Here is a 46,832-nt window from a genome sequence, read left to right on the forward strand (position 1 = left end):
CACCGCAGCCGACCCCGGATCCACCACCCCCCAACCCGACACCAACCCACGCACATCACCCACAACACCCACACCCGAACCAAACCCCCACTCCAGGAGGGCGTCCTGCTCTTCAGGGGTCAGCATCGGCAGGTCGGTGAGCCGTCGATCCGCGCCGGCGGCCACCGCGTCGAGGAACGTGACCAGTCGCGCGGCCATCCGCTCCACCGTGGGCGCGTCGAACAGAGCGGTGCTGTACTCGATCTCCCCCGTCAGAGCGCCTTCGCCCGCGTCGCCGACGGTCAGTGTCAACTCGAAGAGTGCCTCTCGGGGTTCATCGCCCGTGACTTCGAACGGCACACCGTATGTCGCGTCCTGGTCGCGCCTGTCACGCAGTACGTAGTTGAAGAAGGCCTGGAAGAGGGGGGTACGTGAGCGGTCCCGCTGGGTCACCAAGTCGTCGACCAACTGCTCAAACGGCAGGTCCTGATGGGCAAAAGCACCCAACGCCGTGTCACGGACACGGCCCAGCAACTCGACGAACGACGGATCACCGGACAGATCAGCCCGCATCACCAACGTGTTCACGAAGAACCCGATCAGATCCTCGGTCTCCGCCCGGTTCCGGTTCGCGACCGGCGTCCCGACAGCCACATCCTCCTGACCACTGTGCCGACCCAACACGACGGAGTAGGCAGCCAACAACGTCATATACATCGATGCACTGTGGTCGCGAGCGATGGCACGCAGCCGTTCGGACGTGGACGCCGAAACGTGGAACTCAGCGACGGCACCCTCCGGCGCGCGTACCGGAGGGTGGGGCCGGTCCGTCTGCAATTCCAGAACAGGCACACCGGCCAACCGCTCACGCCAGTACGCCAACTGCCCCTCAAGGACATCACCGCTGAACCACGCGCGCTGCCACACCGCGAAGTCGGCATACTGCACCGCCAACGGCGGCAACGGATCCCGCCCACCTGCACGAAACGCCTCATACAACGCCGTCAGATCACGACGCAACACACGACCCGACCACTCGTCCGAGACCACGTGGTGCAGCGACAACGCCAGTACATGCTCGCCGATGCCGAGCCGAATCAGCACAGCGCGGATCAGCGGCCCGGTCGACAGGTCGAACGGCATCATCGCGTCCGCCGTCAGCAACTGCCGCGCGGCTCCCGGCGGGTCGTCGGTGCCAGAGACGTCGACGACGGAGAGCGGGAACGGCGACGGCGGGTCGATCACCTGGCGGGCCACCCCGTCCACGTCCGCCACCAGCCGCGTCCGCAGCACCTCATGCCGCGACACCAGCGCGGCCAAGGCGGCGCTCAGAGCGACGATGTCAAGGTCGCCGTCCCATCGCACGGGCGACGGGACGTTGTACTCGGTCGATCCAGGCTCCAACTGATCGAGGAACCACAACCGCTGCTGCGCGAACGACAGCGGCAACATCCGGTCGCGCGGAACGGGCGTCATCGGCGGCGCCTCGACATCCCGCCCGAGTCCCTCGATCAACGCCGCGAGCCCATATACGGTCGGCTCGTCGAACAACACCGTCAAGGGGATCTCCACCCCGAACGTCCGCCGCATCCGAGTCGCCACCTGCGTGGCCAGCAGCGAGTCACCGCCGAGTTCGAAGAAGTTGTCCTCGACGCCGACCCGCTCGACCCGGAGTATCTGCGCCCACACGCCGGCCAGGACACGTTCGGTCTCGGTACGCGGCGCCATGTATCCGCCGAGTTCGGGTCGGGCGCCCTCCGGCGAGGGCAGTGCCGTGCGGTCGACCTTGCCATTCGCCGTCAACGGCAACGCGGCCAACTCCACGAACACCGCCGGGACCATGAACTCCGGCAACCGCTCCGCTGCAAACGCCCGCAGCCCAGCCACCGGCGGAATACCCACGACCTGATCGGCCGGCACAAGATAGGCGGCAAGGCGCTGGTCCGACTCCTCGCCGAACACACTCACCGCCGCCGCCCGCACACCCGGATGCCCGGTCAGGACCGCCTCGACCTCACCCAGCTCGATCCGGAACCCACGCACCTTCACCTGTTCGTCAACGCGCCCCAGGAACTCCAGCTCACCATCCGCCAGCCACCGCACCCGGTCACCCGAGCGGTACAACCGCGCCCCGTCCGCCGCAAACGGATCAGCCACAAACCGCTCCGCCGTCAACGACGGACGCCCGCCATAACCACGCGCCACCTGCACCCCGCCGATGAACAACTCACCCGCCACACCGACCGGCACCGGGCTCAGCCGCTCATCCAGCACATACACACGGGTGTTGGCCACCGGCTTCCCGATCGACGGCGCCTCCACACTCTCCGCGTCGGCAACCCCCACACAAGAAATCACCGTGGCCTCGGTCGGCCCGTACCCGATAAACATCCGCCGACCGGCCGCCCAGTCAGCAGCCACCCGAGCACTCACCCGCTCCGAACCCACCAACAACGTATCCACAGCAGGCAGTTCAGCCGCATCCAACGTCCCCAGCAGCGACGGAGACACACTCGCCGAGCCAATACCGCTTTCCACCATCACCGCGGTCAGCAGCCCCGGCTCCGCGCGCTGCTCCTGAGAAGCGACCACCAGCGTGCCGCCGGCCACCAATACCGCCGCCACATCCAACACCGCGGCATCGAAACTGAACGAAGCGAACTGCAACGAACGCACACCCGCGCCCGCACCCAGCACCGGACCCAACGCCAACGCCACATTCACCAGACCGCCATGAGCAACCTGCACACCCTTAGGACGCCCCGTCGAACCCGACGTATAAATCACATAGGCCAGCTGGCCCGGATGGGTCACGATCTCGGGAGTCCGAGACGATCCCGCCAGCGCCGCAGCCATCTCGCGCGGACCGATCACCATCGCGGCACCGCTGTCGGAGACCATGAACTCCAGCCGCTCGACCGGATACTCCGGATCCAGCGGAAGATAGGCGCCGCCCGCCTGCCACACCCCCAGCACCGCCACGATCATGTCGACACCGCGCCCGAGACGCAGCCCGACCACGGACTCCGCACCCACCCCCGACTCACACAGGAAGTGCGCCACCCGGCCCGCCCGCTCCAACAGCCCGGCATAGGTGAGTGAGACACCGTCACACACCACCGCCACCGCATCCGGACACACCACCGCCCGCTCCGCGATCAGCTCATGCACCCCACCCACACCCGGCAGACCAACAGCCGTGTCATTCCAGTCATGGATCAGCACCCCCCGCTCCGCCACCGTCAACATCGACAGCGTCGACAACGGCCGCTCCGCATCGACGGCGACAGCGTCGAGCAGCGTCAGCAGGTGTCCCAGGAGCCGTTCGACGGTCGCCGTGTCGAAGAGGGCAGTGCTGTATTTGATCTCGCCCGCCATGGCCTCGCCGGTGTCGCCCAGCCGTAGTGCCAGGTCGAACTTCGCCGCCGGCGGACCGTCCGGCTCAAGGTCGACCTGCTCCAGGCCGACCGCGCCGACCGCGCCGCTCGCACCGTGGGTGTCATAGCCGAACAGCACCTGGAACAGCGGGGTGTGCGAGCGATTCCGACTGGTGTCCAGCGCGTCCACCAGTTGCTCGAACGGCAGGTCCTGGTTCGTGTACGCGCCGAGCGCGGCCTCCCGCACCCGGCCCAACAGCTCACCGAACGTCGGATCGCCCGACAGATCGGTCCGCATCACCAGCGTGTTCACGAAGAACCCGATCAGGTCCTCGGTCTCGGCGCGGTTGCGGCCCGCCACCGGTGTCCCGATCACCACGTCGTCCTGGCCGCAGGAACGGCCGAGGACGACGGAGAACGCCGCCAGCAACGTCATGAACATCGACGCTCCGCTCGCCCGCGCGACCCGGCGCAAGCCCGCGGCCGTCTCCGGGGGGACGGTGAACGACAGCCAGTCCCCCGCGCTCGACCGTACCGGTTGACGTGGCCGGTCGAGGGGGAGTCGCAGCTCGGGTGCTCCGGCCAAGCGGCCCCGCCAGTAGCCGAGTTGTCGCTCCAGGACCTCGCCGGTCAGCCACTGGCGCTGCCACACCGCGAAGTCGGCGTACTGCACCGGCAGCGGCGGCAGCGCGTCCGGCTCGCCCGCGCGGAACGCCTCGTACAGCGCCGTCAGTTCGCGCCGCAGGATTCCGCCCGACCACTCGTCGAAGATCACGTGGTGCATCGACAGGGCCAGCACGTGTTCCGGGGCGCCCGGGCGGATCAGCAGGGCCCGCAGCAAGGGGCCGGTGGCGAGGTCGAACGGTGCCGCGGCGTCCTGCATCATGAGCTGCCTGGCCATGGCGGGCGAACCCGCGTCCACCACCGGCAGGGTGAGCGGCGACGGCGGGTCGACGACCTGTTCCGCCACCCCGTCGGTGCCTGCCACCAGCCGGGTCCGCAGCACCTCGTGCCGCGCCACCAGCGCGCTCAGCGCCTCGCCCAGGGCCGCGACGTCCAGGTCCCCGTCCAGCGGCAGGGAGAGTTGGGTGTTGTACTCCCCCGAGCCGGGATCGAGTTGGTCGAGGAACCACAGGCGCTGCTGCGCGAAGGACAGCGGCAGCACCTGGTCGCGGGAAACGGGCGTCATCGGCGATGGTGACGTCCCCGGGACGGCCTCGTCGATCACCCGTGCCAGGGCTCTGACGGTGGGCCGGTCGAAGAGTGCCGCCAGCGGGATGTCGGCCCCGAACACCTCCTGGATCCGGGAGATCGCCTGGGTGGCCAGCAGGGAGTGGCCGCCCAGCTCGAAGAAGTTGTCCTCGGCGCCGACTCGGTCCACGCCGAGAACCTGTGCCCAGATCTCCGCCAGCGGTTCTTCGGCCGCACCCGACGGTGCGAGGAATCCGCCCAGCTCCGGCCTGGCTCCGTCCGGCGCGGGGAGCGCGGCCAGGTCCAGCTTGCCGGTGGGTGTCAGTGGCAGGGCGACCAGTTCGGTGAAGAGTGCCGGGATCATGAAGTCGGGCAGTCGTCTGCCCAGGTGTTCGCGCAGTTCACCGACTGCCGGAATGCCCGTTTCCGGGTCGGCGGGAACCAGGTGGGCCACCAGTCGCCGTTCGGCGCCGGTGCCGTCGACGGTCACCGCGGCGGCCCGTACCGCCGCGTGCGCGAGCAGTGCGGCCTGCACCTCGCCGGGCTCGATCCGGTTGCCGCGGACCTTGAGCTGGCTGTCGGCGCGGCCGTGGAAGTCCAGCCTGCCGTCGGGACGCCAGCGCGCCCGGTCGCCGGTGCGGTAGAGCCGCGAGCCGTCGTCGGAGAACGGATCGGCGACGAATCGTTCCGCCGTCGGCGCGGGCCGGCCCGTGTAGCCGCGGGCGACCTGCGGGCCACCGACGTACAGGTCGCCGATCACCCCGGCCGGCACCGGTTGGAGCCGGCTGTCCAGGACGTACACGCGGGTGCCGGTGAGCGGGGTGCCGATCGGGACGGTCCCGCCGGAGAGCAGATCGTCGGTGAGAGGGGTGGTCAGCACGCCGATGGTGGTCTCGGTCGGCCCGTAGTGGTTGACCACCGGCCGGTCCCCGGCGGCCGCGAGCAGTTCGCGCACCCAGTCGACCGGGGCCGCTTCGCCGCCCAGGACCAGGCCGCGCCGCGGGATCAGGGCGGCCGGGCCGGCCTCGGCGGCGAGCGCCGCCAGGTGCGAGGGCACGACCTTCAGGTGGTCGATGCGGTGTTCGGCCAGGTATCCGGCGACCGCGGAGGGATCGGTGACGGCGTCCTGGTCGAGGACGTGCAGGGTCCCGCCGGTGGCCAGGCTGCTGAAGACCACCGTGTTGCCGAGGTCGGTGACCTGGGCCTGGAGGAGTGCGTGCCGGGTGCCCGCTTCACGGAGCCCGGCCGGTTCCGCCACCTCGGTGACGTAGGCCGCGAGGTAGGCGGCCAGTCCGCCGTGGGTGACCTGTACGCCCTTGGGGCGTCCGGTCGAGCCCGACGTGTAGATCACGTAGGCGGCCTGGTCCGGCCGGGTCGTGGTCTGGGGCGGCGTGGCCGGCAGTGCGCTCAGCATCGCGCGGACGGTGGGGTCGTCCAGGCTGATCGTGCGCAGCCGTCCGGCGGGCAGGTCGTCGACGATGTCGCTCGTACCGACCAGCACGGTGGCCCGGCTGTCGGCCAGCATGAACGCGAGTCGTTCCGGCGGATAGGAGGGGTCCAGCGGCAGGTAGGCTCCGCCCGCCTGCCACACCGCCAGCACGGCGACGACCATGTCGACGCCGCGGGGCAGGCACAGCCCGACCACCGTCTCGGGTCCGACGCCCGCGCCGCGCAGGTAGTGGGCCAGCCTCGCCGCCCGCTCCATCAGTTCCGCGTAGGTCACCTGCTCCGGGCCGGCGACCATCGCGACCGCGGCAGGGGAGGTCGTGGCGCGCGCGGCGATCAGTTCGTGGGTGAGGGCCGGTGGGTGCGCCGGGACGGCGGCGGCACCGCTCCACTCGTCCAGCAGCAGGTCCCGCTCCCCGGCGGTGACCATCGGGAGCTCCGGGACCGGCCGTGTGGCGTCGGCGGCCACCGCCTCCATCAGGGCGAGCAGGTGGCCCGTCATGCGCTCGATCGTCGCGGTGTCGAAGAGGGCGGTGCCGTACTCGATGGTGCCGTCCAGTGTGCGGCCGTCGTCGACGAGGATCAGCCGCAGGTCGAACTTGGCGATCACCTCACCGGGGCTCAGCGCGCCGAGCGTCAGGCGTCTGGGGTCCGCCTCGGCGGACGGGTCGACGGTGTCGTAGTTGAACAGTGCCTGGAAGACCGGGGTGCGGGAGCGGTCCCGGTCGGTGGTCAGGGCGTCCACCAGCTGCTCGAACGGCAGGTCCTGGTGGGCGTAGGCGTCGAGGGCGGTGCCGCGCATGCGGTCGAGCAGTGCGGTGAACGTGGGGTCACCGGACAGGTCGGCGCGGATGACGAGGGTGTTGAGGAAGAGCCCGATCACGTCCTCGGTCTCGGACCGGTCGCGGTTGGCGATCGGTGTGCCGATGACGACGTCGTCCGTGCCGCAGTACCGGCCGAGCAGGACCGCGTACACCGACAGCAGCGTCATGAACATCGTGGCGCCGCCGTCGCGGGTCACCGACCGCAGCCCGTCGGCCACTTCGGGCGGCACGGTGAATCGCGTCATGGCCCCGGCCATCGACCGTACGGGCGGACGCGGCCGGTCGGTCGGCAGCTCCAGCACCGGAGCTTGGGCCAACTTGTGTCGCCAGTAAGTCAGTTGTGCTTCCAGGACCTCGCCGCTGAGCCAGGCGCGCTGCCAGACCGCGAAGTCGGCGTACTGCAGGGCCGGTGACGGCAGCGGATCGGGCTCGCCGTCGCGGAACGCCGTGTACAGGGCGAGAAGTTCACGCTGGAAGATCCCGGCCGACCACTCGTCGAAGACCGCGTGGTGTGTGGACAGCGCCAGGATGTGTTCGTCCGGCCCGAGCCGCATCAGCCGGCCGCGCAGCAGCGGCTCGGCCGCCATGTCGAACGGTGTCACCGCGTCGCGGGCGGCCAGCAGCTCCGCCGTCCCGCGCGGGTCGGCGGCGCCGGTCAGATCGACGAGGGGCAGGGGGAACGGCGCGGGCGGGTCGATGAGCTGGTGTGCCACCCCGTCCGGGCCAGCCACCAGCCGGGTCCGGAAGACCTCGTGCCGGCCGGTCACCGCGGTCAGCGCGGCGCCGAGCGACGCCACGTCCAGGGGTCCGCTCCAGCGCATGTGCATCGGCAGGTTGTACTCGAGTGAGCCAGGTTCCAGCCGGTCCAGGAACCACAGGCGCTGCTGCGCGAACGACAGGGGCAGCGGTGCGTCGCGGCCGACCGCCCTCACCGGTGGTGCCGCCGCGCCGCGCGCGGTGGCCTCGATCGCGGCGGCCAGTCCTCGTACCGTCGGCCGGTCGAACAGCACCGACAGCGGGATCTCGGTGTCGAAGTCGGTCCGCACCCGTGAGATCACCTGGGTGGCCAGCAGCGAGTGGCCGCCCAGGTCGAAGAAGACGTCCTCGGCGCCGACGCGTTCGGCGCCGAGGACGTCCGTCCAGATGCCCGCGAGCAGTTCCTCCGTCGCGCCGCGGGGTGCCTCGAAGCGCGTGGTGTCCGGGCGGTCGGCCTCGGGGGCGGGCAGCGCGGCGCGGTCGAGCTTGCCGTTCGCGGTCAGGGGCAGCGCGGCCAGTTCGACGAACGCCGCCGGGACCATGTACTCCGGCAGGCTCCGTCGCAGCAGGTCCCGCAGCTCGCCGGTGGCCGGCAGTCCCGTGCCGGAGTCGGCGGGTACCAGGTAGGCCGCCAGTCGCTGGTCCGCCCCGGTGCCGTAGGCCCTGACCACGGCGGTACGGATCCGCGGATGCGCGGTCAGTGCCGCCTCGATCTCGCCGGGTTCGATCCGGAAGCCGCGCACCTTCAGCTGGCCGTCGGCGCGGCCCAGGTGCTCCAGCACACCGCCGGGCAGCCATCGGGCCCGGTCGCCCGACCGGTAGAGGCGTGATCCGTCCGCGGCGAACGGGTCGGCCACGAACCGTTCGGCGGTCAGCGCGGCCCGGCCGCCATAGCCGCGCGCCACCCCGGCACCGCCGACGAACACCTCGCCCGGCACGCCGACCGGGGCCGGGTTCATGGCCTCGTCCAGTACGTGCACCCGCCAGCCGGGCAGACCGCGGCCGATCGGCACGCGCGGGCCGCGACCCGGCTCGTGGGCGGTGACCCGGTGGTGGGTCACGTGCACCGTCGTCTCGGTGATGCCGTACATGTTCACCAGCGCGGGCGCGTCGAGCCCGTACCGCTCCTGCCAGGCGGTCAGGTGCGACCTCGTCAGTCCGTCACCGCCGAAGACGACCAGGCGCAGGCCGGCGAAGCGCTGTCCCACGGCGACGGCCGCCCGCGACAGCTGACGGAACAGCTCCGGGGTGGCGCTGAGGACGGTCACGCCCTGGGCGGCGACGACCGCGCCGAGCCGTTCCGGCGCGCGCACGGTGTCCATGGGGACGACGACGCAGCGGGCGCCGCGGGTCAGCGCGCCCCAGATCTCCCACACCGAGAAGTCGAACGCGGCGGAGTGGCACACGCTCCACACGTCGTCGGAGCCGAGGCCGACCGTGGTGTCCGCGGCGTCGAAGAGCGCGGCGAGGTTGGCGTGCGGAACGAGGACGCCCTTGGGGCGGCCGGTGGAGCCCGAGGTGTAGATGACGTACGCCAGCCCGGCGGGGTGCGTCGTCACCGCCGGCGCGTCGGTGGGACGGGCGGTGAGGGCGGCAGCCGTCTCCGGGTCGTCCAGGACGACCTGCCGGGTCTGCCCCGTGGCCAGGTCCGTCCGGTCGGAGCGGGTGACGAGGACTCGTGCGGAGCTGTCGGCCAGCATGAACGCCAGTCGCTCCGGCGGGTGGGCCGGATCGAGCGGCAGGTAGGCGGCACCGGCCTGCCAGACCGCCAGCATCGACACCACCATGTCGACGCCGCGTTCCAGGCAGAGCCCGACGACGGTCTCGGGTCCGGCGCCCGCCGCCCGGAGGTGGTGGGCGAGCCGGTTGGCGCGCGCCATGAGTCCGGCGTAGGTCAGTGTGGTGTCGCCGCACACCACCGCCACCGCGTCCGGGGTCGCCGCGGCGCGTGCGGCGATCAGCTCGGGTGCCCCGTGCGGGCCGGGAGCCGGGACCGCGGTGTCGTTCCAGGCGTGGACGAGCAGGTCGCGTTCGGCCGGGGTCGTCAGGTGCAGCTTCGACAGCCGGCGTGCGGGGTCGGCGGCCACTTCGCCGAGCAGGGTGACGAGGTGTCCGATCAGCCGCTCCATCGTGGCCGCGTCGAACAGGGCGGTGCTGTACTGCATCTCGCCGACCAGAGCGTCCTCGCGGTCGCCGAGCAGCACCACCAGGTCGAACTTCACCGGCAGCGATCCGGCGAGCACGTCCGCTCCCAGGGAGCCGCCGGACGCGTCGCCGAGAGTCCCGTCGGCGGTCCGGTCGGCCGGGTCGGCGGTGGCGTAGTTGAACACGACCTGGAAGAGCGGGGTGCGGGACCGGTCGCGGCCGGTCACCAGCGCGTCCACCAACTGCTCGAACGGCAGGTCCTGGTGGGCGTAGGCGTCCAGCGCCGTCTCGCGTACCCGGGCCACGGTCTCGGCGAAGGACGGGTCGCCCGACAGGTCGGTGCGCAGGACGAGCATGTTGGCGAAGAACCCGATCAGGTCCTCGGCCTCGGCGCGGTTGCGGCCCGCGACCGGTGCGCCCACCACGACGTCGTCGGTGGCGCAGTAGCGGCCGAGCACGACCGCGAGGCCGGCCAGCAGGGTCATCGCCATGGTGGCGCCGTTCTCGCGCGCCACCGCCCGCAGGCCTTCGGCGGTCGCCGCGGGCACGGTGAACCCGGCGACGGCCCCCTCGATCGACCGCACGGGCGGGCGCGGCCGGTCGGCGGGGAGTTCCAGGGCCGGAAGCTCGGCCAACTGCCGCTTCCAGTATTCCAGTTGCTCGTCCAGGACCTGTCCGGTGAGGCACTGTCGCTGCCAGAGGGCGAAGTCGGCGTACTGCACGGGGAGCGGCCCCAGCGGGTCCGGCTCGCCCGCGCGGAACGCCCGGTAGAGGGCCGACAGTTCGCGTTGGAGGATCCGGTACGACCACTCGTCGAAGACCACGTGGTGCATCGACAGCACCAGCACGTGTTCGTCCAGGTCCAGCCTGATCAGCAGCGCGCGGACCAGCGGCCCGCCCGCCAGGTCGAACGGCGCCGGCGCGTCGGCGGCCACCAGGGCCCGCGCCGCCGCGACCGGATCGGCACTGTGCGAGACGTCGACGACCGGCAGCGGGCACGGCGACGGCGGGTCGATCACCTGGTGGGCGACCCCGTCCGCGTCGGCCACGAGCCGGGTGCGCAGCACCTCGTGCCGGGCCAGCACCGCGCTCAGGGCGGTTCCCAGGGCCGCGACGTCGAGTGCGGGGTCCGGGGTGTGCGGCGCGGCCTTCCCCGTACGCCCCAGGCGCATCGGGATGGTCAGGTTGTACTCGGGGGAACCGGGGTCGAGCTGGTCCAGGAACCACAGCCGCTGCTGCGCGAACGACAGCGGCAGCGGCTCGCCACGGTCGGCCGCGGTCACCGGCGGCAGGGCGATCCCGCGCGCCGAGCCGTCGACGACCACCGCGAGAGCGCGCACGGTCCGGCGGTCGAACAGGACCGACAGGGGGACCTCGACGCCGAACACGTCCCGGAGCCGGGAGGTCACCTGGGTGGCCAGCAGCGAGTGCCCGCCGAGCTCGAAGAAGTCGTCCTCGGCTCCGACCCGGTCCACGCCCAGGACCCGCGCCCAGATCCCCGCCAGCAGTTCCTCGGACGTGCCCGACGGCGCGACGAAGGCGTCCCCGCCCGGCCGGGACGCGTCCGGCGCAGGCAGTGCGGCGCGGTCCAGCTTCCCGTTCGGCGACAGGGGCAGCTCGTCCAGTGCGACGAAGAGCGAGGGGACCATGAACGCCGGCAGCCGTGCCGCCGCGAACTCCCGCAGCTCGGCCACCGCGGGGAGCGGCCCGTCCGCGACCAGGTGGGCGACCAGCGTGCGGCCCGCGTGGTCCCCGACGGCCGTGACGACCGCCGACCGCACCCGGGGATGGGTGGTCAGAGCCGCCTCGATCTCGCCGGGCTCGATCCGGAAGCCACGCACCTTCAGCTGGTGGTCGGCGCGTCCGAGGATCTCCAGTCGGCCGTCGGGCAGCCGACGTGCCCGGTCACCGGTGCGGTACATACGGGTGCCGTCGGCGGTGAACGGGTCGGCCACGAAGCGTTCCGCGGTCAGCGCGGCCCGGCCGCGGTAGCCGCGTGCCACCTGCCGGCCGGCGATGAAGATCTCGCCGGCCACTCCGAGGGGCACCACGTCGAGGCGGGCGTCCAGCACGTACAGCCGGTTGCCGGGCAGGGGCGTGCCGATCGGCGGCGGCCCCTGGACGTCGGGGCCGACCGCGCCGGTGGTGACCATGACGGTCGCCTCGGTCGGGCCGTAGGTGTTCACCAGCTCGCGGCCCACCGTCCAGGCCGCCGCGACCTGCTCGGTCAGCGGCTCGGCGCCCAGCAGCAGCGTCTGCAGGCCCGTGGTGTCGGCGGGGTCGAGCATGCCGAGGAGGGACGGTGTGACGCTGGTCGCCCGTATCCCGCCGTCGCGGATCAGCGCGGTCAGCAGCTCGGGTTCGGCGCGTTCCCGGGCGGTGGCCACGGTCAGGGTGCCCCCGGCAGCCAGTACCACCGCCAGGTCGAGTACGGAGGCGTCGAAGCTGAACGAGGCGAACTGCAGCACCCGTACACCGGGCCCGGCGCCCAGCACGGGCCGCAGTACGGTCGCCATGTTGACGACACTCGCGTGGCCGACCTCGACGCCCTTGGGCCGTCCCGTCGACCCGGACGTGTAGATCACGTACGCCGACTGCTCGGCCTGGACCGCCACGGACTCGGGCGCTGTGCCCGGCAGTGCCGCGAGGGTGGCCGCCGTCGCGGGATCGTCCAGTCGTACGACCGTGTCGACGGCGACCGGGCCGGTGGTGGCCGCCCCGTGCGTGACCAGGACCCGTGCGCGGCTGTCGGCCAGCATGAACGCGAGCCGGTCGGCGGGATAGTCCGGGTCGAGCGGCAGGTAGGCGCCGCCGGCCTGCCACACCGCGAGGACCGCGACGACCATGTCGGGGCCGTGGGGCAGACACAGGCCCACTGTGGTCTCCGGTCCGACGCCCAGCCCCCGCAGATGGCGGGCGAGACGGTTCGCGCGTGCGACCAGACCGGCGTAGCCGAGCGACTCCGCGCCGCACACCACGGCCACCGCGTCCGGCCGGGCGGCGGCCTGGGCGGCGATCAGCTCGTGCACCCCGGACACGGCGGGCATCGGCGCCGCGTCGCCGTCCCGGTCGCGGACCAGGGTGTCGCGTTCGGCCGACGTCAGCATCGGCAGCCGCGAGAGCGGCCGTGCCGGGTCCGCGGCGACCGTTTCGAGCAGCGTGAGGAGGTGCCCGGCCATCCGGTCGGCCGTGGCTTCGTCGAACAGTGCCGTGCTGTATTCGATGGTCCCGGCCAGCCCGTCGCCGGTTTCGACCAGGCTGAACTCCAGGTCGAACTTCACCGGCAGCAGGCCCGGTCCCACGGCTGCGACGGGGTGGTCGCCGTCCCGGGCGGAGTATCCGAACATCACCTGGAAGAGCGGGGTGCGGGAGCGGTCCCGCTCGGTGACCAGGGTGTCCACCAGCCGCTCGAACGGCAGGTCCTGGTGGGCGTAGGCGTCCAGCGCGGTCCGCCGCACCCGGCCCAGCAGCTCGGTGAACGAGGGGTCCTGGGACAGGTCGGTGCGCAGTACGAGTGTGTTGACGAAGAACCCGATGAGGTCCTGGGCCTCGGCACGGTCGCGGCCCGCGACCGGGGTGCCCACCACGACGTCCTCGGTGCCGCAGTAGCGGCCGAGCACCACGTCGACGGCGGCGAGCAGCGTCATCGACATCGTCGCGCCGTGCTCGCGGGCCACCTCCCGCAGGCTTTCGGTGGTCGACGCGGGGACGGCGAACGCGGTGACCGCTCCCTCGGTGGACCGCGTCGGCGGGCGCGGCCGGTCCACCGGCAGGTCGAGCGCGGGGAGGTCGGCGAGCTGCCCGCGCCAGTAGGCGAGTCCTCTCTCCAGTACGTCCCCGCTCAGCCGGTCGCGCTGCCACGCCGCGAAGTCGGCGTACTGCACCGGGAGTCGGGGCAGCGGATCGGGCTCGCCGTCGCGGAACGCCTCGTACAGCGCGGTGAGTTCGGCCCGCAGGATCCGGTGCGACCACTCGTCGAAGGCCACATGGTGCACGGTCAGGGCGAGGAGATGCTCGGTGGGTCCGAGTCCGATCAGCAGCGCGCGGATCGGCGGCCCGCCCGCCAGGTCGAAGGGGGCGGGCGCGTCCTGCCCGACCAGCCGGTCGGCGGCGGCGCGCGGATCCGGCTCGCCGCTCACGTCGGCGACCGGGAGCGGGAACGGCGCCGGCGGGTCGACCACCTGGTGCGGGGTGCCGTCCGGGCCGGTCACCAGCCTGGTCCGCAGCACCTCGTGGCGGGCGGTGAGCGCGGCCAGCGCGGCGCCGAGCGCGGCGACGTCGAGAGGACCGGTCCAGTGGTGCGGCACCGGCACGTTGTACGTGGCCGATCCGGGCTCCAGCCGGTCGAGGAACCACAGCCGTTGCTGTCCGGGCGACAGCGGCAGCGCACGGTCGCGGTCCACGGCCGTCACCGGCGGGATCACCACGCCCTCGGGCGAACCGGCCAGCGCCTGCGCGAGCCCTGTGACGGTCGGCTGTTCGAACAGCGCCGGGAGGCCGAGCTCGACGCCGAACAGCTCGCGGATCCGGGAGAGTACCCGGATGGCGAGCAGTGAGTGGCCGCCCAGCTCGAAGAACCCGTCGTCGATGCCGACCCGCGGCAGGCCGAGCGCCTCGGCGAACACATCGCAGAGGATCTCCTCGCGCGCGGTGCGCGGGCCCCAGTCCGACACCGTCACCTCGGGAGCCGGGAGCGCGGCGCGGTCCAGCTTGCCGTTGGGTGTCAGCGGCAGCGCCGCCAGCACCGCGACCGTGGCCGGGACCATGAACTCGGGCAGGGTCCTGGCCACGTGCCGGCGCAGCTCGGAGGCGAGCGCCCCGATGTCGAGGGAGGCGATGGGCGTGTTGGTGCGGGCGGAGAGCGGGCGGGACCCGGCCCGTGGCACGAACGTCCCGGTCGACGCGGAGGACTCGCCTTCGGCCGCAGGCGTGAGTACGGCCTCCATGCGGTCGTCGGCGAGGTCGCCGGACCAGGTCACCACGGCCCGGTACCCGGCCTCGGCGGCCAGACCGTGCAGGTGTTCGGGGTCGATGCCGGCGCCGTCCGCGAGGAGGTCGGCGGCCTCGCGCGGCGACAGCCCCTCGCCCAGGGCCCGGGTGGCGGCCGACTCCGCGGCCAGGCGTCCGTTGGGCATCCCGATCACACGCAGCGGTGCGGACGAACGGGCGGCCAGCAGTGCGGCGAGCCCCTCCGAATCGCTCACGTCGTCGCCCCAGCGGACGACGGGGACGCGGGCCAGGTCGGTCAGGTCCGCGCGGGTGTGCAGGACGACGTCGTAGCGGTGGCGCGTCATCTCGTTGTGGTGCTCACCGCGCTGGAGCCTGAGGTCCACCCCGCTGATGCGGGGGCGGGCCGCGGCGAGCGCGGCGAAGAAGTCCGGGTCGACCAGCAGTTCCTTCTCGACGACCAGGGCGCGCTCGACGGCCCGCCGTACGTCGGCGGCCGAGGCGTCGGGCTCGGCGCGGCGCAGTTCCACCGCGGTGTGCAGGAGCCGCAGCGTGCGCCGGTTGCGTACGTCGCCGACGAACACGGCGCCGCCGGGGGCGAGCAGCTCGACGGCGCGGGTGAGGACCTCGATCAGGTAGTCGGCACCGGGGAAGTACTGCACCACCGAGTTGAGGACGATGGTGTCGAACCGTCCGGCGGGAAGTCCCTCGACGTCGTCGGCGGTCTGGTGCCGCAGCACCACGCGGCCGGCCAGTTCGGGACGGGCCGCCACCTGCTCGCGCAGCCGGTCGACGGCGGGTGCGGAGAAGTCGGTGCCCCAGTACTCCTCGCAGTGCGGCGCGAGCTGGGCGAGCAGCAGGCCGGAGCCGACCCCGATCTCCAGGACGCGGGTGGGACGCAGCGCGCGGATCCGCCGTACCGCGCCGTCCCGCCAACGGAGCATCTCCCGGGAGGGGATGGGTTCGCCGGTGTAGGAGCTGGTCCAGCCCGAGAAGTCGGTGCCGAAGCCGGCGTCGTCGGCCGCCTGGTACATGGCGTCGTAGACCTGGAGCCATTCGTCGACGCGGCGCTCGGCGTCGGCCTCGCCGGGCGCGGTCGCCCGGTCGTCATGACCTGAGGGCACCACGTAGGCCGCGAGCCGTCGGTCGCCGCCGTCGTCGAAGGCGGTCACCACCGCGGACCGCACCGCTGGATGGGCGGTCAGCACGGCCTCGATCTCACCCGGTTCGATCCGGAACCCGCGGACCTTGAGCTGGTCGTCGGCCCGTCCCAGGAACTCCAGTCGGCCATCGGGCCGCCACCGGACGCGGTCGCCCGAGCGGTAGAGCCGCGAGCCGTCGGCGCTGAACGGGTCGGCCACGAACCGTTCCGCGGTCAGCGCCGGGCGTCCGCCGTAGCCGCGCGCCACCCCGGCGCCGCCGATGTACAGCTCGCCCGCGACGCCCACCGGCACCGGGTGGAGCCTCTCGTCCAGGACGTAGGCCCGGGTGTTGGCCAGGGGCCTGCCGATGGGCGGCGCGCCCGGAACGTCGGGGTCGATCTGTTCGGTGCAGGAGATCACCGTGATCTCGGTGGGACCGTAGCCGTTGAACATCCGTCGGCCCGGGGCCCAGTCCCGTGCCACCTGCTCGCCGACGCGTTCCGAGCCCACGAACAGAGCGGTGACGTCGGGGAGTTCGGCCGGGTCCAGTGAGCCGAGCAGTGACGGCGCCACACTCGCGGAGACCACGCCGCCGGTGCGGACCGCCGCGGTCAGGAGGGCCGGTTCGGTGCGTTCCCGCGAGGTGGCGACCACCAGTGTGCCGCCGCCCGCGAGCACCACCGCGATATCCATCAGGGCGGCGTCGAAGCTGAACGAGGCGAACTGGAGCGCGCGTGCCCCGACCGTGACACCGAACGCGGGCCGCAGCGCCGTCGCCAGGTTGATCACACCGTCGTGCGGTACCAGGACGCCCTTGGGCCGTCCGGTCGAGCCCGAGGTGTAGATCGCGTAGGCCAGTTGTCCGGGGAGCACCGAGGCCCCGTCCGGGGCCGTGGGCGCGAGTGCCGCCACCTCGGCCGCCGTCTCGGGGTCGTCCAGCCACAGCGCGGTCCGCACCGCCGTGTCCAGCGGGAGGCCGGCCGCCGCGCTCCGGTGTCCGACCAGCACGTCCACCCCGCTGTCGGCGAGCATGAACTCCAGCCGGTGCGTCGGATAGTCCGGGTCGAGCGGCAGGTAGGCGCCACCGGCCTGCCAGACCGCCAGGACCGCCACCACGGTGTCGACGCCGCGTTCCAGACACAGGCCCACGATCGACTCGGCGCCCACCCCGGCGGCGCGCAGCCGGTGGGCGAGCCGGCCCGCCCGGGCCAGCAGCGCGGCATAGGTCAGCGAGGTCTCGCCGCACGTCACCGCCAGGACGTCGGGGAACGCGTCCGCCCTGGCCGCGATCAGCTCGTGCACGCCCGCCGCCGACGGAAGCGGTGCGGCGGTGTCGTTCCACCTGTTCAGCAGGACGTCGCGTTCGGTCTCGGTGAGCATCGGGGCACGGGACAGCGGTCGGCCGGGGTCCGCCGCCACCGACGCCAGCAGGGTGCTCAGGTGACCTGCCGTCCGCTCCACCGTCGCGGCGTCGAACAGGGCGGTGCTGTACTCGATCGCTCCGGTGAGGGCCTCGCCGTCGTCGGACACGACGAGCCGCAGGTCGGACCGGGCGATCGTGGTGGTCCCAAGGGCGCCGGTCTCCCCCGCGCCCGCACCGGAGTAGTGGAAGAGCCCGCGGAAACGCTCGGCGTCCAGACAGTCCGCGAGCCGGGCGTACGGCAGGTCCTGGTGGGCGTGGGCGTCCCGTGTCGTGCGGCGGACCCTGGCGAGCAGTTCGGTGAACGCCGGGTCGCCGGACAGGTCGACACGCACGGGCAGGGGGTCGGCGAAGAACCCGATCAGGTCCTCGGTCTCGGCCCGGTGCCGGTCGGCGGCCGAGGCGCCGATCACCACGTCGTACTGTCCGCCGGAACGGCCGAGCACCACGGCGAACGTGGCCAGCAGCACCGTCGCCAATGACGTCTCGCCGGCGCGCGCCACCGTCCGCAGCGCGTCCGCGGTCGCGGCGGGGACCGTGAACCGGACCGCTGCGCCGGCCGCCGACCGGACGGGCGGCCGGGGACGGTCGGTCGGCAGCTCCAGGGTGGGCGCGTCGGCCAACTGGTCCCGCCAGTACGTCAGATGCCGTTCCAGTACGTCACCGGCGAACCACTCGCGCTGCCATGCCGCGAAGTCGGCGTACTGCAGTTCCAGCGGCGGCAGCGGATCGGGCTGCCCCGCGCGGAACGCCTCGTACAGCGCGGACAGTTCACGTTCGAAGATCCGCCCGGACCCTTCGTCCGAGACGGCGTGATGCATGGACAGCGCCAGCATGTGCTCGTCGGCGGCCAGCCTGATCAGGCATCCGCGGATGAGCGGCCCGCGCGTGAGGTCGAACGGGGTCACCGCGTCGGCGGCCACCAGCCGTTCCGCCACGCGGACCGGGTGCGTCTCGGCGGACACGTCCGCCACCGGCATCCGGACGGGCGCGGGCGGGTCGATCACCTGCCGCGCCGCGCCGTCCGAGCCGGCCACCAGTCGGGTGCGCAGCACCTCGTGCCGGCCGACCACGGCGTCCAGGGCGGCGGTCAGCGCGGCGGCGTCCAGTGTCCCGCCGAGCCTGACCAGCATCGAGAGGTTGTCGGCCACCGACCCCGGCTCCGCCTGGGCCAGGGACCACAACCGCTGCTGCGCGAACGACAGCGGCAAAGCCTGGTCACGGCTCACCGCGGTGACCGGCGGCGGGCCTTCGCGGAGTCCCACGCTCCCCTGCCTTCCGTTAGTGCCCGACCGGGAATCGGCGCCTGCCGATTCAGTGCTCGCCGAAGCAGCACTTGCCGATGCGGTGCTTGTCGGTTCAGTGCTCGTCGGTTCGGTACGTGCGACGTCGGTGCCGGCCGGTGCGGTGCTCGTCGGTTCAGTGCTTGTCGAGGAATTCGACGATCGCCGAGTTGACCTCGGTCGGCCGTTCGAGATAGCCGAAGTGACCGCAGTCGGGGATCTCCACCAGGTCGCAGTCCGGGATCGCCTCGGCCACCTCGGCCGCCAGATGCGGCGGCGTGATCATGTCGTCGCCGAAGGCGATGACCCGGCACGGCACGCTCACGCCAGCAAGCGCCTCGCGCCGGTCCGCCCCGGTGTCCGCATAGGCCTGGCCGCGGGCCGCCTCGCCCCCGCTGAGCCGCAGCGTTTCCAGCCAGAGCGAGACGGCGCCGTCGTCGTTCAGCGTCGCCGGCGAGAGCATCTGCACCGCCGACATCACCGCCTGGTAGTCCGGCGGAAGCCGGACACCGCTCTCCAGCAGCGTCCGCTCCGCCTGTTCCTGGGCCGTCCGGACGGCGTCCGAACGGGACTTGGTGGCGATCAGGACCGCGCACCGGACCAGGTGCGGCCAGCCGATCGCCAGCTCCTGCGCGATCACGGCGCCCAGGGACGTCCCGACGATCCGGCACGGCGCCGCGTCCAGTGCCTCGATGAGGCCCTTCGTGTCGGCGACCATGTCGGCGAGCGAGTACCTGCCCGGGGGCACGTCCGAGGGCGGAACACCCCGGTTGTCGAAGGTGATGGCCTGGTAGCCGGCCTCGGCGAGGGCGGGCGTCTGGTGCAGGGACCACACCCGGCCGGCGGCCGACGATCCCATGATCATGAGCACCCGCTCACCTCTGCCCGACCGTTCGTAGGAGAGCCGGATTCCGTTGGTGAACACATGCGGCATGGTGTGGTCCGGTCACTCGCCGTCGAGGGCGATACGCAGGCTCTTGGGGCGCATGTCGGTCCAGGTCTCCTCGATGTACTTGTCGCACTCCTCCTTGGAGGCGCACACCCCGGTCTCCTTCCAGCCGCCCGGGACGTCCAGGTCGGCGGGCCACAGGGAGTACTGCTCCTCGTGGTTGACGAGCACCTTGAACCGTGCCTCGGTGCTCTCGAAGTCGAAGCTCACCGTCCGCACAACTGTCTCCTTCTCGGTTAGGCGGTGGTCTCGCTCTCAGCTGTCTCCTGCCGGGCGAACTGGGTCGTGTAAAGGTCGGCGTACAGACCGCCCGCGGCGAGCAGTTCCTCGTGGGTCCCGCGTTCGTGGATCCGGCCCTCGTCGATGACCAGGATCTGGTCGGCATCGCGGATCGTGGACAGCCGGTGCGCGATCACCAGCGACGTACGGCCGGACAGCGCGGTCTTCAGGGCGCGCTGGATCGCCGCCTCCGACTCCGAGTCCAGGTGGGCGGTCGCCTCGTCCAGCACGACGATCGGCGGTGCCTTCAGCAACAGCCTGGCCAGCGCGATCCGCTGCTTCTCGCCGCCCGACAGCCGGTAGCCGCGGTCGCCGACCACGGTGTCGAGGCCGTTGGACAGCGACTCGATCAACTCCCAGATGCGCGCCGCCTCGCAGGCCTCGACGAGTTCCGCCTCGGTGGCCTCGGGGCGTGCGTAGAGCAGGTTGGCCCGGATCGTGTCGTGGAACAGGTGCGCGTCCTGGGTGACCACACCGACCGTGTCGCGCAGCGACCTGATCGTGATGTCGCGGATGTCGCAGCCGCCGATCCGTACCGCTCCGGAGCCGGGATCGTAGAACCGCGGCACCAGATGGGTGATCGTCGTCTTGCCGGCGCCCGAGTGGCCGACCAGCGCGGTCAGCTTCCCGGCGGGCGCGCGGAAGCTCACATCGTCCAGCACCGACGAATCGTCGCTGCGTTCCGGCATGGGCAGTGCGATCGACTCCAGTGAGGCGAGCGACACCTCTTTGGCGTTGGGGTAGCGGAAGGAGACCCGGTCGAACTCCACGTCGGGCGCCGCGCCGTCGCCGGAGAGGTGCTCGGGCAGCGGGGTCGCCCCGGGACGCTCGGCCACCAGCGGTTTGAGGTCCAGTACCTCGAAGACGCGGTCGAAGCTCACCAGGGCGCTCATGGCGTTGGCCTGGAGGTTGGAGAGCTGGATGATCGGGTCGTACACCCGGGTGACCAGGATCGTCAGCGTCACCAGCGTGCCGACCTTGAACGCGCCGTCCACGACGAGGGCGCCGCCGATGCCGAACATCAGCGCGAGCGTGACCGCGCCCGCCAGTCCCATGACGATGCCGAGCATCTGCCCGGTGACGGTGGTCCTGACGCCGATGTCGCGCTTGGCGGCGGCGTGGCCGGAGAACATCCGGGATTCGGTCTCCGGGCGGCCGAACAGCTTGGAGAGCATGGCTCCGGCGACGTTGAACCGCTCGTTCATCATCGAGCCCAGGTCGGCGTCGAGTTCCATCTCACGGCGGGTGAGCATCTGCAGCCGATGCCCGTAGAACCGGCCGGGGAGGATGAAGAGGGGGGTCATCACCAAGGCGGCGACGGTGATCTGCCACGACAGGTAGAACATCGCGGCGAGTACGAGAACCAGGGTCAGGAGGGTGTTGACGGCTCCGGCCAGCAGCTTCGTGACCGCGTGCTGTGCCCCGACCACGTCGGTGTTGAGCCTGCTGACGAGCGAGCCGGTCTGCGAGCGGGTGAAGAACGCCAACGGCTGTTCCTGCACATGCGAGAAGACCTCGGTCCGCAGGTCGTAGATCAGTCCCTGCCCGATCCGGGCGGACGATCGGACCTGAAGGTACTCGCTGATGGCTTCCAGGATCGCGAGCCCGATCATGAGGCCGGCGAAGGTCGTGACGACGGACATCTTCTGCGGCAGGACGCCCTTGTCGATGGCCATACCCAGTAACAGCGGACTGAGCACGGTTATCAGCGCGCCGAGAGCGGTGACGGTCAACAGCAGTGCCAGCTGCCAACGGTAGTTCTTGGCATACGGAACGATTCGCCGAATGGTGCCGGGCCTGACGCGTTGCCCCTTTTTCACCGGATCGACAAAACGCCCCTGGCCCGGCGGAAGACTTGGTGCCTGCTGGACACTGCTCACCGCATATATCTCCTCTGCGCCATTTGTTTCGCGTCCTTCCCGAACGGATAGCACGGCGAGGCTGTGTTTACCGGACAGCTTCACCGATGGCGGCACGAGTGACAACGGGCCGAGAAACACGTCGGACGTACGGCGGACAGAAGGCAGTCTGAAACAGGTCGCGATGGCATTCAACTGCCGCGCCACCGCAGTTGAACACCTGGCTCATTGGCTCTGTTCTCGGGCGCCGGGCACGACCAGACCCGCCTCGTACGCGGCGATGACCGCCTGCGTACGGTCGCGCAGGCCCAGTTTGCCGAGGATGTGGCTGACGTGTGTCTTGACGGTCTCCTCGGTGACGGCCAGCCGGGCCACGATCTCCAGGTTGGACAGGCCGGCGGCGACCAGCCGCAGCACCTGCGTCTCCCTGGGGGTGAGCCCGGTCAGCGCGTTCGCCGACTTCGCGTCGGCGGGCTCGGGCTTGAGGTGGACGAACTCCGTGATGAGTCGGCGGGTGACGGCCGGGGCCAGCAGTGCGTCGCCGGCCGCGATGATCCGCACGGCGTCGAACAGCCGCTCCGCGCTGACGTCCTTGAGCAGGAAGCCACTGGCGCCCGCGCGCAGGGCGTCGTAGACGTACTCGTCCAGGTCGAAGGTCGTCAGGATGAGGACGCGTGGCCCGCCGGTGCCGCCCTCGGTGAGCTGCCGGGTCGCCTCGATACCGTCCACCCCCGGCATGCGGATGTCCATCAGCACGACGTCCGGGGTCAGTTCGCGACAGATCCGTACCGCCTCGGCACCGTCGGGGGCGGTGTCGATCACCGTGAAGTCCGGCTGGGTGTTCAGCACCGCGGCGAAACCGGTGCGGACGACCGGGTGGTCGTCGGCGATGACGATCCGGACGGGAAGGGAGGGCGTGCTCATCAGGGTCCTTCTGTCTTGGCGGGCAGGCTGGCCTCGACGAGGAACCCGCCGTCGGCCGCCTGGCCGGTGCGGACCTCACCGCCGACGGACGCCGCGCGTTCGCGCATGCCGAGCAGCCCGTGGCCGCCGGAGGGGGTGGCGGGCACAAGGCCCGGCCCGTTGTCGCGGATGCGTAGCCACAGGATGTCGTCGGTGAAGTGCAGCTCCACGTCGACCGCCGCACCCGGTGCGTGCCGTCGGGCGTTGGTGAGGGCTTCCTGGACGATCCGGTAGGCCGCGAGTTCGACCCCCGGGTCGAGCGCCTGGGGTGAGCCGCGCATGATGAACCGCGTGACGCCGCCGGAGGCGTCCCTGGCCTCGTCGACCAGCTCGTTCAGCTGGTGCAGGCCCGGCTGCGGGTGCCGGTTGGGGCTCTCGGCCGGGGTGTCCTCGCGCAGCACACCGAGCAGGCGCCGCATCTCGGTGAGGGCGGCCCGGGCAGTGTCACCGATACCCAGCAGCCGCTTGGCGCCCTCGGCGGGCATGCCGGGGGTGGCCATCCGCGCCGTCTCGGCCTGCACGGAGATCATGGAGATGTGGTGGGCCACCACGTCGTGCAACTCACGGGCGATCCGCGCCCGTTCGCCGCGCGCGGTGTGCTCCAACAGCGTCCCCGCGATGGCGCGGCGGCTCTCGCTGTTCTCCTGGGCCTCGCGGCGTGCCCGGCGTGCCGTGCCGGCCAGCGCCGCCACCGGCACCAGCGCCGCCAGTGTCACCGCGTGCACGCGGAAGCCCGTGTCCGCCGGACCCGCGAGCGCGAGGACGAGGAACGGCAGGTCGACGGCCACGGCCAGCAGTTCGGGTCCCGACCGGCCCAGCCGGTAGGCACCGATCAGCTGAGCGAGCAGGCCGGCGACCGTGACGGTCTCCAGGAGCGTGAAACACAGGACGTTCGCCACCGTGACCACCACCACGGCCGGGACCGGCCCGGTGAGCAACACCGGCAGCGTCGCGGACAGGCACAGCAGCACGAGCGTGAGCAGCCCCAGCACGAGCTGCACCGTGGCATCGCCGCCGGCCGACCCGCGCGTGGCCGAGGGGACGGTCGAAGCGCTGCCCGGCAGCAGCCTGATGGTCAGTTCCACTCCCGCGAGCAACGCCAGGAGCGCCACGGCGACGACGTACCGGGTCGGGAGCCCGGCGATCCGCTGACTCTTGACGGCCCACCAACTACGCCGGACGACCGCGCGCTCCATGCCGGTCAGTATGGCAGCCCGGCCCCGCGCGGAGATCCCCCGCGAGGCGCCCCCGTCGCCCCTCGTGCGAGGGACGGCACCCTCCCCCGCACGAGGGAGGCGCCGGCGTGGGCCGTCCGTCCGCCGGCGGGTCAGGCAGCGACTCCCGCTCCCGCTTCTCCTCTCTCCCGGTGTCAGTTCTGCCGCCCTTGTCGGACCGATCCGCCCATGTGAATATGGCCAACGCACACAGAAAGGGGCCGATAACGGAACGCATCAGCTCCACCTCTGACTGGCGGTGTTGTTCGCAGAAAGCAGCCATCGCCCGGTGAAGAGCACGAAATTGCGTGCTTGGCAGCGCAGAGCACATGGCAAGAAAATTGTGCGGATGTCGGTGTCGAAGGATCACGATCGGGGGCTCCCCCGACCTACGCCTTTTCGACCGGGCCGGAGAGATGATCTCGCTGGCGCATCTGGGGATATTCGATCGTCGAAGTCTGGGTATGGAGAGGACCTTCAGCATGGACAAGCTGAAAATCGACGCGGCGGAACGGCACGCGGTGCGTGAGTTGCTGGACGAGTTCGAGGAGGAGGTCGCCCGACTCGACCAGGAGCAGGTGCTCCACCGCGCCACCGTGCTCGCGCACCGGTTGCCCACCCGGATCCGGCTGCACCTCGACGCCTTCCGGCGCGAGTGGTTGTCCGGGGTGCTCTGCATCTCGGGGTACGAGGTGGACCAGGACCGGCTCGGCCCGACACCCGCGCACTGGCGCGACCGGTCGCAGGGGCCGCACGCCCGTCGTGAGGAGCTGTTCCTGCTGCTGTGCGGCTCGCTGCTCGGCGACCCCTTCAGCTGGGCGACCCAGCAGAACGGGCGCCTCATCCACGACGTCGTGCCGATCGCGGGTCACGAGCACGAGCAGTTGGGGTCGAGCAGCGAGGCGTTGCTGACCTGGCACACCGAGGACGCCTTCCACCCGCTGCGTGGCGACTTCCTGGCCTTCGCCTGCCTGCGCAACCCCTACGCGGCCGCGACCACGGTGGGCTACGCCGACGCGCTCGACCTCCCCGATGACACCCGGGCGGTCCTCTTCCAGGAGCGGTTCATCATCCATCCCGACGAGTCCCACCTGGCCAAGAACAACTCGGTGCCGGGCCCGTTCGAGGACATCGAGAACCTGCAGCGGAACCCGGATCTGGTCGCCGTGCTGTTCGGTGACCCGAACCGTCCCTACATCAGGGCCGACCCTTACTTCATGGCCGTCCGAGAGGGCGACGACGAGGCCGGAGAGGCGCTGGACATGCTCGTCCGTCAGATGGACGAGGTCATGTGCGATCTGACGCTGGAGAGCGGTGACTTCTGCTTCCTGGACAACTTCCGTGTCGTGCACGGCCGCAAGCCGTTCAAGGCCCGCCACGACGGCACGGACCGCTGGCTCAAGCGGCTCAACCTCACCAGCGACATACGGAAGTTCCGGGCGGCGCACACGTCCGTCGATGTCCGCACCACCGTCGGCTGAGCGGCCGATCCCGACGTAGTCCGGCTCTGAACAGGGGGACATCCACATGAGCGACGCGCCACGTTTTCTCCGCTCGAAAGCGATCATCGAGCCGCTGGTCGACAGGTTCTACGCCTGGCACCACACCGTGGCTCCCGTCCAGGCCTCGATGAACCTGGCCTTCCTGCAGGTACCGATGCTGGAGTCGTACCTGCAGTCACCGCAGGTGCACATCGCGGCCAGCGGCAATCCGGAACTGCGCGGCGGCTACTTCGTCAACATCCCCGAGGAGCGGGTCAAGGACGTCCGCGACCTGCTGGCGTCGATCAAACGCGACCGTGCGGGGATGCTGCGGTTCGCCGAGGCCGTCGCGGAGGCCGAGGACCTGGTCCGCCAGGAGGGCAACGGGTTCGCGCTGACGCCGCTCTACCCGAGACTGCCGCCGGAGCTGAACGGTCTGGTCGAGCTCGCGTACGACACCAACAACCAGGCATCGCTGCGCTTCATCGAGCCGCTCACCTACAAGAGCGACGCCTTCATGGAGAACCGGCAGTCCGTCCAGCTGTCGATCGAGCCCGGATACGAGCGCCCGTTCATCCTGAGCACGCCCCGGCTGCGGTCGCCGGACGTGCTCGACCTGCCGATCCCGTTCCGTCACCCGGGTCTCCAGGAACTCTTCCGGTCCCGGATCCGGCCGACGACCGCGGAGAGGCTGCGGGAGGCGCTGGAACTGGCGGACGAGGCCCAGTTCGCCTTCCTCGACGGTCTGTTGAGTGCCGAGAGCAGCCTCAACGACGACCGGCACATCGAGTCGGGCGGCCGTATCCGCTACTTCGGGCACGCCTGCCTGGTGCTGCAGACCCCGGAAGCGGCGATCATCACCGACCCGTTCATCAGCGCCGACAGCGACGCCGGCGGCCGGTACACCTACGACGACCTGCCCGACTACGCCGACCTGGTCCTCATCACGCACGGACACCAGGACCACATCGTGCTGGAGACACTGCTGCAACTGCGCGGCCGGGTCGGCCAGGTCGTCGTGCCGCGGTCGTCCCGGGGCAACCTGTGCGACCCGGCGCTCGGGCTCTACCTCGAACACCTCGGGTTCCCGGTGACCGAGGTGGACGACTTCACCGAGGTCGGGTTCCCCGGCGGCAAGGTCACCGCGACACCGTTCCTCGGCGAGCACGCCGACCTCGACATCCGCGGCAAGTCCACCTACTGGGTCGAGCTGGCCGGCCGCAAGGTCTTCGTCGGCGCCGACTCCTCGGGCATCGACCCGATGCTCTACCGCTACGTCCGCTCCCACCTCGGCACGGCGGACGTGGCGTTCCTGGGAATGGAGTGTGACGGCGCCCCGCTCACCTGGCTCTACCAGGCGCTGCTGACCAAGCCGGTGACCAAGAAGATGAGCGACTCGCGCAAGCTCTCCGGGTCGAACGCGGCGCAGGCCGGCGCGATCGTGACGGAACTGGGCGCGTCGGAGGCCTACATCTACGCGATGGGCGAGGAGGAGTGGCTGGGCCACGTCATGGCCACCAGCTACAACGACGACTCCTACCAGCTCAAGCAGATCGAGGAGTTCATGACCTGGAGCGCGGACCACGGCGTCAAGGCCGAGCATCTGCTCGGGCAGCGCGAATGGCGCTGGTAGGCGTGCGGCCCAAGGCGGCGCCGCTGGAGGACTGGCTCCGCGACTACTACTTCACCGCGGAGATCGACATCAGTTCGAGCGGCGTGTCCTCCTACTCCATGGCGGAACTGCGCGCCATGACGGGAGTGCGTCACGAGGAGATCGACGCCCTGATGTTCGACGACGGCTACTCCCTCGGCGCCCCGGCGGTCCGCTCGGCCGTCGCCGGGCACTGGGGCGAGGCCGACCCGGAGCGGGTCATGACGACGAGCGGATCGGGCGAGGCGATCTCACTCGTCCTCATGGCCCTGTTGGAGCCCGGTGACGAGGTCGTCGCGGTCCAGCCCGGCTACCACCTGCTGGTCGAGTTCGCCGCCGGACTGGGCTGCACGGTCCGGACCTGGCGGCTGGATCCGGACCGCGACTGGCGGCCGTCCCTGGACGAGCTGGCCGAACTGGTCACCGATCGCACCAAGGCGATCATCGTCAACTTCCCGCAGAACCCGACCGGGGTCTCGATCACCGCTGCCGAGCAGGACCGGTTGGTCGAGATCGCCGACGGTGCCGGCGCCCATGTGCTGTGGGACGCGGCGTTCGCTCCGCTCACCTACGACACCGATCCACTGCCCCCGATCTCCTCGCGCTACCGGCGCGGGGTCAGCTTCGGCACGTTCTCCAAGGCGTTCGGGCTGCCGGGGCTGCGGTTCGGCTGGTGCGTCGGGCCACCGGAGCTGCTCACGGACTGCGTGCGCATCCGCGACTACACCACGCTGCACGTGTCCCCGCTCGTCGAACTGCTGGCGCTGGGTGTGCTGAACAACGCGGACGCCTTCATCGATCCGCGCCGGAAACGGGCGGGGATGAACCGCGACATCCTGCGCGCCTGGGCGGACGCCCATCCCGAGCGGGTGTCGCTCGTCCTTCCCACGGGCGGAGTGGCAGCCTTCCCTCGGCTGCTGCCGTTCACCGACACCGACGGGTTCTGCGAAGAGCTGTTCCAGACGTGCGGTGTGCTGGTCATTCCCGGATCGTGCTTCGGCGCTCCCGGCCATGTCCGGATCGGCTACGGCGGCCCGCCCGAGCCGCTCACGGAAGGCCTCGACCGGCTGACGCGCGCGATGGCCCGGTACTGAGACGGTTCGCGTCGTCGCACCGCACCCGTGGACCAGGGGAGACGGCCGGTGGTGCGAACAGTGCCTGGACGGTTTCGGTGGCCAGGTCGCGCCGCCAGGTGTGGGCGCGGCCGTCGTCGTAGCGCTGGTGCCACAGCAGGTACAAGGGGATGGCAGGCATCTGGAGCGGCAAGGGCACTGCGACGAGCCCGAGTTGCAGCGGGAGGGCGGCGGTGGGCGCCGCGGCGACGACCCGGCGTTCGTGCCCCTCCCGGCCAGGGCGTCGTCCCGGCGCACGGTGAACACCCGCTCCAGAGCTGCCAGTTCGAGCAACGCGTCCGGAGTCCTGAGCAGGTCCAGATTCACTTGCGTATGAGTAACTCTACGAGTGCAAAGATTGCACTTGTTGTTAATGCCTAGGCGGCCTACCTTCGGACTGCGGGCGCGGGACAAGCCGCCCCGCGGTCACCGCACCACCCCCCAGGGAGCCCGCCATGAGCACAGCCATGCCGTTCGACGCCGACACCACCCTCCTGTCCGAGGTGACAGCCGCGGTGAAGGCCGCCGGCCTCACGCTGCGCGACCGCTACACCGCACACGCCCGAGGTGTGAGCCTGAACGAGGTCGTCGACGAGATCCACGCCAACGACGACGCGGTGCTGGACGGGCTGCGGGAGGCGCTGCTGCGAGCCCGGCACGGCTCGCGGTGGGCCGAGGACGAGCTGGCCGGCGGCGCGCTCCCGCCCGGCGAGTGGTGGGTCGTCGACCCTGCCGAGGGCAACATCAACCACGTCCATGGCATGCCGGACTGGGCCGTCACCGCCACCCTGGTCCGCGACAACCGGCCGGTGCTCACCGTCGTCCACCTGCCGCTGACCGGCGACACCTACACCGCGGTCGCCGACGGTGGTGCCCGACTCAACGACCGCCCTCTGACGGTGTCCGCCAAGACCGACCTGGGCGCCGCGCTCGTCGGCACCGGGCAGGCCAGGCCCGGCGAGGACAAGGACACGTTCCGGCGGATCGGCGAGTCGGTCACCGCCATGCTCACCGACGCCCTCGTGGTACGGGTGTCCGTACCCGCCACGTTGCAGCTCATCCACGTCGCCGCCGGAGGGATGGACGTGTTCTGGCAGTTCTCCGACGTCCGCTCCGGCCTGGTCGCCGGTGCCCTGCTGGTGTCCGAGGCCGGGGGCACCGTCACCGATCTGGCGGGCGAGCCCTGGAGCACGGCCAGCCGAGACTTCCTGGCCGCCGCCCCCGGCGTCCACACCGCCGCCCTTGAGGTCCTGTCGCCGATCGTCTGACCGCGCAGCGACCCGCACCCGTTCCTCCTGCCCGACCCCGCAAGGAGCATCACCTCATGACCAGCATCGGAATCCTGGGCGCCGGCCGCGTCGGCTCCAACCTCGCCGGCAAGCTCGCCGCGGCCGGACACCACGTCGTCCTCGGCCGCCGGAACCCGCAGGAGCGGACCGCGGCACCCACCGAAGACGCCGATCCCCGCATCTCCTTCGCCGACCAGCGCACCACCGCCCGCACCGCGGACCTCGTGATCAACGCGACGCCCGGCGACAGCGCCCTGGACCGGCTCACCGGCCTGCGCACCGAGCTCGCCGGAAAGATCCTCGTCGACGTCTCCAACGCCACCCGCGACGCCGGCGGCCTGCCCGGCGACCTGTGCTACCCCGGCGGCAGTCTCGCCGAGCGACTTCAGGCCGCCCTCCCGGACACCCGTGTGGTCAAGACCCTCAACACCATGCTGTTCATGGTCATGACCGCTCCCGAGATCCTGGCCACCCCGCCCACCGTCTACGTCTCGGGCGACGACGCCCCCGCGAAGAAGACCGTCACCGGCCTGCTCGGCGACCTGGGCTGGCAGCCCGCGTGGATCGAGGATCTCGGGGACATCACCACGGCCCGCGCCACCGAGGCCATGATCCTCGTCGTGCCCCACGTCCTGCGCCGGCACGGCTTCCAGCCCTTCGCGGTCTCCCTCACCCGCTGACCCCGCCGGGCCGGACCGAGGCAGAAGACTCGGTCGATGTGCTCGCCGCGGGGCTGCCCGGGACCGGACGGGCTCGTCAAGCCCGGAGTACGGCTGGGTTGCCGATCGGCAACGGCCCGTTTGGAGGGGTGCGTTCCGTACGACCGTACGGGCATGTCCCCATCTGCCGACGAACGGTCCTCCGGCTGGGCGGACGCCGCCACCGCGGGCTGCCTGCTGTTGCTCGCGCTGGTGGCGGACGTCGCCGGCGGGATCCTGGTCGTCATCGTGCTCGCGGTGCGGGGGCTGGGCCGGATCGACGCCGGTGCGGGGCAGGCGCCTGCCGGACCGCCGCCGGCGGACTGGACGCCGGTGCTGGGCTGGGGCGCCCTGGCGGTGGTGGTCGGTGTCACCGGCGCCTTGCTGCTGTGGCTCGGCCACCGGGTCGTCGCGGTGGTTCAGTTGACGCTCTGCGTGGTCCTGGCGGGCGGCGCCCTGCGGGCCTGGCCCTGACCCGAGGACGACGGGAGCCGGCCGTCCCGCAGGGGGGACTCGTCCGCCCCTCCGCCTCAGACGACTTCCGGCAGCGGTCGTTCGGCGGTGGGTGTGAGAGTCGACCAGTGGACGACGCGGTCGCACCACCGCCGCAGGAGCGTGTGATCGTGGCCGACGGCCAGCAGGCCGGCGCCGGTGCCGGCGCGGTACTCCTCGACGACCGCGACCAGCGCGGCGGCGGTGGAGGCGTCGAGCATGGCGGTCATCTCGTCGCAGATCAGCCAGCGGGGGCGCAGGACGAGGGAGCGAGCGAGGCAGGCGCGCTGGAGTTGGCCGTCGCTGACTTCGTGGGGGCGTCTGGTCAGCAGGTCGGGGGTCAGCCCGACGGCTGCGGCCAGTTCGCGGACTCGTTCGGGGATGTCCTCGCGGCGGCCGCCTGCGCGCAGGGGTTCGGCGATCAGGTCGGTGAGACGCAGCCGAGGGTCGGCGGAGAGTCTGGGCTGCTGGAAGACGACACCGAAGGCGGTGCGTTGTTCGCGTGGGGCGCGGTGACGCCAGCGTCGTACGGGTTCGCCGTCCAGGAGCAGTGTTCCCGAGTGCGGGCGGTGCAGCAGGGCGGCGACGCGGGCGAGGGTGGATTTGCCGCAGCCGCTGGGGCCGAGGAGGCCGACGGCCTCACCGGGTTCGACGGTCAGGGAGACGTCCCGCACCACGGGGGCGTGCCGGTCGTATCCGGCGGTGATGGCGCGCAGTTCAAGCACGGATGTCCTCCAGCGCGTGCGGGTGGTGACAGGCGACCTCGTCCGTCATCGGCGGCAGGGCGGCACAGGACGCGGTGGCCCTGTCGCAGCGGGCGGCGAAGGCGCAGCCCTCGGGAAGGTCGCCGAGTTCGGGGGGCATTCCGGGGATGGGGGCGAAGGAGCGGTCGGGAAGGGCGTGGAGGAGGCGACGGCTGTAGGGGTGGCGGGGGCCCGGCGCACCGAAGAAGGCTGTGGCGTCGGCCAGTTCGACAATGCGGCCGGCGTACATGACGGCGATCCGGTCGGCGACGCGTTCGGCGGCGGCCAGGTCGTGGGTGATCACCAGCAGGGCCCGTCCGGCTGCGCCCACGTGGCGGCGCAGTTCGTCGACGGTGTGGTCCACGAGGTCGCGGTCGAGTCCGGTGGTCGGTTCGTCGGCGAGCAGCAGGGGGGCGTCGCCGACGAGGGCCAGGGCGGTGGCGGCGCGTTGGGCGAGGCCGCCGGAGAGTTCGTGCGGGTGGCGGTCGAGGTGGTCGGCCGGGAACGCCGCCCGTTCGGCGGCCGCCTCGGCGGCGTCACGCACGGCCGCGCGGCCCCGTACGCCGGTCAGTTCGGTGACCGTCTCCTCCAGTTGCGAGCGGATGGTGCGCACGGGGGTGAGGTGTGCGGCCGGGCTCTGCGGGATGAGGCCGATCATGCGTCCTCGCACCCTGCGGGCCAGGGTGGGTTCGTCGGCGGCGATCAGGTCGAGGCCGCCGAGACGGGCCTCGCCCCTGGTCTGGGCGTTGGCGGGGAGCAGGCCGAGGAGGGCGGAGGCCAGGACGGACTTGCCGCAGCCGCTCTCGCCGATGAGGGCCAGGCACTCCCCTGCCGTCACGTCGAAGTGCGCGTCGGTGACGGCGGCGATTCGCCGCCCGCCCGGCATGAGGAAGCGCACGGACAGCCCGTGCACCGACAGGACAGGCGCGGTCACAGCATCAGCTCCGATCTGCGGCGGGGGTTGATCCGCTCCCGCCAGACACCGGCGAGGCCGGCGAGGGCGAGGGTCGGGACGATGATGAACAGCCCGGGGAAGAGGGTGGGCCACCACTGCCCGGCGAGGAGCGAACCGCGGGCGTTCTGGATGAGGTTGCCGAGGCTGGCCATGTGGGTGGGCAGGCCGAGTCCGAGGAAGGACAGGGCGGACTCGTGCCACATGGCGTGCGGCACCATCAGTGCGGCGGCCAGCGCGGCCTGGGGCAGCACAGCGGGCAGCAGGTGCCGTACGGTCACCCGCCACCGCGACGCGCCTGCGGAAACGGCCGCGTCGATGTACGGGCGTGACCGGAGCGAGAGGACCTCGGCGCGCACGATCCGGGCGGTCGACAGCCAGTGGGTGAGCGCGACCGAGACCACCACCGGCCAGACGCCCGGGCGGAACATGGCGACGATGAAGATGCCGAGCAGCAGGTGCGGGACGGATGAGAACGTGTCGACCAACCGCATGATGCCCCGGTCGACCCACCCGCCCGACGCTCCGGCCACGGCACCGACGGCAGTTCCGATCACGGTCGCCGTCAGCGCCGCCACCACGCCGACGAGCAGGGAGACGCGCAGGCCGTAGACGCAGCGCAGCAGCAGGTCGCGGCCGACGTCGTCGGTTCCGAACGGGTGCGCCCAGGACGGCGGTCGCAGTTTCGCGGCCAGGTCGACGGCCTGCTGGTCGAGCTGGACCAGCGGTGGCACGAGCAGCACCGCGAGGACGGTCAGGGCGACCAGGGCGAAAGAGGTGCGCATCCGGATCGTGCGGGTGGAGCGACGGTCGGTGCCGTACGACCGCCATGCTCTCTGGGCTGTGGCCTCAGCCATGGGAGTCACATGTCACTGAACTTCACCCTCGGGTCGAAGAGTCCGTACAAGAGGTCCGCGAGCAGGTTGCCGACCAGCACGGCGGCGGTGGCGAGCGTGGTGAGGGCGGCGAGGAGCGGGAAGTCGACGGCGGTGGCCGCCTCCACCGTGGCCGCCGCGATGCCCGGCCAGCTGAAGACGCTCTCCACCAGCAGCGCCCCGGTGATGAGTTCGGGAACCCGCGAACCGATCAGGGTGAGAACCGGCAGGAGGCCGGAACGCAACGCGTGGCCCAGCACCACCGTGCGCTCGCTCAACCCCCGCGCCCGGGCGCCCCGCACCGGGTCCTCCGCCAGCGCGTCGCCCACCCCCTGCCGTACGTACAGGGCGAACCAGGGCAGTTGCGAGACGGCGAGCACGCCGGCCGGCAGCACGAGATGACTCGCGACCTGCCCGGCCGTCACCTGTTCGCTGGCCGTGTCCGTCAGGCCACCCGCCGGGAGCACACCCAGGTGAAGGGCGAACAGCCAGATGGCGAGCAGCGCGACCCAGAAGACCGGTGCCGCCTCCAGGCTGTAGGCGATCGACGTGACGGCCCGGTCGAGCCATCCGCCCGGGCGGCGGGCGGCGAGCACCCCGAGCACCGTCCCGACGAGCACGGCGACGGCGAACGCGACCGCGCACAACAGCGTGGACCACACCAGCCGCTCGCCGATCACCTGGGCGACCGGCTGGCGCATCACGCTGGACTCGCCCAGGTCACCGCCGAGCGCGGACGTCAGCCATCGCCACCAGCGCACGGCGAAGGGCTCGTCCACGCCGAGGTTGGAACGCAGCCGGTCCAGGGTCTCCTGGTCGGCGCCGAGGGCGGCGGTGCCCGCGTAGGCCCTGACCGGGTCGAAGGGGGAGGCGGCGGCGATGGCGAACACGCCGAAGGTGACGACGAGGAGGACGGGGACGGCGAACAGGGCCCGCCGTCCCGCCAGTCGTGCCACCGCCGCCCAGGGGAGTCGGGTCACTTCTTCGGCTGCCAGTCCTCGATGTTCCACCAGGGGCCGCTCGCGAAGCCGTGCTCGTGCGGCTCGACCTGGGTGGTCAGGCCGTCCCAGCGGTCGGCGAGCACGTAGAGGTGGTCGATGTGGGTGAGGAAGGTGTAGCCGGGGTCCTTCACCAGTTCGCGCTGGAGTGTGTCGTACGCCGTCTTGCGCGTGGCCTCGTCCTGGCCGCGGCGGCCGGTGTCCAGGGCTTCGTCCACGGCCGGGTTGTCGTAGCGGCCCATGTTGTTGAACCCGTCGCCGGCGAGGGTGGAGTGCAGCATCGTGTAGAGGCCGTAGTCGGGGTCGCCGGTGCTGCCGAAGCCGGCGAGGACCGCGGTGTTCTTCATCCGTGGCTCGATGACCTCCCAGGTGGCGCTCTCCACCGTCACGTCGATGCCGGCCTTCTTGGCGTCGGAGGCGTAGGCGAGGGCGTGGTCCTGGCGGACCTTGTCGCCCGAGGGGTAGAGCAGGGTGAAGGCCGCCTTCGTGCCGTCCTTGGCGCGGGTGCCGTCACCGGCGGCCTTCCAACCCGCCTTGTCCAGGGTCTGCTTGGCCTTGTCGAGGTTCTGGGAGCGTTCGATGCCCTGCGCGAACCAGGGGTCGTCGCCGGGCAGCGGCCCGTACGCGGGCCTCCCGGCCCCGTCGAGGATCTTGTCGACCATGGCCTCTCGGTCCACGGCCGCGTCGAGGGCCTGTCGGATCGCCCGGTCGCCGGTGACCTCGTTCTGCGTGGGGAGGGTGACGGTGCGGTAGTCGTAGGACTTCGCGTCGTACGTCTTCCTGTCGCCGTCGTTCTTGAAGGTGGCGGCGAGGTTGGGTGGGAGGATGGCGCCGTCGAGGTCACCGGCGCGGAGGCGGGTCGCGCGGACGTCGTCGTCCTCGACGACCGCCATGGTGAACTTCTTCACCTGCGGTGCGCCGCCCCAGTAGTCGGGGTTGGCCTCGAAGGTGAGCTTCTCGCCCTTGCTCCAGGCGGAGAGGACGTAGGGGCCGGTCCCGATCGGCTCGGTGTTGAAGGAGCCGGTGTTCGGGTCCTGATCGCCGGCGACGTGCTCGGGGACGATGGGCAGCACGGTCCGTCCGGCGAAGGGCGCGTACGGGTAGTCGAGCGTGAAGACGACCTTGTCGTCGCCGTCCGCCCGCACTTCCTTGATGGCGTCCAGCTCACTGCGGGAGCTGTTGTTGGTCTTCGCGTCCAGAATCGTCTCGTAGGTGAAGACGACGTCGGCCGAGGTCAGTGGCTCACCGTCGCTGAACTGCACGCCCTGGCGCAGGGTGTACGTGTAGGTGCGGCCGCCGTCCCCGACCTCGGGCAGCGCCTTCGCCAGCGCGGGTTCGAGTTCCAGGTCGGCGTCCCGGGCGAGCAGGCCGTCGAAGAGCTTGGAGTTGCCGTCCTTGCCGTAGCCGAGCAGCGGACTGAGCGTGTCCGGCTCGGACGCCACACCGATCACGACGGAGTCGGCGGACCCACCGCTGTCCGCACCGCCACCGGGCGCGGAGCACCCGAAGACCCCGGTGACGGCCACCGCGGCCGCGACGGCGGCACCTCGTATTCGACGGGTCGCCATGCGCCCCACACTCCTTACTGCAGACATGATGTTGTTGCATATTAATTGCAAGTAAGGAGACGTCGAGGCCACAGCCCTGCAAAGGACGATCACATCCCGACGGGCAGCCGTCAGTCTCACGCCGGTACCGGCGAGCGGAACCCTGGATTCATCCGGCTGTGCGATCATGCCGCCGTGAACGCACCCTCCCCCCGCTCCCCCGGCGAATCCCCCGCCGAACCCCTCTCGAAGACCGCCGGTTTCGCCGCCGAGTTCAAGGACGCCGTCACGCTCCGGGCCTTCGGGCTCGTGCTCGGCGGCCTGCTCGTCCAGCTCGCCTTCATCGTGTCCTACGTCGGCGCCTTCCACTCCCCCACTCCGCACCGGATCCCGGTGGCGGTCGCCGCTCCGCAGCAGGCGTCCGCGAAGATCGTGGCCCAGCTCAACTCCCTGGACGGCGACCCGGTCGAGGCCACGGCGGCGCCGAGCAGCGCCGCCGCCCGGCAGTGGGTCCTCACGAGGAAGACGGACGTCGCCTTCCTCTTCGATGCGACCGGCACCAAGGACACCCTCCTGGTCGCCTCGGCGGGTGGGCCGTCGGTGTCGCAGACCGCCACCCAGATCGCCCAGAAGATCGAGGCCGCGCAGAAGCGGCAGATCACCGTCACCGACATCCGCTCCCCCAACTCCGGGGACGGACGCGGCATGACGTCCTTCTACCTCGTGGTGGGCTGGGTGATCGGCGGCTACCTGACCGCGACGATCATGGGCATGATGGCGGGTTCCCGGCCCGCCAACCGGCACCGCACCCTGATCCGCCTCGGCGTCCTCGCGCTGTACGCGGCGGTGTCGGGGATCGCCGGAGCGGCCGTCGTGGGACCTCTGTTCGGCGCACTCGGCGGTCATTTCTGGGCCCTGAGCGGCATCGGCACCCTGATCGTCCTCGCCTCGGCGGCCACCGCGCTCGCCCTGCAGACCCTGCTGGGCCTGCTGGGCACCGGTGTGGTCATCCTGCTCTTCGTGGTGCTGGGCAACCCCAGCTCCGGCGGCGTCTACCCCGCGCCGCTGCTCCCCTCGTTCTGGAGCGCCATCGGACAGGCCCTGCCGCCGGGCGCCGGAACCACCCTGGTCCGCAACACCGTGTACTTCTCGGGCCACGCCACCACGCAGGCGTTCTGGGTGCTCGGCGCCTACGCGGTGGGCGGTGCGCTCCTGGCCTGGGCGGCGTCCTGGTGGCACGAACGGCGACATGCCGACACGACCGTCCCGGAACCCGAGCCGGCCCCCGAGGCGTCCCCCGCCGTCTGACTCGCGGCCCCCGCCCGGAAGCCCCAGACCCGGACTCCCGGACCGCCCCCCTTGAGTGAAGCCGCCGCGGTACCACCAGCCGCGGCGGCACATCGGCCACCGACACCAGCCGCCCGTCGGGGAACCCCGGCAGCGGCAGGCCTGCCTGTACCGTCGGCAGGTGTACGGCGTCGATCCCACCGTCGCCGATCGACCAACGGCCGTGGGAGTGGGCGCAGTCGAACGCGACCCGCCTGCCGGTCACCACCGGGGGCGGCTCAAGTCGCCCGGCGTGAACACACAGTGCCCCCGCTGTCGGCGCGGCAACAGGGTCGGCCGCAGCGGGCAGACCAGGATGACTCCGGTGAAGTGGGCGCCGCCATGCGGGCTTTCCCGGGCCTCGACCCGGCAGGGCCGGTGTGGAGCCCCCCCCTGCCGAGGCGGGGCGGAAAGCTTGCGACCTGCGACAGTAAACGTGCCGTTGAACGGGTAACTACCACCATACGGGGATTTCAATCGTGTGAATGATCATGCTGTGCTGAACGAGCGCTTCCGCTACGTTGCACGCTGTGATCACCTCTCAACTCCCCGGAATGTCAGCCCCGTTGGCCGAGACCGAACTGCAGCGTCTGCTCTTCGACGCCCAGGGTGCAACCCACCAGCCGTGGCAGCGCCTGTTCAGCACCGACGCGTTCGCCTTCCAGGAGGGGCTCACCCACCACGAGCGCATGGAACTCTCCTATCGGCGGCTCCGGCTGGTCAACGCGGCCGTGCCCGATGTGCGGGCCCTGGCCCGAGATCCCGCGGCCCTGAGCGCTGTCCACGAGTGGGCGGGGGTGGCGGACGCCGGCATGGCGACCATCCTCTCCATCCACTACAACCTCTTCATCGGCAGCCTCCTGGACCACGACCACGTGGGCCGGGACCTGGGCCCCTACCTGCGCATGGAACGGATCGGTGTCTTCCTGTGCACCGAACTGGACCACGGCAACGACGCACCGCAGCTGGAGACCACCGCGACCCTCGACGCCGACACGGGCGAGTTCGTGCTCACCACCCCGGCGCCGGGGGCCTGTAAGTGGATGCCCAACACGTCCACGACCGGCGGCCCGAAGGACGCCCTGGTGGCCGCCCGCCTGCTGATCGCCGACCAGGATCACGGTGTCTTCCTCTTCCTGACCCCGCTCACCGACGAACACGGACGCCATCTGCCGGGGGTGGAGGTACGGCACCTGCCGCAGACGGCCAGCAGCCCGGTCGACCACTGCGCCACGAGCTTCCACGGCCTCCGGCTGCCGCGCACGGCCCTCCTCCAGGGCGAGCACGGGCGCCTGGGCCCGGAGAACGAGCTGGTCTCAACCCTGGGCAGCGCCCGCAAACGGTTCCTGCGGTCCATCGGCCGCGTCACCATGGGCAAGATCTGCATGAGTGCCTACAGCCTGGGGACGATGCGGCACGCCGTGGCCGTGGCCGTGCAGTACGCCCACAGGCGGGTCACCTCGGGCATGACCGCCAGGCAACGCGTCCCCCTGTTCGCGCACCGCAGCCACCACACCCCGCTCCTTGGGGCATTGGCCACGACCTATGCCGCCACCCTGCTGCACCGCAGCGTCGTACGGCGACTGGGGCAGAAGGCGGATGGAGACCGCGAGGAGGCCGAGCGGCTGGCGGCCATCGCCAAGGGCTGGATCACCTGGCAGGCCCGGGACGTGATGACCGAGTGCCGGGAGCGGTGCGGTGCGCAGGGCCTGGCGCTGGCCAACGGAATCGCCGGGCAGCTTGCGGCCAACGAGGGCACCATCACCGCCGAGGGCGACAACACCGTCATCTGGGTCAAGAGCGCGGGAGAGATGCTGCTGGGCGGCTTCACACCGCGGCCGCCCAGCGAGGTCCCTCCCGAAACCCGGGCCCTGCACGATCCGCACCATCTGCTCGACCTGCTGGCGGACCTGGAGCGAATACGACACGAGCGGGCCCGCACCCGGTTGCGCGGCGGGCGGGCCGGCTCCCCCCTGGACCGGTGGAACGGGGCATCCAGCTCCGCTCTGGCCCTGGTCGACGCCCACGTCCACCGACTCGCCGCCGAGGCACTGCTGACGGCGGCCGGACAGACCACCGCCCCGCAGACCCGGTTCCTCCTGCATGAACTGCACACCCTGTTCGCCCTGCGCTACGTGGCCGCGCACAGCGGGGAACTGCTGGCAGAGGGACGGCTGACCGCCGATCAGGCCCGGCAGCTGCCCGACGCGGTGGAGGCCTCCATCAGCGCACTGCAGCCGCACGCTCTGACCCTCACCGACGCCTTCGCGGTGCCCGGTGAGCTGCTGGACCGCCACCCCATGCTCCAGAGCGACGCGCCGGGCAACGCCGTACCGGCATGACCGTCCTTCAGCCCCGGCCGGACCCGGCCGGGGCTGAAGGACGGCGCTGAGGGGCGGAGTTGACCGAGCCGAAGGCCACCGAGCGAGTCGCGAGTTTGAGATCCTTCTCCGTATGAGCACACCACCGGACGGGCTGCCCGTCTACCGAGTCCTGACCGGTCCGGACGACGCCGCGTTCTGCCAACGCGTGAGCGACATGCTCGGTCTCGGCTACACACTGCACCAAGGCCCCGCCGTCACCTTCAACGGTGAGAACGTCATCGTCGCCCAGGCGCTGGTCTGGCCGACACAGCCGTAACAACCCGTCAGGTGTGCGTATCCCGTGCGCCCTGAGGCGAGTTGCTCGAAGGGCTAGCCCGCGAGTCGGCGCTGCCGTGGGCCCACAGACGAAGAGAGCCGCCCCTCGCGTCGGATGCGAGGGGCGGCCCGGACGGCGAGCACCGGTGGTGCCAGGCGCTCGTGGGACTCACACGAAGGCGCTCTGCCCTGTGATCGACTTGCCGACGATCAGGGTGTTCATCTCCCGGGTGCCCTCGAAGGAGTAGATCGCCTCGGCGTCGGTGAAGAACCGCGCGATGTCGTAGTCCAGCACGATCCCGTTGCCGCCGAAGATCTCCCGGCTCCAGGCGACGACCTCCCGCATCCGCGAGGTGACGAACGCCTTGGCCAGCGAGGAGTGTTCGTCGCGGAAGATCCCGGCGTCCTGGAGCCGGGCGAGCTGGACCAGCATGCCCCAGGAGGCGGTGATGTTGCCCAGGCTCTTCACGAGCAGGTCCTGCACCATCTGGAAGCGGGCGATCGGGCGGCCGAACTGCTGGCGCTCCTTGGCGTAGTCCAGGGCGAGTTCGTAGGCGCCGGTCATCACTCCCAGCGCCTGCCAGGCGACCCCGCCGCGGGTGGCGCGCAGGATCTCGGCGACGTCGCGGAAGGAGTTGATGTTCTGGAGGCGGTCGGCCTCCGGTACCCGGACGTCGGTCAGGGTGATCTCGGCGTTCTCGACGATCCGGAAGGCGATCTTGCCTTCGATCTTCGTCGGTTCGAAGCCGGGTGTGCCCTTCTCCACGACGAAGCCCTTGACGTGGTTGTCGTCGACGTCCCGGGCCCAGACCACGACGTGGTCGGCGAAGGTCGCGTTGCCGATCCACTTCTTGGCGCCGTTGAGGATCCAGGTGTCGCCGTCGCGCCGGGCGGTGGTGCGCATGCCGCCCGCGACGTCAGAGCCTCCGAGCGGCTCGGTCATGGCGAACGCGCCGATCTTGTCCATCGCGGCCATCTCGGGCAGCCAGCGGTCGCGCTGCTCCTGGTCGCCACCGGAGTGGATCGAGTACATGGCGAGTCCGTTGTGGACGCCGAAGAACGTGGCGATCGAAGCGTCGGTGCGGCTCATCTCCATGGCCAGCATGCCGGTGAGCAGGTTGCTGACGGCGGGGCGGTGCTCGCCGTAGCCCTCGTAGGGAAGCCCGGCCAGGCCGCTCTCGCGGAAGATGGCGATCAGTTCCTTGGGGAAGGTGCCCTGGGCCCAGTTCTCGTTGACCAGCGGCTTGACCTCCTCACGCATGAGGGTACGGGCCTTGAGGAGGAGCTTGCGCTCCTCGTCGGGGAGCAGGGCCTCGTAGTCGTAGAAGTCCGAGATCAGTTGGTCTTCGAGCGATTCCGTGGTGGTGGTCATGTCAGTTCTCCTCCTTGTCGGGCGTGTCCGTGCCGTCCAGGGCGGACAGCACGGCCAGTTGCCTGCGGTCGCGCGTCTCGGTGAGTTCCGAGTACGTGGAGGAGCCGTAGGCCTTTTCCACGGCTTCGATGAGCCGTTCCTGTTCGTCCTCGGTCTGTGACGGGGTGCCGAGGCCCGCCCACATCCGCTTCATCGAGGCGCCGATGTGCTCGGCCATGTGCCGGTAGCCTCCGGGGCCGCCGCCGAGGTGGGAGCCGAGGAAGGGGCCGACCGTCGACCAGCGGATGCCGAGGGAGTTCGTCATGACCTTGTCGAGGTCCTCCGGGGTCACCACGCCCTGTTCGACGAGGTAGACCGCCTCGCGGCTGAGCGCGTTCTGCAGGCGGTTGCCGACGAATCCGGGGATCTCCTTGCGCTCGACGACCGGGGTGCGGCCGACGGAGGTGTAGAAGTCCACCGCGGCCTGGACGGCTTCCTCACAGGTGCGTTCGCCGGGGACGATCTCGACCAGCGGGATCAGGTGGGGCGGGTTGAACGGGTGGCCGATGAGGACCCGGCCGGCGTCCGGGAGGTCCGCGGTGAACGCGGTCGACGGGATCGCCGACGACGAGCTGAGCAGCAGGGCGTGCGGCGGGGCCTCGCGGACCAGGGTGGCGAACAGGTCTTTCTTGAACTCGACGCGCTCCGGGCCGTTCTCCTGGACGACATCCGCGTCCCGGACGGCCTCGGTCACGTCGGCCGCGATGTGGACCCGGTCCGCCAGGCCCTCGACCTCCAGGCCACGGGCCGCGAGGTGCGGGGTGAACTCGGCCAGGGCCGTGGCGACGGCCTCGTCGAGGTCGGGCCGAGGATCGCTCACCCGGACGGTCAGCCCGTGGCCGGCGAACAGCGCCGCCCAGGACAGTCCGATGGTGCCGGCTCCGATCACCGCGGCGTTGTGGAACTCCCGTGTCATGACGCCCTTCCCTCCAGGTAGTCGTAGACCGGCTCGACTCCGGCGAGCGTCAGGTCGGTGAGGATGTGACTCGCCGAGACGACCTCTCGTACGGGCAGGTCGGCGAGCGGGGCGAGGGCGTGCTGGAAGAGCTGGAGCCTCGCGGGGCCGGTGTAGGCCCACTTGACCGTGATGTCGGTGATCTCGGTGCGGACGAGTTCCTGGACGCGCGGCGAACCGTCGTAGCCCGGGATCGTCTTGAGCATGAAGGTCGGCACGGTGATCTGGGCCTCGGCCTCGCGCGGGTCGAGTTCGTGGTGCTTGTAGCCCATGGTCGCGGTGGCGACCCGCAGCGTGCCGTGGTCCAGGGACCCGACCAGCACGCCGTGGTCGACGTAGAGGCTGGGCGCGCCGACCGTCTTGGGGTAGGCGCCGACCTCGCGCCCGGACGCGGTCGCCGGGAAGTTGTCGAGGTACATGGCGTGCAGGTACTCGCCCCGCTCGCCGTCCAGGCTGACCTGGATGGCCTGGCCCGACTCGGTGTAGGGGCCGTATCCGCTGACGTCGCCCATCTTCATGACCTCGAACCGGACCAACGGCTCGTCGATCCGCAGGGGTTCGGGGACGACGGCTCGAAGGGCGTCGGCGTCGGTGCGGTAGACGATGTTGAGGTATTCGCGGTCGGTGAACCTCGGGACCACCGGTGCGAACGCCGGACCGGTCAGCGGGGTGGTCACGTGCCGCCGGACTTCTTCGATCCTCATGTCACTTGCCCGCCCACTGCGGAGTCCGGCGCTCGGCGAAGGCGGTCATGCCCTCGCGGACGTCGGCCGAGGCCATCAGGTCGTCCATCGCTTCGCGCTGTACGGAGAAGGCTTCGGGCTCGGGCACCCCGTCGGCGGCACGCACGATCCTCTTGACCGCGGCCAGGGCGAGTGGGGCGTTCAGCGCGAGTCGCTCGGCGAGTTGCAGGGCCACGGCGGTGGTCTCGCCGGTGGCGGTGACCCGGTTGACCAGGCCCAGGTCGCCGGCTCGGCGCCCGGTGACCGGTTCGCCGGTCAGCAGGAACTCCATCGCCAGGTGGTACGGGATCCGCTTCGGCAGCCGGATCACGCCGCCGCCCGCGGCGATCAGACCGCGCTTGACCTCGGGCAGGCCGAACTGCGCGTCCTCGGCCGCGACGATCAGATCGCAGCCCAGGGCGAGTTCGAACCCGCCGCCCATGGCCCAGCCCTCGACGGCGGCGATCAGCGGCTTCGTCGGTTCGGCCTCGGTCAGGCCGCCGAACCCCCGGCCCTCGATCTCGGGCGACTCGCCCCGCAGGGCGGCCTTGAGGTCCATACCGGCGCTGAAGGTGCCCTCCGCCCCGGTCAGCACCCCTGCCCGAAGGTCGGGGTCGGCTTCCAGTTCGTCGAGCGCGGCGGCCAGGCCGGCGGCGACCGCGGCGTTCACGGCGTTGCGCGCCTGCGGGCGGTCGATGGTGATCAGCAGGGTCGAGCCGATCCGTTCCCTGCGTACTTCGGTGGTGCTCATGACGTTCTTCTTTCTGATTCTCTCTGTCCGCTGCCTACGGCGTCCGCCCGCACGGCACGGTCACGGGGGCGACGGCGGCGGGGCTCAGCGGCCGGCGAGTTCGGCGAGGACGTCCGCGGTGTCCTGGCCGGGGACCGGGGCCAGACGGCGGATCGAGCCGGGCGTGGCGGAGAACTTCACCGGGATGCCGACGGTGCGGATGGCCCCCTCGGTGGGGTGCTCGACGGTGTCGAGCAGATGGCCGTCGCGGACGTACGTGTCCTCGTGCGCGCGGTCGAGCTCCAGGACGGGTGCCATCGGGATGCTGTGCTTGGAGCACACCTCGGCCCACTGGGCGGTCGTCAGCGCCGGGGCGCACTCACCGATCAGCGCGGCCAGCGCCTCGTGGTCGGCGCTGTCGACGGCCTTGCCGTTGACGCGCGGGTCCGCGACCAGGTCGGGGCGGCCGGCGGCGGCGAAGAAGTCGCGGAAGTTCTGCGGGTTGTAGGGAATCACGCAGGCGAGGCCGTCCTGGGTACGGACCGCGCGGTGCCCCTTCGTCATCGACAGCGGGAAACCGGTGGTGCCCTGGGTGGGCTCGTACACGTGCCCGGACAGGTGCTCGACCAGGTTGAAGGCGATGAGGGTGTCCGTCATCGGGATCTCGATCCGCTGGCCCTGCCCGGTCCTGCCGCGGTGCACCAGCGCGGCGAGCACGCTGTAGGCGATGGTCAGCGAGGAGACCTTGTCGCCGAGGATGGTCGGCAGGTAGACCGGTTCGCCCAGCGCGCGGTTGGCGATGTCGACGAGGCCGGAGGATGCCTGCACGGTCTCGTCGTAGGCGGCGTCGCCGCGGCGGTCGGAGTCGCTGCGGAAGCCCTGGGCGTGTGCGTAGACCAGGCCCGGGTTGCGCTGCGCGACGTCCTCGTAGGTCAGGCCCAGCCGGCCCAGCGCGTCCGGGCGCATGTTGGTGACGAGCACATCCGCGGTGTCGATCAGGTCGAGGGCCTGGGCACGCTCGGCGGCGTCCTTGAGGTTGAGCGACACGCTGCGCTTGTTGCGGTTGACGTTGAGGCTCAGCGGGGTCATGCCGGGTGTGGTGCGGTACTGGCCGACGCGCACGGTGTCGGCGGGGGACTCGATCTTGATCACGTCCGCGCCCAGGTCCCCGAGGATCTGGGCCGCGTACGGGCCCATCACCACGGTGGAGAGGTCGATCACGCGTATACCGTCCAGCGGACCGGTCGCGGCTGTCTCGGTGGTGTCCATCGCTGTTCTTCCTTTCGCGCCCTGCTTCGTTGCTCTGACATCGAAGTTAGTGACACGGGAGGAAAAACGGAATGATCTTGTTGCGAACAGCGGTATGACCACAGCGATAACACCGATGTCGCATACACCGATGCCATACGCACCGATGTCACATGCTCAGGGATTCACCGAAGATCTCGCGCGCGGTGCCGACCAGCTCGTCCAGGTCACCGCCGTCCGCGCGCTCACGTTGCCAGAGCAGGGCCGTTTCGAGAGAGGGATGAAAATCCGTGAACGGCAGGATGGTCACATTCTCCACCCGATATCCCTGCATGGGACTTCTGTCGTCGAGCATGGAAACAGAGAACGCGAGTCCGGAGGACACTATTTCCGGGGCGCCGCCGAATCCCGTGTTGGAGAGCTTGATACGCTTTTTCACTCCCAGTTCGGACAACCGACGGTCGAGCTGGTCGAAATACGCGGGAGTGATCTCCGCGGGAGAGGCGACATAAGGGAGGTCGGTCAGCTCCGCCAGCGCGAGGGAGTCCCGCCCGGCGAACCGGTCCGTCGGCACGACCGCGCCGAGCCGCTCCGACATCACCGTCAACTGCTCCAGCGCCGGGTCCGCGACCGGGAGCCTGGCCAGCGCCAGAGCGAGCCGGCCGTCGCGCACCGCGGTGACGAGATCGGCGGTGGCGCCCGGCCAGCGCTTGAGCTCGAACCGCTCACCGACCCGCTCGGCGAGGGTGTTCACCCGCTCGCGCAGGTCCGGATGGACCCCGGCAGGCATGCCGATGAACACGGTGCTGCGCTGCGGTCGCGTCGCCTCGCGCAGCCGCCACGGGATGGCGTTGACCTGCTCCAGGACGTCGCGTGCGATGGGCAGCAGCGCGGCGCCGGCCGGGGTGAGCCTGACGTGGTGGGTACTGCGGTCGAACAGCCGATGCCCGATCTCCTGTTCAAGATCCTTGATCCGCTGACTCAACGGGGGCGTCGACATGTGCAGTCTGCGCGCTGCGGCGGTGAAATTCAGTTCTTCGGCAACGGCAACGAAATATCGCAAATGCAGCATCTCCACCGGGCCAACCCTATCCACCGCGAGCGAGCCGAGATCGCCCGGGCTCCGCCCTGCGCGCGGGCGCCGGCCCTGAGCGCGTAGCCCTGGGCGAGGTCGGTGCGGAACCGCTCCGGGTCGTCGGCGCCGATCCAGCCGTGGGCGACGGGTCGAGGTCGAGGTCGAAATTACGGCCGTGACGTCCTCGACCACGTGGGCCTGGCCGGTGTGAGGACGGGGAGATGGCTTCCAGGGCGTTGCGACCGAACATCCCGTGCGGGGCCGATTCGAGACGTACCGCTCGGCCCGGGGACCGGCCGCGAACAGCTTGCGGTGCGTGCGGGTGCTGTCCGAGACCACGCAGTCGCGGGTGCCGCTGAACAGAATCCTGGGCGGCCATGTGGGATCTCAGACTGGCTGGTCAGCCTGTTCACTCGTTGGAGTGAGTCCGTCATAAGGCCGACTCTCCATGGACAGCCTCTTGGTGCCGCGGCCTTTTGCCACTGGGCCGTGCTGGGGGAACGCATGAGCCGGCCGCCGTAACGCTCAGTCTTCGTCGTCGCGATGGCGAAGCTCTTGAGGAACAGGCCTGGGGGCCACTTCGCTTGATCTGCTGCGCTCGGCTGCGCCGTGGCGAACGTTCCGATGACACAGAGGACAGAGCACTACTCCGGCCGGGTGTTGCTTGACCCGGCTGAAGGAGTGCTCGACAGCGGAGGGGCCGGTGGGCGGCGGAGGGTAACCATGAGCACGGCGACGGCCACAAGCAGCGCGCCCAGGCCCGCGCCCACCGCACCGAGCATTCTGACGATGTCCCACGCCGTATTCTCCACCGGGCGACAGCCCGGGTCGCACACCCACGGACGGGCACCGTCTGTCCGCGCGGCCGCGAGAGCGGACAGGCCCAGCAGCAACAGGGCGATGCCGGACCAGAACATTATTCGGGCGGCTGCCTCGTACCGTCGCGAGCGAGTGTCGACCATGCCAGCCACGGTCCCACCCCGGAGAGCGGGTCAGCAATGGTGCGGATCAAAGAAGACTGTCGGCGACGGGTGAATCGTGACCCTCTGACGGCGGATCAAAACTGACCCACTTCGTGGTCTTCTGACCAACCTGATCTTGATCGAAGGTCAGG

The 46,832-nt window shown here is 71.0% G+C and carries 26 protein-coding genes; 9 read left to right on the top strand and 17 right to left on the bottom strand.

What is annotated here, in order from left to right; all coding sequences use genetic code 11:
• From ACZ5VD_RS42875 to ACZ5VD_RS42900, 6 genes are all read right to left on the bottom strand, one after another.
• Positions 1–18,492: non-ribosomal peptide synthase/polyketide synthase (locus ACZ5VD_RS42875; protein WP_468685904.1), on the bottom strand; the 18,492-nt coding region annotated here is incomplete at its 3' end.
• Positions 18,493–18,646: 154 nt separating this feature from the next.
• Complete coding sequence (locus ACZ5VD_RS42880) at positions 18,647–19,444, bottom strand: alpha/beta fold hydrolase (RefSeq protein ID WP_468554477.1); 798 nt, start codon at positions 19,442–19,444, stop codon at positions 18,647–18,649.
• Between the two features lie 12 nt (positions 19,445–19,456).
• Positions 19,457–19,678, bottom strand: a complete 222-nt coding sequence (locus tag ACZ5VD_RS42885; protein ID WP_468554478.1) for an MbtH family protein — start codon at positions 19,676–19,678, stop codon at positions 19,457–19,459.
• A gap of 17 nt (positions 19,679–19,695) precedes the next feature.
• Positions 19,696–21,618 carry an ABC transporter ATP-binding protein gene (locus ACZ5VD_RS42890; RefSeq protein ID WP_468554479.1) on the bottom strand — a complete coding sequence of 641 codons (1,923 nt, stop codon included), beginning with the start codon at positions 21,616–21,618 and terminating at the stop codon, positions 19,696–19,698.
• A gap of 204 nt (positions 21,619–21,822) precedes the next feature.
• On the bottom strand, positions 21,823–22,521 hold the full coding sequence (locus ACZ5VD_RS42895; RefSeq protein ID WP_468554480.1) for a response regulator: 699 nt from the start codon (positions 22,519–22,521) through the stop codon (positions 21,823–21,825).
• On the bottom strand, positions 22,521–23,756 hold the full coding sequence (locus tag ACZ5VD_RS42900) for a sensor histidine kinase (protein ID WP_468685905.1): 1,236 nt from the start codon (positions 23,754–23,756) through the stop codon (positions 22,521–22,523). Before ACZ5VD_RS42900 ends, ACZ5VD_RS42895 begins: the two co-directional genes overlap by 1 nt.
• Positions 23,757–24,256: 500 nt before the next feature.
• On the opposite strand from ACZ5VD_RS42900, the gene gntD reads away from it, so the two are divergent.
• The 6 genes from gntD (at position 24,257) to ACZ5VD_RS42930 (ending at position 30,479) form a co-directional block, all read left to right on the top strand.
• Positions 24,257–25,255 carry a guanitoxin biosynthesis L-enduracididine beta-hydroxylase GntD gene (gene gntD, locus ACZ5VD_RS42905; protein ID WP_468554482.1) on the top strand — a complete coding sequence of 333 codons (999 nt, stop codon included), beginning with the start codon at positions 24,257–24,259 and terminating at the stop codon, positions 25,253–25,255.
• A 46-nt stretch (positions 25,256–25,301) separates the two neighbouring features.
• A complete protein-coding gene (locus ACZ5VD_RS42910) occupies positions 25,302–26,888 on the top strand; it encodes an MBL fold metallo-hydrolase (protein WP_468685907.1) in 1,587 nt (528 codons plus the stop codon).
• Positions 26,876–28,000, top strand: coding sequence for a capreomycidine synthase (gene vioD, locus ACZ5VD_RS42915; RefSeq protein WP_468554484.1), 1,125 nt, complete (start codon positions 26,876–26,878; stop codon positions 27,998–28,000). Before ACZ5VD_RS42910 ends, vioD begins: the two co-directional genes overlap by 13 nt.
• A gap of 473 nt (positions 28,001–28,473) precedes the next feature.
• Positions 28,474–29,286 (top strand): inositol monophosphatase family protein, encoded by an 813-nt coding sequence (locus ACZ5VD_RS42920; protein ID WP_468685908.1) that lies wholly within the window; start codon positions 28,474–28,476, stop codon positions 29,284–29,286.
• A gap of 56 nt (positions 29,287–29,342) precedes the next feature.
• A complete protein-coding gene (locus ACZ5VD_RS42925) occupies positions 29,343–29,987 on the top strand; it encodes an NADPH-dependent F420 reductase (RefSeq protein ID WP_468685910.1) in 645 nt (214 codons plus the stop codon).
• A gap of 153 nt (positions 29,988–30,140) precedes the next feature.
• Positions 30,141–30,479, top strand: coding sequence for an inner-membrane translocator (locus tag ACZ5VD_RS42930; protein ID WP_468554487.1), 339 nt, complete (start codon positions 30,141–30,143; stop codon positions 30,477–30,479).
• A gap of 56 nt (positions 30,480–30,535) precedes the next feature.
• On the opposite strand, the gene ACZ5VD_RS42935 is transcribed toward ACZ5VD_RS42930, so the two are convergent.
• From ACZ5VD_RS42935 to ACZ5VD_RS42955, 5 genes are read right to left on the bottom strand one after another with little or no spacing between them, the layout of a single operon-like run.
• Positions 30,536–31,222, bottom strand: coding sequence for an ABC transporter ATP-binding protein (locus ACZ5VD_RS42935; protein ID WP_468685912.1), 687 nt, complete (start codon positions 31,220–31,222; stop codon positions 30,536–30,538).
• The gene (locus ACZ5VD_RS42940) at positions 31,215–32,174 is read right to left on the bottom strand and encodes an ABC transporter ATP-binding protein (RefSeq protein ID WP_468685914.1); all 960 of its coding nucleotides are present in this window, start codon (positions 32,172–32,174) and stop codon (positions 31,215–31,217) included. The genes ACZ5VD_RS42935 and ACZ5VD_RS42940 overlap by 8 nt, the downstream gene beginning before the upstream one ends.
• Complete coding sequence (locus ACZ5VD_RS42945; RefSeq protein ID WP_468685915.1) at positions 32,171–33,049, bottom strand: ABC transporter permease; 879 nt, start codon at positions 33,047–33,049, stop codon at positions 32,171–32,173. The genes ACZ5VD_RS42940 and ACZ5VD_RS42945 overlap by 4 nt, the downstream gene beginning before the upstream one ends.
• A gap of 5 nt (positions 33,050–33,054) precedes the next feature.
• The gene (locus ACZ5VD_RS42950; RefSeq protein ID WP_468554515.1) at positions 33,055–34,023 is read right to left on the bottom strand and encodes an ABC transporter permease; all 969 of its coding nucleotides are present in this window, start codon (positions 34,021–34,023) and stop codon (positions 33,055–33,057) included.
• A 20-nt stretch (positions 34,024–34,043) separates the two neighbouring features.
• Entirely contained in the window at positions 34,044–35,633 is a 1,590-nt protein-coding gene (locus ACZ5VD_RS42955; RefSeq protein WP_468685916.1) for an ABC transporter substrate-binding protein, read from the bottom strand.
• A 174-nt stretch (positions 35,634–35,807) separates the two neighbouring features.
• On the opposite strand from ACZ5VD_RS42955, the gene ACZ5VD_RS42960 reads away from it, so the two are divergent.
• The 3 genes from ACZ5VD_RS42960 to ACZ5VD_RS42970 all read left to right on the top strand — a co-directional run bounded on the left by ACZ5VD_RS42960 (position 35,808) and on the right by ACZ5VD_RS42970 (position 39,578).
• A complete protein-coding gene (locus tag ACZ5VD_RS42960; protein ID WP_468685917.1) occupies positions 35,808–36,920 on the top strand; it encodes an ABC-2 transporter permease in 1,113 nt (370 codons plus the stop codon).
• A 572-nt stretch (positions 36,921–37,492) separates the two neighbouring features.
• Positions 37,493–39,280, top strand: a complete 1,788-nt coding sequence (locus ACZ5VD_RS42965) for an acyl-CoA dehydrogenase family protein (protein ID WP_468554493.1) — start codon at positions 37,493–37,495, stop codon at positions 39,278–39,280.
• A 112-nt stretch (positions 39,281–39,392) separates the two neighbouring features.
• Complete coding sequence (locus ACZ5VD_RS42970; protein WP_468554494.1) at positions 39,393–39,578, top strand: DUF1737 domain-containing protein; 186 nt, start codon at positions 39,393–39,395, stop codon at positions 39,576–39,578.
• A gap of 168 nt (positions 39,579–39,746) precedes the next feature.
• Here the strand turns inward: ACZ5VD_RS42970 and ACZ5VD_RS42975 are convergent, their stop codons facing one another.
• The 6 genes from ACZ5VD_RS42975 to ACZ5VD_RS43000 all read right to left on the bottom strand — a co-directional run bounded on the left by ACZ5VD_RS42975 (position 39,747) and on the right by ACZ5VD_RS43000 (position 45,715).
• Positions 39,747–40,949, bottom strand: coding sequence for an acyl-CoA dehydrogenase family protein (locus tag ACZ5VD_RS42975; protein WP_468685919.1), 1,203 nt, complete (start codon positions 40,947–40,949; stop codon positions 39,747–39,749).
• A gap of 1 nt (position 40,950) precedes the next feature.
• The gene (locus ACZ5VD_RS42980; protein WP_468685921.1) at positions 40,951–41,904 is read right to left on the bottom strand and encodes a 3-hydroxyacyl-CoA dehydrogenase NAD-binding domain-containing protein; all 954 of its coding nucleotides are present in this window, start codon (positions 41,902–41,904) and stop codon (positions 40,951–40,953) included.
• Positions 41,901–42,647: an acetoacetate decarboxylase gene (locus ACZ5VD_RS42985; RefSeq protein ID WP_468554497.1), complete on the bottom strand. Its 747-nt coding sequence runs from the start codon at positions 42,645–42,647 to the stop codon at positions 41,901–41,903. The genes ACZ5VD_RS42980 and ACZ5VD_RS42985 overlap by 4 nt, the downstream gene beginning before the upstream one ends.
• 1 nt (position 42,648) lies before the next feature.
• Positions 42,649–43,416 carry a crotonase/enoyl-CoA hydratase family protein gene (locus tag ACZ5VD_RS42990; protein WP_468685922.1) on the bottom strand — a complete coding sequence of 256 codons (768 nt, stop codon included), beginning with the start codon at positions 43,414–43,416 and terminating at the stop codon, positions 42,649–42,651.
• An 84-nt stretch (positions 43,417–43,500) separates the two neighbouring features.
• Entirely contained in the window at positions 43,501–44,664 is a 1,164-nt protein-coding gene (locus ACZ5VD_RS42995) for a CaiB/BaiF CoA transferase family protein (RefSeq protein ID WP_468554499.1), read from the bottom strand.
• A 148-nt stretch (positions 44,665–44,812) separates the two neighbouring features.
• Positions 44,813–45,715 carry a LysR family transcriptional regulator gene (locus tag ACZ5VD_RS43000; protein WP_468685923.1) on the bottom strand — a complete coding sequence of 301 codons (903 nt, stop codon included), beginning with the start codon at positions 45,713–45,715 and terminating at the stop codon, positions 44,813–44,815.
• Positions 45,716–46,832 lie beyond the last annotated feature (1,117 nt).

It is taken from the genome of Streptomyces sp. NPDC032822 (assembly GCF_055578825.1).

Coding starts and splice junctions, on each gene's coding strand:
- ACZ5VD_RS42900 (WP_468685905.1), bottom strand. CDS start 23,756: ATGGAGCGCGCGGTCGTCCGGCGTAGTTGGTGGGCCGTCAAGAGTCAG.
- ACZ5VD_RS42920 (WP_468685908.1), top strand. CDS start 28,474: ATGAGCACAGCCATGCCGTTCGACGCCGACACCACCCTCCTGTCCGAG.
- ACZ5VD_RS42970 (WP_468554494.1), top strand. CDS start 39,393: ATGAGCACACCACCGGACGGGCTGCCCGTCTACCGAGTCCTGACCGGT.
- ACZ5VD_RS42995 (WP_468554499.1), bottom strand. CDS start 44,664: ATGGACACCACCGAGACAGCCGCGACCGGTCCGCTGGACGGTATACGC.
- ACZ5VD_RS42990 (WP_468685922.1), bottom strand. CDS start 43,416: ATGAGCACCACCGAAGTACGCAGGGAACGGATCGGCTCGACCCTGCTG.
- ACZ5VD_RS42895 (WP_468554480.1), bottom strand. CDS start 22,521: ATGAGCACGCCCTCCCTTCCCGTCCGGATCGTCATCGCCGACGACCAC.
- ACZ5VD_RS42955 (WP_468685916.1), bottom strand. CDS start 35,633: ATGGCGACCCGTCGAATACGAGGTGCCGCCGTCGCGGCCGCGGTGGCC.
- vioD (WP_468554484.1), top strand. CDS start 26,876: ATGGCGCTGGTAGGCGTGCGGCCCAAGGCGGCGCCGCTGGAGGACTGG.
- ACZ5VD_RS42925 (WP_468685910.1), top strand. CDS start 29,343: ATGACCAGCATCGGAATCCTGGGCGCCGGCCGCGTCGGCTCCAACCTC.
- ACZ5VD_RS42880 (WP_468554477.1), bottom strand. CDS start 19,444: ATGCCGCATGTGTTCACCAACGGAATCCGGCTCTCCTACGAACGGTCG.
- ACZ5VD_RS42930 (WP_468554487.1), top strand. CDS start 30,141: ATGTCCCCATCTGCCGACGAACGGTCCTCCGGCTGGGCGGACGCCGCC.
- gntD (WP_468554482.1), top strand. CDS start 24,257: ATGGACAAGCTGAAAATCGACGCGGCGGAACGGCACGCGGTGCGTGAG.
- ACZ5VD_RS42975 (WP_468685919.1), bottom strand. CDS start 40,949: ATGACCACCACCACGGAATCGCTCGAAGACCAACTGATCTCGGACTTC.
- ACZ5VD_RS42910 (WP_468685907.1), top strand. CDS start 25,302: ATGAGCGACGCGCCACGTTTTCTCCGCTCGAAAGCGATCATCGAGCCG.
- ACZ5VD_RS42945 (WP_468685915.1), bottom strand. CDS start 33,049: ATGGCTGAGGCCACAGCCCAGAGAGCATGGCGGTCGTACGGCACCGAC.
- ACZ5VD_RS42980 (WP_468685921.1), bottom strand. CDS start 41,904: ATGACACGGGAGTTCCACAACGCCGCGGTGATCGGAGCCGGCACCATC.
- ACZ5VD_RS42985 (WP_468554497.1), bottom strand. CDS start 42,647: ATGAGGATCGAAGAAGTCCGGCGGCACGTGACCACCCCGCTGACCGGT.
- ACZ5VD_RS43000 (WP_468685923.1), bottom strand. CDS start 45,715: ATGCTGCATTTGCGATATTTCGTTGCCGTTGCCGAAGAACTGAATTTC.
- ACZ5VD_RS42965 (WP_468554493.1), top strand. CDS start 37,493: ATGTCAGCCCCGTTGGCCGAGACCGAACTGCAGCGTCTGCTCTTCGAC.